Annotated in this window: 51 protein-coding genes and 2 tRNA genes (1 of these 53 running past the window's edge); 23 read left to right on the top strand and 30 right to left on the bottom strand. The window is 65.7% G+C overall.

Going from position 1 to position 56,417, the window contains the following annotated elements; all coding sequences use genetic code 11:
- The 4 genes from ACN6PJ_RS15660 to ACN6PJ_RS15645 all read left to right on the top strand — a co-directional run.
- Positions 1–1,569, top strand: the 3' portion of a protein-coding gene (locus tag ACN6PJ_RS15660) for a hypothetical protein (protein WP_427996769.1). 396 nt of this gene lie to the left of the window's left edge; only the last 1,569 of its 1,965 coding nucleotides appear in the window; its start codon lies off the left edge, out of view; the stop codon is at positions 1,567–1,569.
- On the top strand, positions 1,562–2,578 hold the full coding sequence (locus ACN6PJ_RS15655) for a phage Gp37/Gp68 family protein (RefSeq protein WP_427996768.1): 1,017 nt from the start codon (positions 1,562–1,564) through the stop codon (positions 2,576–2,578). The genes ACN6PJ_RS15660 and ACN6PJ_RS15655 overlap by 8 nt, the downstream gene beginning before the upstream one ends.
- Positions 2,575–3,240 carry a hypothetical protein gene (locus tag ACN6PJ_RS15650; RefSeq protein ID WP_427996767.1) on the top strand — a complete coding sequence of 222 codons (666 nt, stop codon included), beginning with the start codon at positions 2,575–2,577 and terminating at the stop codon, positions 3,238–3,240. Before ACN6PJ_RS15655 ends, ACN6PJ_RS15650 begins: the two co-directional genes overlap by 4 nt.
- Positions 3,241–3,500: 260 nt before the next feature.
- Positions 3,501–4,649, top strand: a complete 1,149-nt coding sequence (locus ACN6PJ_RS15645) for a tyrosine-type recombinase/integrase (RefSeq protein WP_427996766.1) — start codon at positions 3,501–3,503, stop codon at positions 4,647–4,649.
- Positions 4,650–4,734: 85 nt separating this feature from the next.
- Here the strand turns inward: ACN6PJ_RS15645 and ACN6PJ_RS15640 are convergent.
- From ACN6PJ_RS15640 to ACN6PJ_RS15600, 9 genes are all read right to left on the bottom strand, one after another.
- Positions 4,735–4,811 (bottom strand) — tRNA-Pro (locus ACN6PJ_RS15640).
- 177 nt (positions 4,812–4,988) lie between these two features.
- The gene (locus ACN6PJ_RS15635) at positions 4,989–5,423 is read right to left on the bottom strand and encodes a MerR family transcriptional regulator (RefSeq protein ID WP_427996765.1); all 435 of its coding nucleotides are present in this window, start codon (positions 5,421–5,423) and stop codon (positions 4,989–4,991) included.
- A gap of 57 nt (positions 5,424–5,480) precedes the next feature.
- Entirely contained in the window at positions 5,481–5,822 is a 342-nt protein-coding gene (locus tag ACN6PJ_RS15630) for an integration host factor subunit alpha (RefSeq protein WP_043545232.1), read from the bottom strand.
- Between the two features lie 3 nt (positions 5,823–5,825).
- Complete coding sequence (gene pheT / locus ACN6PJ_RS15625) at positions 5,826–8,243, bottom strand: phenylalanine--tRNA ligase subunit beta (protein WP_427996764.1); 2,418 nt, start codon at positions 8,241–8,243, stop codon at positions 5,826–5,828.
- A 13-nt stretch (positions 8,244–8,256) separates the two neighbouring features.
- A complete protein-coding gene (gene pheS / locus ACN6PJ_RS15620; protein ID WP_427996763.1) occupies positions 8,257–9,279 on the bottom strand; it encodes a phenylalanine--tRNA ligase subunit alpha in 1,023 nt (340 codons plus the stop codon).
- A gap of 77 nt (positions 9,280–9,356) precedes the next feature.
- A complete protein-coding gene (rplT, locus tag ACN6PJ_RS15615; protein ID WP_006218741.1) occupies positions 9,357–9,716 on the bottom strand; it encodes a 50S ribosomal protein L20 in 360 nt (119 codons plus the stop codon).
- A 17-nt stretch (positions 9,717–9,733) separates the two neighbouring features.
- Positions 9,734–9,931, bottom strand: a complete 198-nt coding sequence (rpmI, locus tag ACN6PJ_RS15610) for a 50S ribosomal protein L35 (RefSeq protein ID WP_043545228.1) — start codon at positions 9,929–9,931, stop codon at positions 9,734–9,736.
- A 401-nt stretch (positions 9,932–10,332) separates the two neighbouring features.
- Positions 10,333–11,862 carry a YifB family Mg chelatase-like AAA ATPase gene (locus ACN6PJ_RS15605; RefSeq protein ID WP_427996762.1) on the bottom strand — a complete coding sequence of 510 codons (1,530 nt, stop codon included), beginning with the start codon at positions 11,860–11,862 and terminating at the stop codon, positions 10,333–10,335.
- Between the two features lie 181 nt (positions 11,863–12,043).
- Positions 12,044–12,295: an accessory factor UbiK family protein gene (locus ACN6PJ_RS15600; RefSeq protein ID WP_043545227.1), complete on the bottom strand. Its 252-nt coding sequence runs from the start codon at positions 12,293–12,295 to the stop codon at positions 12,044–12,046.
- Between the two features lie 669 nt (positions 12,296–12,964).
- Between ACN6PJ_RS15600 and ACN6PJ_RS15595 the strand changes: the two genes are divergently transcribed.
- Complete coding sequence (locus tag ACN6PJ_RS15595) at positions 12,965–13,303, top strand: P-II family nitrogen regulator (RefSeq protein ID WP_043545226.1); 339 nt, start codon at positions 12,965–12,967, stop codon at positions 13,301–13,303.
- A 32-nt stretch (positions 13,304–13,335) separates the two neighbouring features.
- A complete protein-coding gene (amt, locus tag ACN6PJ_RS15590) occupies positions 13,336–14,574 on the top strand; it encodes an ammonium transporter (RefSeq protein WP_427996761.1) in 1,239 nt (412 codons plus the stop codon).
- Between the two features lie 172 nt (positions 14,575–14,746).
- On the opposite strand, the gene ptsP is transcribed toward amt, so the two are convergent.
- The 7 genes from ptsP to rfbD form a co-directional block, all read right to left on the bottom strand.
- A complete protein-coding gene (gene ptsP, locus ACN6PJ_RS15585) occupies positions 14,747–16,504 on the bottom strand; it encodes a phosphoenolpyruvate--protein phosphotransferase (protein ID WP_427996760.1) in 1,758 nt (585 codons plus the stop codon).
- A 58-nt stretch (positions 16,505–16,562) separates the two neighbouring features.
- Entirely contained in the window at positions 16,563–16,832 is a 270-nt protein-coding gene (locus ACN6PJ_RS15580) for an HPr family phosphocarrier protein (RefSeq protein WP_043545224.1), read from the bottom strand.
- A 114-nt stretch (positions 16,833–16,946) separates the two neighbouring features.
- Entirely contained in the window at positions 16,947–17,348 is a 402-nt protein-coding gene (locus ACN6PJ_RS15575) for a PTS sugar transporter subunit IIA (RefSeq protein ID WP_043545217.1), read from the bottom strand.
- A 16-nt stretch (positions 17,349–17,364) separates the two neighbouring features.
- Positions 17,365–18,333 (bottom strand): glutathione synthase, encoded by a 969-nt coding sequence (gene gshB, locus ACN6PJ_RS15570; RefSeq protein ID WP_427996759.1) that lies wholly within the window; start codon positions 18,331–18,333, stop codon positions 17,365–17,367.
- A gap of 154 nt (positions 18,334–18,487) precedes the next feature.
- Entirely contained in the window at positions 18,488–19,039 is a 552-nt protein-coding gene (infC, locus tag ACN6PJ_RS15565) for a translation initiation factor IF-3 (protein ID WP_076410237.1), read from the bottom strand.
- A 20-nt stretch (positions 19,040–19,059) separates the two neighbouring features.
- On the bottom strand, positions 19,060–21,012 hold the full coding sequence (gene thrS / locus ACN6PJ_RS15560) for a threonine--tRNA ligase (protein WP_043545215.1): 1,953 nt from the start codon (positions 21,010–21,012) through the stop codon (positions 19,060–19,062).
- A gap of 357 nt (positions 21,013–21,369) precedes the next feature.
- Positions 21,370–22,281 (bottom strand): dTDP-4-dehydrorhamnose reductase, encoded by a 912-nt coding sequence (gene rfbD / locus ACN6PJ_RS15555; protein ID WP_427996758.1) that lies wholly within the window; start codon positions 22,279–22,281, stop codon positions 21,370–21,372.
- A 187-nt stretch (positions 22,282–22,468) separates the two neighbouring features.
- Here rfbD and ACN6PJ_RS15550 point away from each other — a divergent pair, with 187 nt between their 5' ends.
- Complete coding sequence (locus ACN6PJ_RS15550; RefSeq protein ID WP_427996757.1) at positions 22,469–23,212, top strand: response regulator; 744 nt, start codon at positions 22,469–22,471, stop codon at positions 23,210–23,212.
- 31 nt (positions 23,213–23,243) lie between these two features.
- On the opposite strand, the gene hemN is transcribed toward ACN6PJ_RS15550, so the two are convergent.
- The gene (gene hemN, locus ACN6PJ_RS15545) at positions 23,244–24,674 is read right to left on the bottom strand and encodes an oxygen-independent coproporphyrinogen III oxidase (RefSeq protein WP_427996756.1); all 1,431 of its coding nucleotides are present in this window, start codon (positions 24,672–24,674) and stop codon (positions 23,244–23,246) included.
- 100 nt (positions 24,675–24,774) lie between these two features.
- Between hemN and ACN6PJ_RS15540 the strand changes: the two genes are divergently transcribed.
- The 8 genes from ACN6PJ_RS15540 to ACN6PJ_RS15505 all read left to right on the top strand — a co-directional run bounded on the left by ACN6PJ_RS15540 (position 24,775) and on the right by ACN6PJ_RS15505 (position 33,598).
- Complete coding sequence (locus tag ACN6PJ_RS15540) at positions 24,775–25,041, top strand: hypothetical protein (protein WP_427996755.1); 267 nt, start codon at positions 24,775–24,777, stop codon at positions 25,039–25,041.
- Between the two features lie 219 nt (positions 25,042–25,260).
- Positions 25,261–25,992 (top strand): FadR/GntR family transcriptional regulator, encoded by a 732-nt coding sequence (locus tag ACN6PJ_RS15535; protein WP_427996754.1) that lies wholly within the window; start codon positions 25,261–25,263, stop codon positions 25,990–25,992.
- A gap of 245 nt (positions 25,993–26,237) precedes the next feature.
- Entirely contained in the window at positions 26,238–27,812 is a 1,575-nt protein-coding gene (locus ACN6PJ_RS15530; protein ID WP_427996753.1) for an ABC transporter substrate-binding protein, read from the top strand.
- 97 nt (positions 27,813–27,909) lie between these two features.
- Positions 27,910–28,917 carry an ABC transporter permease gene (locus tag ACN6PJ_RS15525; protein ID WP_427996752.1) on the top strand — a complete coding sequence of 336 codons (1,008 nt, stop codon included), beginning with the start codon at positions 27,910–27,912 and terminating at the stop codon, positions 28,915–28,917.
- Entirely contained in the window at positions 28,914–29,753 is an 840-nt protein-coding gene (locus tag ACN6PJ_RS15520) for an ABC transporter permease (RefSeq protein WP_427996751.1), read from the top strand. The genes ACN6PJ_RS15525 and ACN6PJ_RS15520 overlap by 4 nt, the downstream gene beginning before the upstream one ends.
- A 48-nt stretch (positions 29,754–29,801) precedes the next feature.
- Positions 29,802–31,433, top strand: a complete 1,632-nt coding sequence (locus ACN6PJ_RS15515; RefSeq protein WP_427996750.1) for an ABC transporter ATP-binding protein — start codon at positions 29,802–29,804, stop codon at positions 31,431–31,433.
- Between the two features lie 46 nt (positions 31,434–31,479).
- Positions 31,480–31,770: a cupin domain-containing protein gene (locus ACN6PJ_RS15510; protein ID WP_043545202.1), complete on the top strand. Its 291-nt coding sequence runs from the start codon at positions 31,480–31,482 to the stop codon at positions 31,768–31,770.
- Positions 31,771–31,816: 46 nt separating this feature from the next.
- Complete coding sequence (locus ACN6PJ_RS15505; protein ID WP_427996749.1) at positions 31,817–33,598, top strand: IlvD/Edd family dehydratase; 1,782 nt, start codon at positions 31,817–31,819, stop codon at positions 33,596–33,598.
- An 18-nt stretch (positions 33,599–33,616) separates the two neighbouring features.
- Here ACN6PJ_RS15505 and ACN6PJ_RS15500 read toward each other — a convergent pair whose 3' ends face one another.
- Both ACN6PJ_RS15500 and ACN6PJ_RS15495 read right to left on the bottom strand, forming a co-directional pair.
- Positions 33,617–34,012, bottom strand: a complete 396-nt coding sequence (locus ACN6PJ_RS15500) for a YbaN family protein (protein WP_427996748.1) — start codon at positions 34,010–34,012, stop codon at positions 33,617–33,619.
- 54 nt (positions 34,013–34,066) lie between these two features.
- Positions 34,067–34,783: a hypothetical protein gene (locus tag ACN6PJ_RS15495; protein WP_427996747.1), complete on the bottom strand. Its 717-nt coding sequence runs from the start codon at positions 34,781–34,783 to the stop codon at positions 34,067–34,069.
- Positions 34,784–34,987: 204 nt separating this feature from the next.
- Here ACN6PJ_RS15495 and ACN6PJ_RS15490 point away from each other — a divergent pair, with 204 nt between their 5' ends.
- Positions 34,988–36,373 (top strand): ferredoxin reductase family protein, encoded by a 1,386-nt coding sequence (locus ACN6PJ_RS15490; protein ID WP_427996746.1) that lies wholly within the window; start codon positions 34,988–34,990, stop codon positions 36,371–36,373.
- Between the two features lie 24 nt (positions 36,374–36,397).
- Here the strand turns inward: ACN6PJ_RS15490 and ACN6PJ_RS15485 are convergent, their stop codons facing one another.
- Both ACN6PJ_RS15485 and ACN6PJ_RS15480 read right to left on the bottom strand, forming a co-directional pair.
- On the bottom strand, positions 36,398–36,871 hold the full coding sequence (locus ACN6PJ_RS15485) for a thioesterase family protein (RefSeq protein ID WP_427996745.1): 474 nt from the start codon (positions 36,869–36,871) through the stop codon (positions 36,398–36,400).
- Between the two features lie 62 nt (positions 36,872–36,933).
- Positions 36,934–37,128, bottom strand: a complete 195-nt coding sequence (locus tag ACN6PJ_RS15480) for a hypothetical protein (protein ID WP_427996744.1) — start codon at positions 37,126–37,128, stop codon at positions 36,934–36,936.
- 255 nt (positions 37,129–37,383) lie between these two features.
- Here ACN6PJ_RS15480 and ACN6PJ_RS15475 point away from each other — a divergent pair, with 255 nt between their 5' ends.
- On the top strand, positions 37,384–37,917 hold the full coding sequence (locus ACN6PJ_RS15475; RefSeq protein WP_427996743.1) for an anti-virulence regulator CigR family protein: 534 nt from the start codon (positions 37,384–37,386) through the stop codon (positions 37,915–37,917).
- A gap of 212 nt (positions 37,918–38,129) precedes the next feature.
- Here the strand turns inward: ACN6PJ_RS15475 and ACN6PJ_RS15470 are convergent.
- The 9 genes from ACN6PJ_RS15470 to leuC all read right to left on the bottom strand — a co-directional run bounded on the left by ACN6PJ_RS15470 (position 38,130) and on the right by leuC (position 47,756).
- A tRNA-Val gene (locus tag ACN6PJ_RS15470) sits at positions 38,130–38,206 on the bottom strand.
- 159 nt (positions 38,207–38,365) lie between these two features.
- Positions 38,366–39,052, bottom strand: coding sequence for a phosphoribosylanthranilate isomerase (locus ACN6PJ_RS15465; protein ID WP_427996742.1), 687 nt, complete (start codon positions 39,050–39,052; stop codon positions 38,366–38,368).
- A 60-nt stretch (positions 39,053–39,112) separates the two neighbouring features.
- Positions 39,113–40,210 (bottom strand): TRAP transporter substrate-binding protein, encoded by a 1,098-nt coding sequence (locus tag ACN6PJ_RS15460; protein WP_427996741.1) that lies wholly within the window; start codon positions 40,208–40,210, stop codon positions 39,113–39,115.
- A gap of 51 nt (positions 40,211–40,261) precedes the next feature.
- Positions 40,262–41,071: a tRNA pseudouridine(38-40) synthase TruA gene (gene truA / locus ACN6PJ_RS15455; RefSeq protein WP_427996740.1), complete on the bottom strand. Its 810-nt coding sequence runs from the start codon at positions 41,069–41,071 to the stop codon at positions 40,262–40,264.
- A gap of 3 nt (positions 41,072–41,074) precedes the next feature.
- On the bottom strand, positions 41,075–42,964 hold the full coding sequence (locus ACN6PJ_RS15450; RefSeq protein WP_427996739.1) for a type IV pilus assembly protein FimV: 1,890 nt from the start codon (positions 42,962–42,964) through the stop codon (positions 41,075–41,077).
- A gap of 258 nt (positions 42,965–43,222) precedes the next feature.
- Positions 43,223–44,353, bottom strand: a complete 1,131-nt coding sequence (asd, locus tag ACN6PJ_RS15445; RefSeq protein ID WP_043542661.1) for an aspartate-semialdehyde dehydrogenase — start codon at positions 44,351–44,353, stop codon at positions 43,223–43,225.
- A 212-nt stretch (positions 44,354–44,565) separates the two neighbouring features.
- Positions 44,566–45,642 carry a 3-isopropylmalate dehydrogenase gene (leuB, locus tag ACN6PJ_RS15440; protein WP_427996738.1) on the bottom strand — a complete coding sequence of 359 codons (1,077 nt, stop codon included), beginning with the start codon at positions 45,640–45,642 and terminating at the stop codon, positions 44,566–44,568.
- A 34-nt stretch (positions 45,643–45,676) separates the two neighbouring features.
- Positions 45,677–46,327 carry a 3-isopropylmalate dehydratase small subunit gene (leuD, locus tag ACN6PJ_RS15435; RefSeq protein ID WP_427996737.1) on the bottom strand — a complete coding sequence of 217 codons (651 nt, stop codon included), beginning with the start codon at positions 46,325–46,327 and terminating at the stop codon, positions 45,677–45,679.
- 25 nt (positions 46,328–46,352) lie between these two features.
- On the bottom strand, positions 46,353–47,756 hold the full coding sequence (gene leuC / locus ACN6PJ_RS15430; protein WP_043542663.1) for a 3-isopropylmalate dehydratase large subunit: 1,404 nt from the start codon (positions 47,754–47,756) through the stop codon (positions 46,353–46,355).
- 531 nt (positions 47,757–48,287) lie between these two features.
- Between leuC and ACN6PJ_RS15425 the strand changes: the two genes are divergently transcribed.
- From ACN6PJ_RS15425 to ACN6PJ_RS15400, 6 genes are all read left to right on the top strand, one after another.
- The gene (locus ACN6PJ_RS15425) at positions 48,288–49,781 is read left to right on the top strand and encodes a TolC family outer membrane protein (protein WP_427996736.1); all 1,494 of its coding nucleotides are present in this window, start codon (positions 48,288–48,290) and stop codon (positions 49,779–49,781) included.
- A gap of 25 nt (positions 49,782–49,806) precedes the next feature.
- Positions 49,807–50,019 carry a hypothetical protein gene (locus tag ACN6PJ_RS15420; RefSeq protein ID WP_043542665.1) on the top strand — a complete coding sequence of 71 codons (213 nt, stop codon included), beginning with the start codon at positions 49,807–49,809 and terminating at the stop codon, positions 50,017–50,019.
- Entirely contained in the window at positions 50,003–52,168 is a 2,166-nt protein-coding gene (locus ACN6PJ_RS15415; protein ID WP_427996735.1) for a type I secretion system permease/ATPase, read from the top strand. Before ACN6PJ_RS15420 ends, ACN6PJ_RS15415 begins: the two co-directional genes overlap by 17 nt.
- A gap of 7 nt (positions 52,169–52,175) precedes the next feature.
- Entirely contained in the window at positions 52,176–53,597 is a 1,422-nt protein-coding gene (locus ACN6PJ_RS15410; protein ID WP_427996734.1) for an HlyD family type I secretion periplasmic adaptor subunit, read from the top strand.
- A 19-nt stretch (positions 53,598–53,616) separates the two neighbouring features.
- On the top strand, positions 53,617–54,273 hold the full coding sequence (locus tag ACN6PJ_RS15405; protein ID WP_427996733.1) for a LuxR C-terminal-related transcriptional regulator: 657 nt from the start codon (positions 53,617–53,619) through the stop codon (positions 54,271–54,273).
- Positions 54,274–54,357: 84 nt separating this feature from the next.
- On the top strand, positions 54,358–56,417 hold a 2,060-nt coding region (locus ACN6PJ_RS15400; protein WP_427996732.1), incomplete at its 3' end, for a retention module-containing protein.

Below are 56,417 nucleotides of genomic sequence, written 5' to 3'. Positions count from 1 at the left end.
CTGACGGAGGTCATGGTTGATGGTCGGCGCTGGTATCGCGAAGACGACCCGAAGTTGGCAAGCGCCCCTGTAACGCACTATGAATGCGGACGCAGCAACGGCGACGGCACATATGAGGCCGTGCCTGTGCGCGCCCCTATAGCCGATGAAACGTACACGGACGAAAACGGCACGGTATGGACGCGCCCCACGGCATGGGCCTACGCGCAGGTATGCAAGGCCCGCGACAAATGGCAGGCAGCGGCGAGCGCCCCTGTAGCCGGGGAGGCGCAGGAGCACTACGACGAGGTGAAAGCCACGTTGCAGGGCGCGCATCGCATCATGGAAGGCGTCTCCGCCATCGAGCGCCGAGCCGGCCCTATCGGATCGCACGCTCGCGGCTACACCCACAAGATCACCAACGCCCTGCGCCACCTGGACGCGCTCTATGCCGCGCCCCAGGCCAGCGCTGAGCAGCTCGTGCGGTACTGCCCAGGCTGCGGCAGCATCGGGCCGGTAGAGGAAAAGTACCGCGACTGCTGCCCCGATGGCGACGAGGCTCGCATGATCCCCGCAGCGCTCGCGGAGAAGTGCCGCGACACATTCAACATCGCGGTGAAGGCCATGCTGACGGATGCGGCGGCAAATGACAGTACCGCACCCCAGGCCAGCGAGGCGGTGTCCATGGAAGACTTGAAAGCGATAGCACGGGAAGTGACTGCCGACAGTGCCGCGATCCGAGCCGAAGAGCGCAATGCGGCGCTAGAGGAAGCGGCCGGCTTGCTGGACGACAATCGGGAGACGTGGCTTGTCGGCCGCGCCGCCCAGGAGATCCGGAACCAGAAATCCGCGCCCCAGGCAGGCAAGCCCGACTTCGCAGACGTCTACGAGGGCGCCCGCGAGGATCTGGCGATCTGGAAACGGCGCGCCCTGGAAGCCGAGCGCGACTTACGCGCAGAGCGGGAAACGTCGTCCCGCCTCGTTGCGGCTCTGAACGCCGAGAACGGCCCGACGCACATGGGAGAACCCGCGCCCCAGGCCAGCGAGGCGGACGTTCCCACCATGGCAAGCTCCGTCATCAATGACGCCTGCTGGAAGTTCGTCGAGACCATGCCGCATCAACTGCCCGGCCCAGTCTTCAACGATTTGAAGCCCGCGCTGTATGCGGCGGTGTGCCATGTCCTGGCCGAGCTCCGACAGCGCGCCCGGACCAGCATCGACCTGGACGCCGCCGCAAAAGCGCTGGCCGAGCGCATGGACTATCCCTGGGTGGAAATGCCCGAACAGGGACGTGCCCATATGCGGGAGCATGCGCAGTCCGTGGTCAACGCCGCCCTGTCCGGTCCGCCCGCACCCCAGACCGAAGCGCCTCGCGATGATCAGTGGACTCCTGAGCAGATGGCGGCAATCAAGGGCCGAGGCCCGGCTGAGCCGCTCAAGATCCCACTGGTTCCGTTCACCTACCCAGTCCCTGATGAGGTCGCCGATCCTTGCCCCCAATGCGTGTCAGGCGCGGTATGCAAGAAGCCGACCTGCGGCAGGCTGGCCGCATCTACCCAGTCCACTGAGGACGGAGGCAGAAATGGCTGAGAACTCCAAGATCGAGTGGACCGACCACACGTTCAACCCGTGGGAAGGTTGTCAGAAGGTCGGGCCCGGCTGCGATCACTGCTACGCCGAAACGCGCAATGCCCGCTTCGGCGGCGGCCAGGCCGTGAACTGGGGGCCGGGCGCGCCGCGCCGGCGCACCAGCGCCGCCAACTGGCGCCGGCCACCGGCATGGAACGCCACCCCGTTCTATGCGTGCAGCAACTGCGGGTGGCGCGGTTCATTCGCCACCCGTCACCAGCCTGGGGCGCTTCGCTTCTTCCAATGTCCGGAGTGCGATGCTGATGCCCACCCTGCACGCCAGCGCGTGTTCTGCGCCAGCCTGGCCGACGTGTTCGACAACGCCGTGGACCCGGCCTGGCGCCGCGACCTTTTCGACCTGATTGAGCTGACGCCGAATCTGGACTGGCTGCTGCTGACGAAACGCATCGGCAACGTGGCGCGCATGCTGCCCACCCATGACTGGGCCGCGCGCGGCAATGTCTGGCTGGGTGCCACTATCGTGAACCAGGCCGAAGCCGACCGCGACATGCCCAAGCTGCTGGCCGTGCCGGCGCGGCGGCGCTTCCTCAGCATGGAGCCGCTGTTGGGGCCGGTAGACCTGGGGCGCGCGTCGAGGTTGGCCGCGTTCCACGCCAACGAGGTGCTGGATTGGGTGATTGTCGGCCGCGAAAGCGGCCGCGCAGCTCGCCCGATGAATCCGGCATGGGTCTACAGCCTTAGGGATCAGTGCCAGACGGCAGGTATTCCTTTCCTGTTCAAGCAATGGGGTGAGTGGGGCCGCGCCGGTGTACACGCGTCCGGCCAGCCAGGTCGGTACGCGCTCGCGCCGCGTGAAGGGTGGTTTAGCGAGGGAGCGCCCACGCCGACGGAAATGGAACGGTACCCGCGGCAATACCTGGCCTTCGGCTCCGACGTGGTCGAGCGCGTAGGCAAGGCCGCTGCGGGCCGCCTGCTGGATGGCCGGGAATGGAACGAGGTGCCGCGATGAAAGAGAGCCCCATCATCTTCAACGGCGCAATGGTCCGCGCCGTGCTGGCCGGCGACAAGACGCAAACCCGACGCGTAGTGAAGATTCCAGGCATCATGCCCGGCACCAGCTATGCAATAACAAGTCCCGACGAAGAGATCCTTCGATTCGACGATGGGACATTCCACTACCTTTCGACGGCGGCCCTTTCTGGGCCATATCCGTGCCCCTACGGCCAGCCCGGCGACCGGCTGTGGGTGCGGGAATCGGTCCGCGCAGAAGAACTATCCACCGGCCTCGACGGCGTCCGCTATCTCGCCGACGACGCCTTCGTACCGATCGAGGACAGCAGTGCATCGGCGGATGCATGGCTGGCCCTGCACCATTACCGAGGGAAGCGCGGCGCGACGGTGCCGTCGATCCATATGCCGCGCTGGGCCTGCCGCCTCGTGCTGGAGGTTGCGCGCGTGCGCGTCGAACGGTTGCAGGCCATCAACCACGTGGACGCGCTTGCCGAGGGCGTCGGCCTGAATCCGTCCGCCGCGGATGTGTCCATGACCGTGCCGATCGGCGAATCGATGCCGCGCGTCATGTTCCGCGCGCTGTGGGAACAGATCAACGGCGCCGGCGCCTGGGACGCGAACCCCTGGGTCTGGGTGGTCGAATTTCGGAGGATCCGATAAATGTCCGACATTCCTCCGCGATTCATCCGAGTGGGCAAGGCACCGGCGTATCTGGCTATGTGCCGACGCGTGTTCGACAAGGATATCCGCCCTTTTCTGCGGGAAATCAGCATCGGAAAACAAGGTATTGCCTTTGATCGCAAGGAGCTCGACCTGGTCGCGGACGAGTATGCCGAGCGCAAGGCAATTGACAAGGCAGCACCTGCCGGCAACGATAGCCCACGCAGCGAGCGCCGCCATAGCCAAGGAGCATCTAGCCTATGGGGCAGAAAACAATCACCGGCCTTACGCTCAAGGAAGGCGTCTGGCACATCGACAAGGTCGTCCGCGGGGTTGGCCGAATTCGAGGCAGCACTGGAACAAGCGTACGCGCAGAAGCGGAGCAATTCCTCTTCGCGCGCATCGTCGAAGCCCAGGCCGCGCACGCCGAGCAACGGGACCAGCGGCGCACCTTCCGCGACGCGGCCACCCGCTACCTAAAGGAGTACGCGCACCAACCATCAATCTGGCACACCGGCACCTACCTGAAGCAGCTCGACCCGTACATCGGCGAGCTGTATCTGGACGAGGTGGACGACGAGGCCTTGCAGCCCTATGTGGAGGACCGACTGGAGCTCGGGCGCGCGCCGCGCACCATCAACATCGCGCTGCAGCGCGTGGTCCGGGTCCTCAATGTCTGCGCGCGGAAATGGCGCGACGAGGACCGCAAGCCCTGGCTCAGCACCGTGCCGATGATCGAAATGCTCAGCGAGAAATCGCGTCGGCAGCCCTACCCGCTTTCATGGGAGGAGCAGGCCGTCCTATTCAAGGAGCTCCCGGATCACCTTCTGGCCATGGCCCTCTACAAGGTGAACACGGGCTGCCGCGAACAGGAGGTCTGCAAACTGAGGTGGGAGTGGGAGATAAAGGTGCCCCAACTGGAAACCAGCGTCTTTCTCATCCCCGCCGACTTCGGCGGCAGGTTTGAAGATTCGGGCGTCAAGAACGGCGAGGAGCGCCTAGTCGTGCTGAACGACGTGGCCAGATCGATCATTCGCAAGCAGCGCGGCCTGCATCCGGAGTGGGTTTTCCCCTACGAGGAACGGGCGCTGCACCGGATGAACGACACCGCATGGCGAAGCGCGCGCAAGCGCGCCGCGGAGAAGTGGAAGAAGCAGCACGGCGCGCCTGCTCATCCTGGTTTCGGCCGGGTGCGCGTACACGATCTGAAACACACCTTCGGGCGCCGTCTCCGCGCGGCCGACGTGCCGGAGGAAGATCGCAAGGCGCTGCTGGGCCATACGGACGGCAGCATCACCTCGCACTACTCGGCAGCCGATCTGGCCAAGCTGATCGAGTATGCGAACCGCATCGCGGCAACTGATACGCGCAGTCCGGCGTTGACGATGCTGAAGCGGCGGGCGGCTTGATTGTGGGGGGCAGTAAGTCCCCACAAAAGTCCCCACAATGAGAAAGGCCGTTAGTGAGTACTCTCACTAACGGCCTTGGAACTACTGGTCGGGACGGCGGGATTCGAACTCGCGACCCCTTGCACCCCATGCAAGTGCGCTACCAGGCTGCGCTACGCCCCGAAAGAAAAAGAGTATAGCAGAACAAAAAATTGTTTGCACGCATTCGTGCAAAAAAAGTGCTGAATACTCAAAAAAATTTGCGCCCCGTGTTCGTCGATCGCATCAAATGCATGCGGACGGCGGCGCGCGGGGCGCAAGGTATTGCCGTTGGCGACGCGCGACGCGCCGCGTTTGCTCTCAGGCAGCCGGCGTTGCGCTGGCGCTGCTTGCGGCGCCAGTTGTGTTGGCCGCGGTGCCCAGGGCTTCTGCCAGCATGGTCGAGACGTTGCCGAGCTCGTTGCGCAGGGCTTGCATCTCGGCGCCGGATAGACGCACGGCCGCGTCCTGGTCGTGCGGCACGTCGCGCGCGTCGCCCAGGCGATTGCGCGCGCCGCTGATCGTGAAGCCTTGTTCGTACAGCAAGGAACGGATGCGGCGGATCAGCAGCACTTCGTGATGCTGGTAATAACGGCGGTTGCCGCGCCGCTTCACCGGCTTGAGCTGCGTGAATTCCTGTTCCCAATACCGCAAGACATGGGGCTTGACGCCACACAGGTCGCTGACTTCACCGATGGTGAAGTAACGCTTGGCGGGGATGGGCGGTAAGGTGACGGTGGATTCTGTACGTGTCATAAGAGAATTTTATGCCGCGATACGTGGAGTGCCGATAACAATTACCGACAAAGCGTATCACTCCGCGGCGTCGTCGGATGCAGCAGGCACCGCCTGCTCCACCACGCTCTTGAGTTTCTGACTCGCATGGAACGTAACCACGCGGCGTGCGGCGATGGGAATGGTCTCGCCGGTCTTGGGATTGCGGCCCGGGCGCGGGGGTTTGTCGCGCACCTGGAAATTGCCGAAGCCCGAGAGCTTCACGGAATCTCCGCGCGCCAAGGCGTCGCGGATTTCCTCGAAGAAAGTATCGACGATGTCCTTGGCTTCGCGCTTGTTCAGGCCGACCCGCTCAAAGAGCAGTTCGGCCAGCTCGGCCTTGGTCAGGGTGCGTGGCTCGGCAAGCATACTGTTCCCCATGGTTCAAGCACGCTGGCGCGCGCCGTGCGCGGCCACCAAGGCATCCTTGATGCGCGCCAGGCAATCCGCTACCCGGGCTTCGTCCAGCGTGACCTCAGTGTCCTGTAGCCAGAACCGGAAAGCAAGGCTTTTCTCGGTCACGGGCTCGCCGCCCTGGGACTTCTCGCGCCACACGTCGAACAGTCGCACGTCCTGCACCACCGCCAGTTGCGGGTCCGCCTTGACGGCCGCCGCGACGGTATCCAGCATGGACTGCAGCGACACGTGCGCATCGACCCACAGGGCCAGGTCGCGCATTACCACCGGCTGGCGCGACAGCTCGCGCACTTGCGGCAGCTCGCCTTCCGACAGGATCTCGACGTCCAGCTCGAATACGACGGGCGCGTGCGCCAGGTCGGATTGCTGCGCCCAGCGCGGGTGCAGTTCGCCGATCCAGCCCGCGTGGCGGCCGTCGAGTTCGATGCGGGCGCTGCGGCCCGGATGCAGGGCGGGATGGGCGGCGGCCTCGAAACGCAGGCGGCCGCCGCGAATGCCGAACAGCGCCTCGACATCCATCTTCACGTCATAGAAGTCCACCTGGCGCGTCGGCACGCCCCACTGCTCTTCCGCTGCCGGCCCCCAGGCCGCGCCGGCCAGCCTCAGTGGCTGGCGTACGCCGGCCACTTCCAGCGGGCCGTCCTGTGCGGACGCGTCGCGCATGAACACGCGGCCCAGTTCGAACAGGCGCACGCGGGACTGCTTGCGGTTGGCGTTGTGGCGGATGTTGGCCACCAGGCCGCCGATCAGGCTGGAGCGCATGACCGACAGATGGCTCGCAATGGGATTGACCAGGCGGACCGGGTTGTCGTTACCGGCATAGTCGCGTTCCCAATCGGCCTCGACGAAGCTGTAGTTCACGACCTCCTGGTAGTCCTGCGCGGCGGTCAGGCGGCGCAGCGCATGGGCGCCGCGGCGGATCTCCGGCTGCGAGAACATCTTGGCGCGCGCCATCGGCGGCACGGCGGGAATGTTCTCGAAACCGTAGATACGGGCCACTTCCTCGATCAGGTCCTCTTCAAGCTCCAGGTCGAAGCGGTAGGACGGCGGCGTCACGATGAAGTCGTCGCCCTCTACCGCGTACTCCAGGCCCAGGCTGCCGAAGATCTTCGCGACGTCGGCCTGGGTGACCGGCACGCCCAGCACGCGATGACAGCGCGCCAGGCGCATGCGCACCGGCAGGCGCTTGGGCAGATTGACGATCTGGTCGTCCAGCGGACCGGCCTGGCCGCCGCAGATGTCGACGATCAGCCGCGTGATGAATTCGATGTGCTCGGGGATCGTGGCGAAGTCCACGCCGCGTTCGCCTCGGTGGCTCGCCTCGGAGCTGAACTTGTAGCGGCGCGCGCGGCCGGCCAGCGCTTCCGGCCACCAGAACGCGGCTTCCAGGTAGATGTTCTGCGTATCCAGCGTGACCGAGGTGGCCTCGCCGCCCATGATGCCGGCCAGGCTTTCGACCTGCTCGCCCGCGGCGACCACGCCAACCTTGGGATCCAGCGTCACGGTCTGGCCGTTCAGCAGTTCGAGGGTCTCGCCTTCGCGGGCCCAGCGCACGCAGAGGTCGCCCTGGATCTTGTCCAGGTCGAAAACGTGCGACGGGCGGCCCAGTTCGAGCATGACGTAGTTGGAAATGTCCACCAGCGCCGACAGCGAGCGCTGGCCGGCGCGTTCCAGCCGCGTCTTCATCCAGTCGGGCGTTGCCGCGCGGGCGTTGACGCCGCGGATCACCCGGCCGCCGAAACGGCCGCACAGGTCAGGCGCCTCGACCTTGACCGGCAGGCGTTCGTCCAGCGTCACGGGCACGGCGGCGGCCGTCGGCACCGACAGAGGCGCGCCGGTCAGGGCCGCAACCTCGCGCGCCACGCCCAGGATGGACAGGCAGTCCGCGCGGTTGGGCGTCATCTTCAAGGTGAAGAGCGTGTCGTCCAGGTCCAGCGCCTCGCGGATGGACTGGCCCGGCACCATGTCGGCAGGCAGTTCCAGCAGGCCGGCATGGTCTTGCGACAGGCCCAGTTCGCGCGCGGAGCACAGCATGCCCGACGATTGCACGCCGCGCATCTTGGCCACGCCGATCTTCATGCCGCCGGGCAGTTCCGCGCCCACGCGGGCCAGCGGCACGGTCAGGCCGGCCGCGGCGTTGGGCGCGCCGCATACGATCTGCAGGCGTTCGCCCGAGCCGTCGTCCACTTGACAGACGCGCAGCTTGTCCGCATCCGGATGCGGGGCGATTTCGACGATGCGAGCCACCACCACGCCCGAAAAAGCGGGCGCGGCGGGAACGGTGTCTTCGACTTCCAGGCCGGCCATCGTGAGCCGGTGCGCGAGTTCGTCGGTTGCGATCGGGGGATTGACCAGCGTACGCAGCCAGGATTCGGGAAATTGCATGATCAGCCGTGGGTTATTCGTTGAACTGGCGCAGGAAGCGCAAATCGCCTTCGTAGAACTGGCGCAGATCGTTGACGCCGTAGCGCAACATGGTCAGGCGCTCAAGCCCGGAACCGAAGGCGAAGCCGATGTAGCGCTCGGGATCGAGACCGAAGTTGCCCACCACTTGCGGGTGCACCTGGCCCGAGCCGGAGATCTCCAGCCAGCGGCCGCGGTTCGGCCCCGAGGTGAACATCATGTCGATCTCGGCCGACGGTTCCGTGAACGGGAAGAACGACGGGCGGAAACGCACGACGAGATCGTCGCTTTCAAAGAAGCAACGCAGGAAATCGGTGTACACGCCCTTCAGGTCGGCGAACGAAATGTCCTCGGCGATCCAGAGCCCTTCCACCTGGTGGAACATGGGCGAGTGCGTGGCGTCGCTGTCGACGCGGTAGGTGCGCCCCGGCGCGATGACCTTGATGGGCGGCTTGTGCATGCGGGCATAACGCACCTGCATGGGGCTGGTGTGCGTGCGCAGCAGCAGCGGCAGGCCGTCCGCGTCGTTCATGTCGACGTAGAACGTATCCTGCATGGACCGCGCCGGGTGATCCAGGGGATTGTTCAGCGCGGTGAAATTGGTCCAGTCGTTTTCCACTTCGGGGCCGTCGGCCACATCGAAGCCGATGGAACGGAAGATCTCTTCCACGCGTTCCCAGGTGCGGATCACGGGATGGATGCCGCCAGGCACGCGGCCTCGGCCCGGGAGGGTGACGTCAATGGTTTCGGATGCCAGCCGGGCATCCAGTTCCGCCTGCGCCAGCGCGGCGCGGCGCAAATTCAGGAGCTCTTCGACCTTCTGCTTGGCCTGATTGATCCGGGCGCCCATCTCGCGCTTCTGCTCGGGATCGAGCTTGCCCAGGGCCTTCAGCAGCACCGTCAGCGCGCCTTCCTTGCCCAGGAACCGAGCCTTTGCGTTTTCCAGCGCGGCGGCGTCGGGAGCCGCGGCGAACCGTTCTTGCGCCTGGGAGACCAGGTCGTCAACCGTTTGAGTCATGAAATCCAGCCTTCAAAACGCAAACGGGGCCATTACAGCCCCGTTTGCAGCGATGCGCGATGAGTTAAAGCGCGCGATCAGGCAGCCAAGGCAGCCTTGGCTTGCTGCACGATGGCGGCGAAGCCGGCCTTGTCGCGCACGGCCAGATCGGCCAGGACCTTGCGGTCGAGTTCGATCGAAGCCTTCTTCAGGCCAGCGATGAACACGCTGTAGCTGACGCCATGCTCACGGACGGCCGCGTTGATACGCGTGATCCACAGAGCGCGGAACGTGCGCTTCTTGTTGCGGCGGTCGCGGTAGGCGTATTGGCCAGCGCGCATGACTGCTTGCTTGGCAATACGGAACACATTACCGCGGCGGCCACGGTAACCCTTGGCGGCGGCAATGACTTTCTTGTGACGTGCGCGGGCAGTTACGCCGCGTTTGACGCGAGGCATAGTAGATCTCCCTTAGATCAAGCGAAAGGCATCATGGCCTTGACGGAGGCCACGTTGGAGTCATGGACCGCCGTGGAACCGCGCAGTTGGCGCTTGTTCTTGGTGGTCTTCTTGGTCAGGATGTGACGCTTGAACGCCTGACCACGCTTGATGGAGCCGCTGCCGCGAACCTTAAAGCGCTTGGAGGCGCTTTTCTTGGTTTTCATCTTGGGCATGTTGATTCCCTAAACTAAAACACGCATTGTTGATTTATATGACGCCAGGTGCTTGACGCGCATACGGCCGATGAAGCCCTATGCCGCGGCAAAACTTGTCTACCTGTTGCCACTTCTGGGGTACTGCTGGGGGTACTGCTGGGGGTACTGCTGGGGGTACTGCTGGGGGTACTGCTAAATTTACTGCTTGGCTTACCGCCAAAGGCGCGGCCGAGGCCTTCACCCCAAGGCCTTCACCCGAGCCGGCGTTGCTGCCGGCCCTGCCCGCCTCATTCTTCCCGGCAGGCAAATGTAGCCCAGACCCGGGAAAGCCTTTGATTATATGGTGATTTCCCGTAGTTTGTCGAGCGAAGGGCTGGACGGGCCCGGCAGGGTCCAGCGCGCGGAAGCGGGCCGCGCGATCATACCCCCGCCCGCCGGTACTGCACCGCCTGGGCGACGTGGCGCGCGGCCAGGATGTCCTCGCCGTCGAGATCGGCGATGCTGCGGGCGACCCGCAATGCCCGGTGCAGGGCCCGGCCCGATCCCGCCAGCCGCCGCATGGCCTGCGACAGCAGGGCCCGGGCCTCGCCATCCATGCGGCAATGCTCGTCCAGTTCGGCGCCCGCCAGCGCGGCGTTCGGCTTGCCCTGGCGGGCCATCTGGCGCTGGCGGCAATCCGCCACGCGTTCGCGCACGGGGCCCGATGGCTCGCCGGGCGGACCGGACATCCAATCGGGGTCGGATGGAGGCAGGCTCACGTGCAGATCGATACGGTCCAGCAAGGGGCCTGATATCTTGCCAACGTAGCGCGCCACCTGGTCCGGCGTGCAGGCGCAAGCCCTGGCCGGATGCCCGCGCCAGCCGCAAGGACATGGATTCATGGCGGCCACCAACTGGAAGCGGGCGGGAAACTGCGCCGTATGCAGCGCCCGGGCGATGACCACCCTGCCCGCCTCCAGCGGCTCGCGCAGGGCTTCCAGCGTGCGGCGGTTGAATTCGGGCAGTTCATCCAGGAACAGCACGCCCCGGTGCGCCAGGCTGATCTCGCCCGGGCGTGGGCGGCTGCCGCCGCCCACGAGCGCCGCCACCGAAGCGGAATGGTGCGGCGCCCGGAATGGCGGCTGCTCTCCCAGGGCATCGGGCATGCCCGCCAGGGCAGCCAAGGCCGCGGCCTCCAGGGCCTCGCTCCGCGCCAGGGGCGGCAACAGGCCGGGCAGGCGCGCGGCCAGCATGCTTTTGCCCGCCCCGGGGGGGCCGATCATCAGCAGGCTGTGCCCTCCGGCCGCGGCGACTTCCAGCGCCCGCCGCGCGCCGGCCTGCCCGCGCACGTCCGACAGGCACGGGGCGGGCGCAGCCACGGGCCAGGGCCGGGGGATGGCGTCAGGCAAGCGGCAAGCGCCAGCCGCATGCGCCGCCACGTCGGCCAGGCTGCGCGCCGACAATACCCGCAGGCCCGGCACCCAGGCGGCCTGCTCGGCGCTGCCGGCCGGCAGGATGAGCGTGGCGCCCGGCGCCTCGCGCGCGACGCTCAACGCGATGACCAGCGGCGCGGCGACGGGCACCAGCGCTCCCGTCAGCGAAAGCTCGCCGGCCAGCACCAGGTCCGCCAGAGCGGGGGCCGGCGCCCGGGCATCCGGAACGCCATCGCCGGAGGAAGCCCCCAACTGGCCGGAAGCCAGCAGCAGGCCCAGGGCGATCGGCAGGTCGAAGCGGCCGGATTCCTTGGGCATGTCGGCAGGCGAAAGATTGACGGTGATACGCCCGGGCGGAAACTCGAACCCGCTGTTCTGAATGGCCGCGCGCACGCGTTCTCGACTTTCCCGCACCTCGACGTCCGGCAAGCCCACCACGTTGAAACTGGGCAGACCGGGCCCCAGGTGCGTTTCCACGCGCACCGCGTGGGCATCCAGGCCGCTGAGGGCCCGGCTGGCAAGCACGGCTAGCGTCAAGGCGTTCTCCATGGATGGACGGAAAGCGCCAGTATCCGCAAAGACGGGGAGGCGCGCGCCCCCGGCAGAGACAAAACCATCGCGCCCTAGCGCGGCGGCAGGGGCGCCCGTCCGCAAAAACGGCCGCTCGACGCGGCCGCAGGAATGCTGCCCAGCCCGGCCGCTGCGCAGCCGGCGGCGCCTATTTGTCCAAGGCGGATAGGCGGGATTCCAGTTGCTGCACCTGGGCGGCCAATTGATCCACGCGGGCCCGGGTGCGGGCCAGCAGATCGGCCTGAACGTCGAACTCCTCGCGCGTCACGAGGTCCAGCTTGGAGAACGCCTGCGTCATCATCGCGCGCACATTGCGCTCCACGTCCGCGGCCGGACTGCGGGCGATCAGGTCGGAGAGGTTCTTCTGGATGTCTTCCATCCACTGGGTGCGATTGTTCATGACTGCCTCACTGTGTGCTTGATGCCCCAAGTGTAGTGCGTCGGAACGCCCCTTCCGGAAAGCCGGGCAAAAAAAAAGGGCGGGCCGCATGCGGTGACCGCCCTTCAAAGCACAGGAGAAAACCGGGCTGCCATGGCGGCAACCCCCTACCAACATCAATACTTCAATACGCACCTGACCGCTGGCCGCGGTCCCAGCCGATCACCGATCGGCATGAACTGTTGTCGATTCTTCTTCAGCCGACGATAGGTAACAAGCTAATGGGTGTAAACCCTCGTATCAGGCGAACGGCCTCGCGCTCGCCGTTCCGCGGCCCGCCGACGAGCCTGCGGACCTTCCCCGCATTCGTCCAAGAGCCATGTGCCGCAAGGCTTGGCGGCTAGCCGCAGATTTCTCCGCGGCTGGCAAATTAGGGGCATATGCAGATATGAATCGCAATATAAGCCGCATCAATTCGCAACACATAACGAGCGCAAAACATATTTGGTTTCATCTGCAAGACCCACGCCGCGCGCACCAAATTGAAGCCGGCCCCGGATGCATGCCGCACCATGCTGGTGCGGGCGCGCACGAATTGCGGGCGTTTTCCCTTTCCTTCCAGCGCGGCTCCACATGGCATGGAATTTGCTTGATACCGAGTGCCAACGTGCAACCATGAGAGGAAATGCCATGAAACTCATCATCGCCATCATCAAGCCCTTCAAGCTCGACGAAGTGCGGGTGGCTCTATCCGGAATCGGCGTCCAGGGCCTGACCGTCACCGAAGTCAAGGGATTCGGCCGCCAGAAGGGCCACACCGAGCTGTACCGCGGCGCGGAATACGCCGTCGACTTCCTGCCCAAGCTGCGCGTCGAGGCCGCCGTGCCGGACCACCTCGTCGATCAGGTCATCGAGGCAATCGAAATGGCCGCTCGCACCGGCAAGATCGGCGACGGCAAGATCTTTGCCGCCCCCCTGGAACAAGTCATCCGGATCAGAACAGGCGAAGCCGGCGAAGCGGCGCTCTGAACGAATAGAAAAAGACTCATTGGAGCCTGAAAATGGATAAAGCGGATATTTCCTGGTTGCTCGTCTCTACCCTGCTCGTATTGATGATGGCCGTGCCTGGCCTGGCGATGTTCTATGGCGGCCTGGTACGCAGCAAGAACGTGCTTTCCGTGCTGCTGCAAGTGTTGTGCACGTTCGTGCTGGGCCTGGTTCTCTGGTTCATCTACGGATACTCCCTCGCGTTCACCGAGGGCAACGCCTTCTTTGGCGGCCTGTCGCGCGCCTTCTTCTCGGGGATCTTCAATCCGGCCGATGGCTCGTACGCCATGTCGAACTCCCTGACGGAACTGCTCTTCGCGTCGTTCCAGGCCACCTTCGCCGGCATCACGTGCGCGCTGATCGTCGGCAGCTTCGCCGAACGCGCGCGCTTCTCGGCGGTGCTGGTGTTCACCGTGATCTGGTTCACATTCGCCTACGTGCCGATCGCGCACATGGTGTGGTTCGCGTCGGAAACGGCGCCCGGCCTGCTCAACGCCAAGGGCGCGCTGGACTTCGCCGGCGGCACCGTGGTGCACATCAACGCGGGCGTGGCCGGCCTGGTGGGCGCCTATGTGGTCGGCAAGCGCGTGGGCTACGGCCGCGAAGCGATGCAGCCGCACAACCTGCCCATGACGTTCGTCGGCGCCGCCCTGCTGTGGGTGGGCTGGTTCGGCTTCAACGCGGGCTCGGCGCTGGCGGCCAATGAAAACGCCACCCTGGCCTTCTTCAACACCATGATCGCCACCGCGGGCGCGGTCCTGGCCTGGCTGTTCACCGAGTGGGCCGTCAAGGGCAAGCCCTCGATGCTGGGCGCCGCCTCCGGCGCCGTCGCCGGCCTGGTCGGCATCACTCCCGGAGCCGGCCTGGTCGGCCCGGTTGGCGCCCTGGTCATCGGCGTGGTCGCGGGCGCGATCTGCGTCTGGGGCGTGAACGGCCTGAAGCGCCTGCTGCGCGCCGACGATGCGTTGGACGTGTTCGGCGTGCACGGCGTAGGCGGCATCGTCGGCGCGCTGCTGACCGGCGTGTTCAATGCACAGGTCCTGGGCGGCCCCGGCCTGGCCGAACCGGGCATGATCGGCCATCAGCTTTGGGTTCAGCTGGAAGGCGTGCTGCTGACCATCGTCTGGTCCGGCGTGGTCGCCTGGATCGCGTACAAGATCGCCAACGCCCTGTGCGGCATGCGCGTGCCGGAAGACCAGGAACGCGAAGGCCTGGACGTCACCAGCCACGGCGAATCGGCCTATCATAGTTAGGCCCACCCCCGAGGCGCTTTGCGCCTCCCCCTCAAGGGGGCGCGGCGAATGGACCGGCTAAGCCGGATCCATCGCCGCCTCGATCGGGTCGGCAGCAATTGCTAGATTGCGGAATGGCAAAAGCCCGGACCTTGCGGTTCCGGGCTTTTCTTCGAGTGGGGCGAAGCCGTTCTTAGCCCGGGCCCAGGGCGTCCAGATCGACCGGCAAGGCGCGGTTCAGGGCCGCGGCCACCTTGACGCGCAGGGCATTGGAATGCGCGCGGCGCACTTCGCGCTTCACGTCCAGCAACTGCTGCGGGTGCATGGAGAACTCGGTGAGGCCCAGGCCCAGCAGCAATCGCGTCATGCGCGAATCGCCCGCCATCTCCCCGCACACCGCGACCGGCTTGCCGGCCCGCTCGCCCGCGTTGATGGTGTGGGCGACCAGGCGCAGCACCGCCGGGTGCAGCGGGTCGTACAGGGCGGCCACGTCGTGGTCCCCACGGTCGATCGCCAGCGTGTACTGGATCAGGTCGTTGGTGCCGATGGAAAGGAAGTCCAGCGCCTGCGCGAAGGGCTCGATGGCGATGGCGATGGCGGGCACCTCGACCATGGCGCCCACTTCCATGTGCGGCGCATAGGCCTGGCCGCGGGCGTCGAGTTCGCTCCGGGCGGATTCGATGGCCGCCTTGGTCGCCACGACCTCGTGCATGTGGGCGATCATCGGAATCAGCAGGCGCACGGGCCCATGGGCCGACGCCCGCAGGATGGCGCGCAGCTGGGTTGCGAACATTTCCGGGCGCGCCAGGCAATAGCGGATGGCGCGCTGGCCCAGGGCGGGGTTGGTGGCCACGGTGGCCTCGCCGTCCAGGGTCTTGTCCGAGCCGATGTCGAGCGTCCGTATCGTGACGGGCCGGCCGGCCATCACCTTCACGACGGACGAATAGGCTTCGTACTGCTCTTCCTCGCCCGGCAGGTCCGGCCTCCCCATGAACAGGAACTCGCTGCGGAACAGCCCGATGCCATGCGCGCCGGAAGCCAGCGCCAGCGCGGCCTCCTCCGGCAGCTCGATATTCGCGTGCAGCACGATGTCGATGCCGTCCAGCGTGACGGACGGTTCGTCGCGCAGCAAGCCGAGTTCGGCGCGCTCGTCCGCATAGGCGGCCTGGCGGCGGCGGTACTCTTGCAGGATGCGGTCGGAAGGGTTCACGATCACCGCGCCGGCGGCGCCGTCGATGATCAGCATGTCCCCGTCGCGGACCAGTTCGCGCACGTTGCCCATGGCCACGACCGCGGGCACGCCCATGCTGCGCGCCACGATCGCGGTATGAGAGGTGGGGCCTCCCAGATCGGTCACGAAGGCCGCGAAACGCCCCCCGCGCAGCCGCAGCATGTCGGCGGGCGAGATATCGTGGGCCACGACCACCAGCGCGTCGTCGCCGCCCATGTGGGACATGTCGGGCAGGATCGCCGACGAGCCCGCCAGCACGTGCAGCACCCGTTCGATGACCTGGCGCACGTCGGCGCCGCGCTCGCGCAGGTACTCGTCCTCCATCGCGTCGAACTGCTGCCCCAGGATCTGCCCCTGCGTGGTCAGCGCCCATTCGGCGTTGTAGTGGCGCTCGGCGATCAGAGCCAGCGTCTGCTCGGCCAGCAACGGATCGCCCAGCAGCAGGCCGTGCACGTTCAACATGGCGCCCAGCTCGCGCGGCGCATCGGCAGGCAAGGTATCGGCCAGTTGCTGCAATTCCTGCTGCGCCGCCGCCAGGGCCTCGGTCAGCCGGCTGCTTTCGGCCGGCACATCCTCTGGCGAGATGCGGTAGTGGGCGACTTCCAGCGCCGCGGCGCCCATGACGACGGCCCGCCCGATGGCATATCCCTTGGCGACGCCTTTGCCATAAAGGCACACGACGGGACTGGCAGAGCCAGCCCCGTCGTGTGCGGTGTCCATAAGGGTCGTAGACGTGCCGGCCTGGGCTGCGCTCAGGCCGGCCGATTCAGAAGACGTTCTATTCCTGCTCACCGAATTTGCTGTCGAACAGAGTTTCAATTTCCGAAAGGGCTTGCTCGGCATCATTGCCCGAAGCCTCCAGCCTGACCGTCACGCCCAGCCCGGCCGCCAGCATCATGACGCCCATGATGCTCTTGGCATTTACGCGCTGCGCGCCACGCGAGATGAAGATCTCGCTGGAGAATTTGCTGGCCAGTTGCGTCAACTTGGCGGCCGCCCGGGCGTGCAGGCCCAGTTTATTGCTGATGACGATGTCTGTATTAGGCATAGGAAATATTATGACCGCGGCTGGAGCGCCGCGGGTGTGGATTGCAGCAAAACGCCGATCCGCTTCATCGGCGTAAAAAATACCTGCCGACATCATAGGGCAAATTCCGGCCCGTCAGTCTACACGCAAGACGCCCTGCACTCCGCCGGCCAAGGCCTTTTCACGGGTTTCGGCCAAAGGCAGGCCGCGGTAGGTCAAGGCCCTCAGCAGCATCGGGGTATTCAGCCCGGCCAGCACGCAGCATTGGATGCCCTGGGCCTGGGCGTCGGCGACGGCCCGCTTCGCGATATTGGCAGGCGTGGCGCCGATCAGGTCGGTCAGCACCAGCACCCCGCCACCGTGCTCCTGTTCGAGGATGTCCTTCAGGACGTCCGGCGCCAGGTCGTCGGGCCGGTCTTCCGGCTGGATATCGTGAATGGCCAGCATGCCGTCAAGGTTGCCCATGACGTGGCTGGCGCATTCGCGCATCGCCGCGCCCAGGGGCGCGTGCACGACGATGACAATACCCGTGGTCATGGCGGAATCCTGGCGCTCAGGCCGCGGCTTTGTCCGCCACGGCTTTTTCCAGCGCCGAGACGAACATGCCCGCGACATCGAAGCCGGTCTGTTCTGCGATTTCCACGAAACAGGTGGGGCTGGTGACGTTGACTTCGGTTACGTAGTCGCCGATGACGTCCAAACCGACCAGCAACAGGCCGCGCGCGGCGAACTTGGGCGCCACGGCCTCGGCGATCTCCCTGTCGCGCGGCGACAGTTCCTGGGCCACGCCGCGCCCGCCGGCCGCCAGGTTGCCGCGGGTTTCGCCGGCCAGCGGAATGCGGGCCAGCGAATACGGCACGGGCTCGCCGCCGATCAGCAGGATGCGTTTGTCGCCCTTGACGATGTCGGGGATGAAGCGCTGCGCCATGATGGTGCGCGCGCCGTTGTCCGTCAGCGTCTCGAGGATGGCGTTCAGGTTCGGATCCTTGGGCTGGAGCCGGAACACGCCGGTGCCTCCCATGCCGTCCAGCGGCTTCACGATGACGTCGTGGTGCGCGTCGTGGAAGGCCTTCAGGCGGGCCATATTGCGGGTCACGAGCGTAGGCGCCGTGAATTCGCTGATTTCGGTGATGGCCAGTTTTTCGGGATGGTTGCGGATCGCGGCGCCGCCATTGAATACCCGGGCGCCCTGCGCCTCGGCGTATTCGAGGAGATGCGTCGAATACACGTATTCCATGTCGAACGGCGGGTCCTTGCGCATGACCACCGCGCCGAAATCCGCCAGCGGCAGATCCTGGGCGGCGGATTCGCGCCACCAGTCGTGGCCGTGCAGATCGGCGTCCGCGACCAGTTCGATGGGCGTGGCGACGGCCTTGACCACGCCGGCCTCGATGTAGAGATCGCCCTGCATGGCCACGCTGAGCGTATGGCCGCGCGCCACGAGGGCACGCATCATGGCGACTGAGCTGTCCTTGTACGCCTTAAGCAGCGGCAAGGGATCCAAAACGAACAAAACGTGCATCGCGACACCCTGAACGGACGCCGCCTTCCCTCGCGGGAAGGCGGCTTTGTGACATCGTAGCGCAGAGCCGCCCAATAAGCGAACCCGCCGGTCCACGGAGCGGACGGCGGGTCGAACGAGCGGCCAGGCCTCCCGGGGAGGCCCAGGCTGGAGCTCAGGCCGCCGATTCGGGCTTGCCTGCGGGCGCAGCCTTCTTCTTGGGCGCCAGCACCATGACCATCTGACGGCCTTCGAGCTTAGGCATGGCTTCGACCTGGGCAAGTTCCAGCAGATCGTCGCGCACACGTTCAAGCACCCGCATGCCGAGTTCCTGGTGCGCCATTTCACGGCCGCGGAAACGCAGCGTCACCTTGGCCTTGTCGCCTTCCTCGAGGAAGCGGCGCAGGTTGCGCAGCTTGACCTGGTAGTCGCCCTCGTCGGTGGCCGGACGGAACTTGACTTCCTTGACCTGGATGACCTTTTGCTTGGAACGAGCTTCGGCTTGACGCTTCTGCTCTTGGTACTTGAATTTGCCGTAGTCCATCAAACGGCAGACCGGCGGCTCGGCGTTCGGCGCGATTTCCACCAGATCCACGTCGTTTTGCTCGGAAAGACGGAAGGCGTCGGCAATCTTGACGATGCCCAGCTGTTCTCCGTCCAGACCTATCAGGCGCACCTCGGGGACGCGGATTTCACCGTTGATGCGATTGGCTTTTTCAGTGGCGATGTTGAAAGCTCCTAGAAATGTTAAGCAGCGCTGCTATCGGGTTGATTGACGTCGCGACGGGTGGAAACGTCCTCGGCCAATCGCGCGACGAACTCGTCGATGGCGATGGCGCCGAGGTCCAGACCCCCCAGTCCGCGTACGGCGACGGTGCCGTTTTGCTTTTCCTTGTCGCCGACGACCAGGATGTACGGCACCTTTTGCAGGCTGTGCTCCCGAATTTTACGAGTGATTTTTTCACCGCGCAAATCGGACTCCACTCTAAAGCCTTGTTTTTTCAGGCTTTGCGTGATTTCAGCCGCATAATCGGCGGAAGGTTCGGAAATGCAGCATACGACAGCCTGCACGGGAGCGAGCCAAGGAGGCATCGCGCCGGCGTGGTTTTCGATCAGCATGCCGATGAAACGCTCCAGCGAACCCAGGATCGCCCGGTGCAGCATGACCGGCGGGCGGCGCTGGTCGTTCTGGTCCACGTACTCGGCGCCAAGGCGCACCGGCATGGAGAAATCGACCTGGATCGTGCCGCATTGCCAGTGGCGCCCGATGGCGTCCTTCAGCGTGTACTCCACCTTGGGACCGTAGAACGCGCCCTCGCCCGGCGAGATTTCGAATTCGCAACCGGTGCGGCGCAGGCTCTCCATCAGGGCCTGTTCGGCCGTATCCCAGACTTCGTCCGATCCGATGCGCTTTTCGGGACGCGTGGCGACCTTGTAGAGCACCTCGGTAAAACCGAAATCGCGATAGACCTTCTGCAGCAGGGCCGTGAAATCGGCGCACTCGTCCTGGAGCTGGTCTTCGGTACAGAAAATGTGGCCGTCGTCCTGCGTGAAGCCGCGCACGCGCATCATGCCGTGCAGCGAACCCGAGGGCTCGTTGCGGTGGCATTGGCCGAATTCGCCATAGCGCAGGGGCAGTTCCCGATAGGAATGCAGGCCCGCGTTGAAGATCTGCACGTGGCCCGGGCAGTTCATCGGCTTCAGGCCGTAGACGCGGTTTTCGGACTCGGTCGTGAACATGTTTTCACGGTAGTTGTCCCAATGGCCGGTCTTCTTCCAGAGCGAAATATCGAGGATCTGCGGCGCCTTCACTTCCTGGTAGCCGTTGTCGCGATAGACGGAGCGCATGTACTGCTCCACCTGCTGCCACAGCGTCCAGCCCTTGGGGTGCCAGAAAATCAGGCCCGGGGCTTCGTCCTGGAAATGGAACAGGTCGAGTTCGCGGCCAATCTTGCGGTGGTCGCGGCGTTCGGCCTCTTCCAGCATGTGCAGATAGGCCTCCTGCTCTTCTTTGGTGGCCCAGGCGGTGCCGTAGATGCGCTGTAGCATCTCGTTCTTGCTGTCGCCGCGCCAGTAGGCGCCGGCCACCTTCATCAGCTTGAAGACCTTCAGCTTGCCCGTGGAGGGCACGTGCGGGCCCCGGCACAGATCGATGAAATCGCCTTCACGATACAGGCTGAGCGTCTCGTTCGACGGGATCGAGGCGATGATTTCGGCCTTGTACTTTTCGCCGATGCCTTTGAAGAATTCGACGGCGTCGTCGCGCGACCACTCTTCGCGCGTGACGACTTCGTCCTTCTTGGCCAGTTCGGCCATTTTCTTCTCGATGGCGGCGAGGTCCTCGGGCGTGAACGGGCGCTTGTACGAAAAGTCGTAATAGAAGCCGTTGTCGATCACCGGGCCGATGGTTACCTGGGCATCCGGAAACAATTCCTTGACGGCATACGCCAGCAGGTGGGCCGTGGAGTGCCGGATCAGATCCAGCCCGTCCGCGTCCTTGGCGGTCACGATGGACAGGCGCGCATCGCCCTCGATGCGGAAACTGGTGTCAACCAGCCGGGATTCCGCGCCCTCGAATGTGACGCGCCCGCCCAGGGCGGCCTTCGCCAAGCCCGTGCCGATCGATTGCGCCACTTCGGCAACCGTTACCGGCCCCGGAAATTGGCGCTGCGAACCATCGGGCAATGTGATCTGTACCATCGGGAATATTTCCTGGGAGGTTCTTGGAACTAAAAAATCAAAAAACGGAAACGAAAAACGCGGCCTTGAAGCCGCGTTCCTTTGATTTGTCTTGCTGAGTTCTGCCGCTGACCTGACACGGAGAAACCCGACGCACGAAAAAACTAACGCGACATAGGGCGAAAGTTCCGGGTCGTAGTTCGTGCCAGCGGGAAAAACATGGTGTTGGGGCCTGTCCGGGACGCGCCTTCGGCGGCGCGAATCAAAATGGCGACACTGCGCGATCGCAGCGGCAACAAAAGTTGCGTTTATCGTCCACGATTGTAGCACTATTTACGCCTGCCTGTGGCGAAAGCGCCACAGTGCGCGCTGCGCGGCCTAGAGCAGGCCGCGGCTGCCCGACAGGGCAGCCAGCGCGTGGACAACGCCGTCCTGCCAGGGCGGCGCATGGATGCCGAAGACGCGGGCGAGCAGCCCGGTATCCAGGCAGGAATTCAGGGGCCGCCGCGCCGCGGCCGGACACTGCGCGGAAGGCACCGGTTCGATGTCCTCCGGATTCAAATTGACCGGCAGGCCGGCGCGCCGGGCCTGGGCGGCGATGAAGCGGGCGTATTCGTGCCAGCTGGCCTCGCCCGCCGCCGCCAGGTGATAGAGGCCGAACGGGAACCCCTCCCTCCCGTTCGCCAGGTAGCGCGCCACCGCCAGCGCCGTCACATCGGCGATGAAGGACGCACCCGTCGGCGCGCCGCGCTGATCGTCCACGACGCGCAACGCCTCGGCCTGGCGCAGCGCCATCAGCACGGTCTTCAGGAAGTTGTCGCCGAAAACCCCATAGACCCAGGAGGTCCGGAACAGCAGGTGGGCCGGGTTCGTGGCCGCGACGGCCCGCTCGCCGGCCAGCTTGCTGCGGCCGTAGGCGTTCAGGGGCGCCGGCGCGTCCGCCTCGGTGTACGGGGCGGCCTTGGCGCCGTCGAATACATAGTCGGACGAGTAATGCACGATCAGCGCGCCACGGCTGGCGGCAAGCGCGGAAAGCTCGCCCGCCGCTTCGCCATTGATCCGCATGGCCCGCACCGGGTCCTCTTCGGCGCGCTCGACGGCCGTATAGGCCGCGGCATTGACGACCACGTCGGGCTTCTCCCTCCGGACCAGCCGCGCCAGATGCAAGGGATGGGTCAGGTCGCAATCGCGCCGGCCCGCCGCCACGACCGCGCCCAGCGGCGCAAGACTGCGCCGCAGCTCGAATCCCAGTTGGCCATCCTTGCCCAACAGCAGAATCTTCCTGGTCATGAGTCCGGTCCCGGTCTAGCGGCCCAGGGCCTGGTCACCCTGGGGTGCAACAGTCTGATTTTGGCGCGTTTCCGGTGCGAATGGCCAGGCGAAACCGTAATCTGCCCACTCGAATTCTAGGACTGTTGGCGAACTCAGCGCGAAGCCGGCCGCCGGCTCCGCCTCCAACCCGATCGTGGAAGCACAGATGAAACATGTCCCAGCGCGCAACCCCGCAGCGCTTCCTTCTTCCCATCCCGCACGCAACGATGCGGGCAACCCTCAGGGCGCGCGCCAGCACCTGCTTCTGTCGCGCCTGCCGCCCGTCGTCAAGGTGGCCATCCTGGACGACCATCCCGTGATCGCGGTGGGCGTCGGCGCCTACCTGGAAAGCCGGCCCGGCTTCCGGGTCCTGCACCGGGAGACCTCCTCGCGGGGCCTGCTGGAAAAGCTGTCCCATTCCCCCTGCGACGTGGCGCTGGTGGATTTCTACCTGCCCCAGGAGCCCTGGGACGGGGTGAGCTACCTGCGGCGCCTGCGCCGCTATCACCCCAACATGGCGATCATCACGTTCTCGGCCGGCAACCGCCAGGAAACCCAATACGCCGCCTTCCGCGCGGGCGCGAACGGATACCTGGCCAAGCAATGGGGCATGGGCCTGCTGCCGGAAATGATCCGCGGCGTGCTGAGCGGCAGGCACAAGTTCCTATCGGTGCGCGAGGGCCGGATCCACGCCCAGGAGCCCACCGCGCCGCACGAAACGCTCACCGCCTCGGAAGTGGAGGTACTGCGCCACATCAGCCAGGGCCTTTCCGTCACCCAGATCGCGGCGCGGCTCGTGCGCAGCAAGAAGACGATAAGCACGCACAAGCGCTGCGCCATGCGCAAGCTGCAGCTTTCCGACGATCTGTCGCTGGCGCTGTACCTGCGCGAAAAGTTCGCGCTTGCATGACGGCGGGCTGCTGCCCCGGTGCGCCGCCGCCCTAGATGATGCGGGAGTAGCTGGCGCCGCTGGCCGCAGACTGCAGATAGCCGTCGAACGCCATCGCGACGGCACGCACGAAGTACCAGCCCAGGTCGGTCACCTGCAGCTCTCCCGGCCGCAGGTCCACCAGGCCGAGTTCGGCCAGGTCGGCCATCTGCAGCAGCTCTGCGCCGAAATACTCGCCAAACCGCAGCTTGTGCCGCGCCTCGATCCGCTCGAAATCCACCCGGCCCTGGCACATGACGTCCATGATGACCTCGCGCCGCACCAGGTCGTCCGAACTCAGCGCCAGCCCTCTTTCCACGGCGAAACGCCCCGCCTCGATGGCGGCATAGTACTCATCCAGCACCTTTGCGTTCTGGCTGTAGGTATCGCCGATCCGCCCGATGGCCGAGACGCCCAGCGCAACCAGATCGCGGTCGGGCTGGGTGCTGTAGCCCTGGAAGTTGCGATGCAGTTCGCCGCGCTGCTTGGCGATCGCCAGTGAATCGGAATCCAGGGCGAAATGATCCATGCCGATGTAGGTGTAACCCTGCTTCAGGAAGCCGTCGATCGCGGCGCTCAGCAGGCCGACCCGCGTGGCGCGTTCCGGCAGATCGGCCTCGTTGATGCGGCGCTGAGGCTTGAAGCGCGTGGGAAGGTGGGCATACGCGTACAGCGCGATGCGGTCCGGCCGCAGCTCGATGACCTGTTCGATGGTGCGCGCGAAGGATTCCGTGGTCTGCAAGGGCAGGCCGTAGATCAGGTCCACGTTGACCGAAGCGTAGTCCAGTTCCCGGGCGCTGCGCACCAATGCCTGCACGTCCTCGAACGACTGCACGCGATGTACCGCGACCTGCACGCGCGCATCGAAATCCTGGACGCCGAAACTCAGGCGGTTAAAGCCCAGCTTGCGCAGGTGGGCCAGGCGTTCGGGCGTCGCCGTGCGCGGATCCACCTCGATGGACAGTTCCGCGTCGGGCTGAAAACGGAATGCGCGGCGCAGGTCCGCCATCAGCCGGTCCAGCTCGGCGTCGGACAGGAAAGTGGGCGTGCCGCCGCCGAAATGCAGTTGAGAAACCGGCACGCCCTCGCCCAGTTCCTGCGCGTGCAGGCGGATCTCGGCGGCGAGCGCGTCCAGATAGCGGGCAGCCCGGCCGTGCTGGCGGGTCACTACCTTGTTACAGGCGCAGTAATAACAGACCGATTCGCAGAAGGGAATGTGCACATAGAGCGACAGGGGTTCGTCGGGACTCGTCGCGCGCCGCTGCCTCAGCGCCAGCCGGTAGTCCAGTTCGCCAAAGCCGGCGTGGTAGCGGTCCGCGGTGGGATAGGAGGTGTATCTGGGCCCGTTCTTGTCCAGCCTGGCCAGCAGCTGGGGCGGAAAAAGGGGCTTGGCGACCGCGGGCGCCTGGGGGTCTGACGGTAGAGGACGTAGAGCGGCTTGCATACCTTGGATTATTCGCCTGTGCCGGCCGCCCCCATTTGATCTTGCGCAAACCTTGGCCCGTAAAATGAGCCCATTCAAGCCACACGACGAGGAAACCACAATGGGCACTGAACTGGATGGCCGCTTGCTGGCCATGCGCCAGGCCTTGGCGATCGCCATCGCCCTGTCCACCCGCAGCAGCCCGCAAGCCACCGGCATGGCGCTGGAGCTGCTCAACGACCTGAAAGCCAGCCTGGACGACACCCCGTCGGACAGTCCCTTCGACACCCCCGAATGGGTGGCCGGCGCGCACGACGAACTGGACGGCATCGCCCGCCTGGTCCGCGCTTTCACCCAGACGCCGGAACCTGACGGCGAGCCGCAGTAGCCATCCCCGGGCGCAGCCGTCCAGGCGCGCGCCCACCTTCCATTCCTGCTTCCCTCCATCGGGATCACACCGGCCCTAGCTGGCCTGACCACCGCCGCGAAAGAGGTGGAATCCCTGTGATCGTTTTCCCTTGAAACGTGAAATTCCCCTTTTTATTCAATGAGGGGATGCCTATATTGGTGGCCTGACCACTGGCATGCGTTCTCGCTACCCCGACAGATGAGCACCTTCCAAGCCGTAGCCATCACCCGCCTGTATCGCGTGATCGCCGACCAGATCGCCGGTCGCATCCGGGCGGGCGAATTTCCCCGCGGCGGCAGGCTGCCGTCCGAAAGGGAATTGGCAGAGCAGCTCCAGGTCAGCCGCGCGTCCATCCGCGAAGCCCTGATCGCGCTCGAAATCGAAGGTTATGTGGAAGTGCGCGTCGGCACCGGAGTTTTCGTCACCCGGGAAGGCGCCGGCTTCCCCGCGGCCTCCGGAGCGTGCGCAGGCGTCGAACAGGAGCATGACGACATCGGCCCGTTCGACCTGCTGGAGGCCCGCATGCTGATCGAACCCGAGTGCGCGGGCATGGCTGCGCAGCAGGCCTCCCCGGCGCAGATCGCGGCCATCCGCGACGCCCACGAAGGCATGTCGCTGACGGACTCCCCGGGCCGGCACGACCGCGACTTCCACAATGCCATCGCCGCGGGCTGCGGCAATGCCGCCGTGGCGGCGGCGGTAGCCCGGCTGTGGGAATTGACGCAGGCGAGCTCCGTATACAGCCGCATGCAGGATTATTTCGTCAACACCAAGGTCTGGGCGGCGGCCCACGCCGAGCATCAACGCATCCTGGTCGCGATCCAGGCGCGCGATCCGATCCGGGCGCGCCACGCCATGCACGCGCACCTGCTCGGCATCCTGGCGCGCCTGCGCGAAGACTTCGGCGACGACAACCCTCATCACCGGTAGCGCCCATTCATTCCATGAGGTCACCGCCATGCCACAGCGACTTATCGATTGCGCCTGCCGCGCACCGCCGGTTTCGCCGCCATGGTGCATGGCGCGTTGAAGAGCACCCCGACGAAGCATTGTTGTAGCGGCTCCACCCGTAGTACCCCTGAAAACGCAGGTGGCATGCAGTTTGCTTGCCGGACAGGGCATCCGCCCCGCACCGGCAGACACCTGTCACACCCTTTCAAGCCCGGAGGCTCGCAGTGAAATCGCAAAAATGGTTCTCCTTGAAGCTCGGCGCCCTGGTCCTTGCGGCCGCGCTGCCCGCCACGCAGGCCCTGGCCCAGACCAAGGGCGGCACCCTGAACATGATCGTCCAGCCCGAGCCGCCCGTGATCGTCACCGCCATCAACCAGCAGGGGCCCACGCAATTCGTGGCGGGCAAGATCTATGAAAGCCTGCTGACCTATTCCACCGACCTGAAGCCCCAGCCAGGCCTCGCCAAATCCTGGGAGGCCTCGCCGGACGGCCTGACCTATACCTTCCACCTGCAGGAGAACGTCAAGTGGCATGACGGCAAGCCCTTCTCCTCCGAAGACGTGGTGTTCTCGCTGGCGGACATGCTGCCCAAGACCCACGCCCGCGCACGCGTGATTCTGAACAAGTTCGTGGATTCGGTGCAGGCGCCGGACGCGAAAACGGTCGTCGTGAAGCTGAAGTCGCCCTTCCCCGCCTTCATGCTGATGTTCGAGCCGGGCTTTGCCCCCATCATGCCCAAGCATCTCTATGCCGGCACCGACTACATGACCAACCCGGCCAACCAGAAACCGGTGGGCACGGGCCCCTTCATGTTCAAGGAATGGAAGCGCGGCGAATACATCAAGCTGACGCGCAATCCTGACTATTGGAAGCCGGGCAAGCCCTACCTGGACGAGCTTGTCTTCAATGTGATCCCCGACGCGGCCTCCCGCGCCGTGGCCTTCGAGCGCGGCAGCGTGGACGTGCTGCGCGGCGGCGACGTGGACAACGTCGACATCAAGCGCCTGCGCGCCCTGCCCAAGGTGGAGTACACCACGTCCGGATGGGAGATGTTCTCGCCCCAGGCGTACCTGATCTTCAACATGCGCAAGCCGCCCTTCGACAATCTGAAAGTGCGCCAGGCCGTGATGGCCGCGATCAACCGCAACATGGTGGTCAACAACATCTTCTTCGGCCTGGGCAAGGTATCCACCAGCCCCTTCGTCCCCTCCGAGATGTTCTACGACAAGAACATGCCCCCGCTGCCGTTCGACATGAAGAAGGCGCGCGCGCTGATCAAGGAATCCGGAATCAAGCCCGAGGACTACACGATCCGCCAGTTGAGCTTCCCCTATGGGTCCACCTGGGACCGGCTGGGCGAATACACCAAGCAGGCGCTCGAACAGCTCGGCTTCAAGGTGAACGTGGAGTCCACCGACGCCGGGGGTTGGGCCAGCCGCACCGGCAACTGGGACTTCGACATGACGACCACCTACACATACCAGTACGGCGATCCCGCGCTGGGCGTGCAGCGGCTCTACGTTACGTCGAACATCGTCAAGGGTTCTCCGTTCGCCAACGTGCAGGGCTACAGCAATCCCGAGACCGACAAGCTCTGGGAGGCGGCCGCCTCGGAAGTGGATCCCGCCAAGCGCCAGGAGATCTATACCAAGCTGCAGACCACGCTGGTCAACGAGATCGCGAACGGTTTCCTGGTGGACATGGAATTCCCGACGCTGTATCGCTCGAACGTGAAGAACCTCGTCAAGACCGCGATCGGCCTGAACGACACCTTCGACGACGTGTACATCGAGAAGTAAGCGCCGCCGTGCGCCGCCGCGGACGGCTGCCGCGGCGGCGCATCCCGCGGCCGCGCGACGGACGCACGCCCCGCCCGTTCACGGAGGAGCCCCACGCATGAAATTCCTGTCTTTCCTCTTGTCCCGCATCGGCAAGGCCCTGGTGGTCGTGCTGGGCGTGGTGATCATCAATTTCTTCCTGATCCGCCTGGCGCCCGGCGATCCCGCCGCCGTCCTGGCGGGACAGGCGGGGGCCGGCGACGCCGCCTACGTCGAACAGCTGCGGGTGGCCTTCGGGCTGGACAAGCCCATCATGACCCAGCTGCTGCTGTACCTGAAGGGCGTGGTCCAGCTGGACCTGGGGTTCTCGTATCGCAACCACGTGCCGGTCCTGGACCTCATCGTGGAGCGCCTGCCCGCCACCTTCCTGCTCATGTCCTGCGCCTTTGTGTTCTCCATCCTGCTGGGCGTGTTCCTGGGCGTGGTGGCGGCCAAGGCGCGCTACCGCAACAAGCGCCGCTGGATCGACAGCTCGGTCATGACGGGCGCGCTGCTGCTCTATGCCACGCCGCTCTTCTGGCTGTCGCTGATGGGCATTCTGCTGTTCTCGGTGGTGCTGGGCTGGCTGCCGGCCTTCGGCATGGAAACCGTGGGCGCCGGGCTGTCCGGATGGGCCCGCGCCGGCGACATCGCGCTGCACCTCATCCTGCCGACGGTAACGCTGGGCTGCTTCTTCATGGCCGTGTACGTGCGCTTGACCCGAGCGTCGATGCTGGAAGTGATAGGCATGGACTTCGTCAAGACGGCCCGCGCCAAGGGAGTGAGCCCGGGCCGCGTCATCCGCGCCCACGTGCTGCGCAATGCCCTTTTGCCGGTCATCACGTTCGCCGGCATCCAGCTCGGCCAGATGGCGGGCGGGGCCGTGCTGACCGAAACCGTCTTCGCATGGCCCGGCATCGGCCGGCTGATGTTCGACGCGCTGCTGCAGCGCGACTACCAATTGCTCCTGGGCATCTTCCTGGTCACGTCCATCATGGTGGTGGCGTTCAACCTGCTGACCGACGTGCTGTACCGCCTCATCGACCCGCGCATCGCCGCGGGCGCACAGCAAGGAGCCGCCGCATGAAGGCTTTCGCCCGACGCTATATGCGCAACTATGGCGCGGTGGCCGGCCTGATCATCATTTTGATCGTGGTCGTCGTCGCCCTGGCCGCGCCGCTGCTGTACGAAGAGTCGCCATGGATGATGGTGGCCGATCCGCTGATCCCGCCGTTCACCAATGCCGACTACCCTTTCGGCACCGACATGCTGGGCCGCGACATCACGGCGGGCCTGGTCTGGGGCGCCCGCGTATCGTTGATGGTGGGCTTGCTCTCGACCGCCGTGGCCCTGGTCTTCGGCATTCTGGTGGGCTCGATCGCAGGCTACTGCGGCGGCCGCGTGGACGATGCGCTGATGCGCTTCACCGAGTTCTTCCAGACCATCCCGCAGCTGGCGATGGCCGTCGTGCTGGTGGCCATCCTGAGCCCCTCGATCTATTCGATCATGGGCGCCATCGCCATCGTGTCGTGGCCGCCGGCCGCGCGCCTGGTGCGATCGGAATTCATGACGCTCAAGCAGCGCGAGTTCGTGCAGGCCGCCATCGTGATCGGACAGACGCCGGCCCGCATCGTCGGCACCCAGATCCTGCCCAACGCCATGTCGCCCATCATCGTGTCCGCTTCTTTCATGGTGGCGACCGCGATCCTGACCGAATCGGCGCTGTCCTTCCTGGGCCTGGGCGACCGCAACCTGATGAGCTGGGGCTTCATGATCGGCGCCGCGCGCACCATGATCCGCGAGGCGTGGTGGATGAGCGTCTGGCCTGGCGTGGCCATCCTGCTGACAGTGCTGGCCATCAACCTGATCGGCGAGGGCCTGAACGATGCGCTCAATCCGCAGCTGCGCAAGCGCGGCGACTAGGGCCCGCGCCCTGCCTACTTTCATGCGAACAGGCCTTAGGATGACGACATGACCGAACCCACGCCTTTGCTGTCCGTCCAGAACCTCAGCATCGCCCTGCCCCGCGGCGGAGACCGCGCCTACGCCGTGCAGGACGTCTCGTATGACATCCGGTCCGGCGAGATCCTGTGCATCGTCGGCGAATCGGGCTCGGGCAAGTCCATGAGCGCAAACGCCATCATGGGCCTCCTGCCCGACTACCTCGCGCCGCAGCAAGGCCGTATCCTGTTCCGCGGCCAGGACTTGCTGCGGCAGGACGAAACGGCCCTGCAGGCCATGCGCGGCAAGGACATGGCGATGATCTTCCAGGAACCGCTCTCGGCGCTGAACCCGCTGATGACGGTGGGCGAACAGATCAGCGAAGTGATGCGCGTGCACAATGCCTATCCCGGCGCACAGCGCGTGGCGCGCGCGCTGGAGATGCTGGCCTTCGTCGGCCTGCCCGATCCGGCCACCCTCTACCACGTATATCCGTTCCGCCTGTCGGGCGGACAGCGCCAGCGCGTCATGATCGCCATGGCCCTGGCGCTGGAGCCCGCGCTGCTGATCGCCGACGAGCCCACGACGGCGCTGGACGTCACGACCCAGGCGCAGATCCTGGCGCTGATCGCCCGCATCCAGAAGGAAAAAGGCATGGGCGTGATGTTCGTGACCCATGATTTCGGAGTCGTGGCCGAGATCGCGCATCGGGTGGCGGTCATGGAAAAAGGCATCCTGGTGGAACAGGGGCCGGCGGACGAGGTGCTGAACCGGCCGCGCCATCCCTATACGCAGCGGCTGATCGCCGCCGTGCCGCACCGACGCGGCGACGAACGCGCGCCGGCCGAAGGCGACCGGCCCGTGCTGGACGTCAGGAACCTGAAGAAGACCTACGTCGTCGGACGGGGCTGGCTGCGCGGCAAGCGCGAAGTGCACGCGGTGGATGACGTCAGTTTCAGCGTGCGGCGCGGAGAGACGCTGGGCATCGTGGGCGAATCCGGCTCCGGCAAATCCACGATCGGCAAATGCCTGCTCAAGCTGGTGGGCATCGACGGCGGCCAGCTCGTCTTCAACGGCCAGGACATCGCTTCCATGCCGGAAGCGCGCTTCCGGCCGCTTCGCCACGACATCCAGATGATCTTCCAGGATCCCTATGCCTCGCTCAACCCGCGCCATACCGTGGGCCGCATCATCAGCGACGGCCCGGTCGCCAATGGCGTGCCGCGCGCCCAGGCCGAGGCTCGCGCACGCGAGTTGCTATCGCTCGTGGGATTGGATCCATCCGCCTTCGATCGCTATCCCAACCAGTTCTCCGGCGGGCAGCGCCAGCGTATCGGCATCGCCCGGGCGCTCGCGCTGGAGCCCAAGGTGCTGGTGGCCGACGAATCGGTATCGGCGCTGGACGTCTCCGTGCAGGCCCAGGTGCTGCAACTATTGCACGATCTGCAGCAACGCCTGAAGATTGCGCTGGTATTCATTACCCATGACCTGCGCGTGGCCGCCCAGATCTGCAATGCCGTGCTTGTCATGCACCGCGGCAAGGTGGTCGAGTACGGCTCGCCCGCCCAGATCTTCGACAACCCTCGGCATGCCTATACCCGGCAGTTGATCGCCGCCGTGCCAGGCCAGCACTGGGATCCTTCCCGGGCGCAGGCAGCCTGAAACGGTTTTTCGCGCTTTCACCCTTCATCCCCAAGGAGAACCACCCATGCAACGCCCCGCAGCCATACCGACCGTGCAGATCGACAATGAGCAGGTCACCGTCACCGAATGGCGCTTCCCGCCCGGCGGGGAAACGGGATGGCATCGCCATGGCATGAACTACGTCGTCGTCCCGCAGACCACCGGCCCGCTGCTGCTGGAAACCCCCAACGGCGAGGTCACCAGCCAGCTCACCACCGGGGTGGCCTATTACCGCCCCGTGGGAGTGGAGCACAATGTCATCAATCCCGGCGATACCGAATTCGTATTCGTCGAAATCGAACTCAAGCGCGCGTAGCGGAAGCGGCCGGGCCGTCACGCAACGGGCGCAAGCGGAGGTTCCCATGCCACAGACTCCCCGCAGGCTGCGCAGCCAGAAATGGTTCGACGACCCGGCGCACGCCGACATGACCGCCATCTATGTCGAACGCTATCTCAACTACGGTCTGACGCGGCAGGAACTGCAATCGGGACGGCCCATCATCGGCATCGCCCAGACGGGCAGCGACCTGGTGCCCTGCAACCGCCACCACATCGCGCTGGCTGAACGCATCAAGGCGGGCATCCGGGACGCGGGCGGCATCCCGATGGAGTTTCCCGTGCACCCGCTGGCCGAGCAGGGGCGGCGGCCCACCGCCGCGCTGGATCGCAATCTGGCCTATCTGGGCCTGGTCGAGATCCTGCATGGCTATCCGCTGGACGGCGTGGTGCTGACCACGGGCTGCGACAAGACCACTCCCGCCTGCCTCATGGCCGCGGCCACCGTCGATATTCCCGCCATCGTGCTTTCGGGCGGGCCGATGCTCGACGGCTGGCACGAAGGCAAGCGCGTGGGCTCGGGCACCATCATCTGGCACGCCCGCAACCTCATGGCCGCGGGCAAGCTGGACTACGAAGGCTTCATGACCCTGGCCACGGCATCGTCCCCGTCCATCGGGCACTGCAACACCATGGGCACGGCGCTGTCGATGAATTCGCTGGCCGAAGCGCTGGGCATGTCGCTGCCCACGTGCGCGAGCATTCCGGCCCCCTACCGGGAGCGCGGCCAGATGGCCTACGCCACCGGCATGCGCATCTGCGACATGGTCCGCGCGGACTTGCGGCCCAGCCATATCCTGACCCGGCAGGCGTTCGAAAACGCCATCGTGGTGGCTTCCGCGCTCGGCGCCTCCAGCAATTGCCCGCCGCACCTCATCGCCATCGCCCGGCATATGGGCGTCGACCTGAGCCTGGCCGACTGGCAGCGGCTGGGCGAAGACGTGCCGCTGCTGGTCAATTGCGTGCCGGCCGGCGAGTATCTGGGCGAGAGCTTCCACCGCGCGGGCGGCGTCCCCGCCGTGCTTCATGAGCTGGCCGCCGCCGGACGCCTCCATGCCGATTGCCCCACCGTGTCCGGCCAGACGATCGGCGAGATCGCGGCCGCGGCCCGCCCCCACGACGCGGAGGTCATCCGCAGTTGCGACGCGCCGCTGAAGCACCGGGCGGGGTTCATCGTCCTGTCGGGCAATTTCTTCGACAGCGCGATCATCAAGATGTCGGTCGTGGGCGATGCGTTCCGCCGCGCCTATCTCTCCGAACCCGGCTCCGAAAACGCCTTCGAAGCGCGCGCCATCGTGTTCGAAGGCCCCGAGGACTACCATGCCCGCATCGAGGATCCGGCGCTGAACATCGACGAGCGCTGCATCCTGATCATCCGCGGCGCCGGCGATGTCGGCTACCCGGGCAGCGCGGAAGTGGTGAACATGGCTCCGCCATCCTATCTGCTCAAACGCGGCATCGATTCCTTGCCCTGCATGGGCGATGGCCGGCAGAGCGGCACGTCGGCAAGCCCCTCCATCCTGAACATGTCGCCGGAGGCCGCGGTGGGAGGCGGCCTGGCGCTGCTGCGCACCGGCGACCGCATCCGAGTCGACCTGAACCAGCGCACGGTCACCGCGCTGGTGGACGAAACGGAAATGGAGAAACGCAGGCAGGAGCCCGGCTATCAGGCGCCCCAATCGCAGACGCCCTGGCAGGAACTGTATCGGCGGATGGTCGGCCAGCTTGCGACCGGAGGCTGTCTGGAGCCCGCCACGCTCTACCTGAAGGTCGTGGAAACCCGCGGCGATCCCAGGCACTCGCATTGAACGCGAGGCCGCGGGCGCCTATTCCCGGTCACCCCTGCCGCCTGGGCCCGGCTCGCGCGGCGCCGGCCGCGTAAGCACGTAGGCGGCGCTGGCCAGGAAGAAAACGCCGACGGCGGAGGCGAGCAGCCACGACGGGTGCGCGCCCCACCAGAACAGCACATACCCGACCGCCATCCCCAGGCAGGCATAGGTCTTGCCCTTGCCCGACACGGCCCCCTGGTCGCGCCAGGCGCGCAACGCGGGGCCGTAGGTCGGGCTATCGAGCAGCCATTTTTCCAGCCGGGGCGACGAGCGCGAAAAGCAGGCCACCGCCAGGATCAGGAAAATCGTCGTGGGCATGACCGGCAGGAACGCGCCGATGATGCCCAGCGCCAGCATCAGGCAGCCCAGGCACAGCCATAGCACTCTCATCATGATGGGCGGCGGGATATCGGGAAGGTGGTGGACATTGCGGGGGGGCAGGCCCGCTCAGGGCTGCGCTGGCTCCGGCATTTTCACGCGCAGCCGTTCCACGAACGCCGGGCTGGGCTGGCCGCCGGCGGCGCGCGACTTGAAGATCATGGCCCAGGCATCGGAGTACTGACCCCGCCGATAGAAAGCGGACGCCCACGAGGCATAGAGGCGGCCTTTGTCCGGCTCGACTTGCTCGCCCTTGCGAAACATCGCGTCGGAACGCAAGGTCGCCGCCACGCGCGCCTCCGGAGGCAGGGTCTTGTCCTCGGCGGCGCAACGCGCGGCGGTGCGGCCGGCATCCGCATAGGACCCGCGGAACGACCGAGGATCCAGGCTGAGCGCCCGGTCCATCATGTTCATGGCGTCGCAGAACCTGCCTTCGTCATGCAATACCGCGGCAAAGCCGGCGTAGACCTCGGGATTCTTCGAATCCAGCAGCCAGGCCTGATTGAACCGGCGCATGGCCATGCCCGGCTGATCCGCCCGGTAAAAGCGGTAGCCCTGCTCCACCCAGGCCCGGGACGCGCTCGCTCGGGACCCATAGGACTGCGTAGCCTCGGCGATCAGTTTGTCGTCGGCCGCCCTCAAATCGGCGGCGGCGGATCTGTCCGCGCCGCCATACATCGGCGCCTCATCGAGCCGGGCCTTTGGCGCTGCCGGACCGCCGCCGGCCGCGCAGCCGGCCAGCCACAGGGCGGGCAGCAGAAGAAGGGACCTGGCGGTCTGGCGCATGGAGGGCGAGTCCGAATCTGAAGGAACACCGCAATATACCGTAGCGGGCGATCCCGGCCGCCGCCGCGCGCCCCAAGGCGGAGGAGCCGCCGTCATGAACGGCGGATGAACGCCCCCTTCAGAATGGGTTCATGGCGACGCTTCCAGAATGGTCTGCGACGTCCGGCGGGCTGCCGGCACTGCGAACCTCATTGGAAGACCATCATGCGTATCAAAATGGCTATGGGTATCTGGCTGCTGGGCATCACGCTGGCGTGGTTGGCGGTCGCGCCCGCCGATCCGGGCGTGCTGCCTCTCGTCGACCCGCAGGGCGCCGCTTCGGGCGGATGGCAACTGCGCCAGCATGCCCTGTATCTTTCGGGACTTTGGAGCATCGGCCTGATGAGCCTCACGATGCTGCTGGCGCTACGCCTGCCTTGGCTGGAGCGTCCGCTGGGCGGAATGGACCAGGTCTATCGCCTGCACAAATGGGCCGGCGTCGGCGCGGCGGTCACCGCCATTCTGCATTGGGGCGCCAAGGAATCCAGCGGCTGGCTCAAGACGCTGTGGGGAACCGCCGGAAGACCCGGCCGCGATGCCGTGCTGCCCTGGCTTGCCGACTTCCGGGGCACGGCCAAGGACCTGGGGGAATGGGCCTTCTACCTGCTGCTGGCCATGGTGGCCATTACGCTGCTGACCCGGCTGTTGTCCTACAAGCCGTGGCGGCTCCTGCATCGCGCCATGCCGCTGCTGTTCCTGGCGCTGGCGCTTCACACGGTGGCGCTGATGCCCCTGGACTTCTGGGCTCTGCCGCTGGGCGTGCTCATGGGCGGCCTGCTGGCGCTGGGCAGCGTCGCGGCCTTGTGGTCGTTGGCGGGATGGGTCGGTCAGTCGCGCCGCCACGCCGGCCGCATCCAGGCCGTGCGCGTGCTGGGCGACGGCGGCCCGCAGGCGCCTGTCGAGGTGATCTGCGCCTTGCCGGCAAGCTGGCCAGGACATCGGCCCGGCCAATTCGCATTCGTGCGCTTTCACCGCGCCGAAGGCGCGCACCCCTTTACCATCGCTAGCGCGCCGGGCAGCCTGGGCGCGAACGAACGGGGCGAGTCCTTGCTACGCCTGATCATCAAACCGCTGGGAGACTACACCCGCAATCTGGGTCGACGCCTGCAGGCAGGCCAGCCGGTGGATATCGAAGGCCCCTACGGCCGCTTCGACGGCCACGGCGGCCATGGCCGCCAGCAGGTGTGGGTGGCGGGCGGCGTGGGACTAACGCCATTCCTCTCTCTGCTCGAGTCGCGCCAGCCGGGCGCCCAGCCTCCGCGCGCCGGCCAGCACCCCGCTCACATGCACTACTGCACCCGCGACGCCGCCACCGATCCCTTGCTGCCGCGCTTGCGCAAGCTATGCGAACACGCTCAGCCGCCGGTGGCGCTGACGGTGCATGGCGACGCGCAGGGCCAGCGCCTGACTCCGCGGGCGTTGGAAGCCGGCACGGCCGGTCCGATCGACATCTGGTTCTGCGGGCCCCAGGGCCTGGGCGACGCGTTGAGCGCGCATGCCGGCAGGCCGCGCTCCTGGCGGCTGCATCGGGAATCGTTTGCGATGCGCTGAACCGGAACGGGCAGCTACTGCCGCTCAGGCGCGCTTGAGCGGCAGTAGCCGCTGGTACCCTTCGGGCAGCGGATGCCCCGCATGATCCTGCACGGCGCCGGCCAGCCGCGCCGCCACCTCGGAGGGAAACGGCTTGGCGCGGCGCGTTTCCAGGTCCACGTGCAGGGACAATTGCTCCATGGTCGCGGCCAGGTAGCCGTCGCGCGCCTGTATCAGTTCCATCAGGCAGAGCAGCCTCTTGTCGTCCGCTTCCAGCAGGCGCAGGCGCAGTTCCAGCGGGTCGTCCGCCAGCACCTCGCGCCGGTAGGCGACGTGGATGTTCATCGTGTAGATGCCGCAACGCGTCTGGCGGGTGTAGTCCGAACCGACGCCGTAGCGGCCCAGCAGTTCGAAACCATGGCGGTCGAACACGCCCACGTAGTGAGCGGCATTCATGTGGCCATACTCGTCGATCCAATCGGGTTTGACGGCCAGGGACAGCGCGGGAAGTGCGGGCATGGTGGTCAGCTTTGGTTGTGGACCTGCAAGCATACGCCGGGTGCGGCGCGAGCGCCGCCGTTCTAGCGCAGCTTCTGCTCGTATAGATCCTGCGCCGCCCCGAGCGAGGCGCGCATGCCGTAAATCGTGCCCCCGCTGCCGCGGCTGAACCACAGCTCGTACTGCCATGAGCCTTCCACGAAGACCCGGCAAATAGTCCAGCCGGGCGGCCCCTGCCAGTAGTATTCGTCCCGCTGCGTCCATTCCACCTCAGCCATGCCCCGCCCCTAATCGGCCGAAACCGCGGCCGAAATTCATTACCATAAGGATGAAATATACTGTGTTTTTATACAGTATATAGGACTGATTCACGGGAGTCCGACACGGAATGCGGCGCATCCGCCCTCGAGGCGACCGGCCAGGGCAAGACACAAACCTCGGACCTGCTTACATCTTTATCAGTTTGGCCTCTACACCAAAAGAGCAGGCCAACTCTAGAATCGGCTCACTATACTTTCGGCTGAGTAGGAGCCATGATGACTCACCCCAACGCTAAGAAAATCGTCACTGCCGCGATCTGCTGTTTGTTCCTGGCCGGCACCGTGCTGGCCGCCCCTCCTGAAGGAAAAGGCAAGCCCGACAGCGCAGGCCAGGGCCAAGGGCAAAACAAGGGCAAGGGCAACAGCGGCGGCAATGGCTCCGGCAAGGGCAATAGTTCCGGCAAGGGCAATAGCGGCAACGGAGGTTCCTCCAAAGGAGGCGGAAACGGCTCCGGCGACGTCAACGTCACGCTTCGCCACGCCGGCATCACGATCTCCACCGCCAGAGGCTACGCGCAAGAATACGGGTTGTCCGGTTACAGCTCGCTGCCGCCGGGAATCAGGAAAAACCTCGCCCGCGGCAAGCCCCTGCCTCCCGGGATCGCCAAGAAGATGGTTCCGGGCCCCATGCTGGCCCGCCTTCCAGTCTATCCCGGCTATGAATGGCGAGTCGCCGGCTCCGATCTCATCCTTGTAGCCGTCGCCACGGCGATCGTCGCCGATGTGCTGTTCGACGTTTTTGATTGACGCAATCGCCCGTTCCTTCGATGCCCGCCATGCTCATCGGCCATGTTGGCCTCAGGGCGTCGAGGGAACGCATTAACTTGCGTAATGCGCCGGACCCAACTTCCGGTGCCATCGCTTGGTGCCATCGCTTCGCCGTGAAAAACAAAAAAGCCGCCAAGTTCGTAACTTGGCGGCTTTCTTTTTGCCGTGCTGTACAGCACTTTGCAGGAATTTGGTAGGCGGTATTGGAATCGAACCAACGACCTCCACGATGTCAACGTGGCGCTCTAACCAGCTGAGCTAACCGCCTGCAAAGAAGAAGAATTATATAGTGCTTTTTTGAACTGTGCAAATCGTCTTGGAAGATTTTTTGCAGATTTCATTTCGTTCGAAGCGGCTTGGCATCTTTGCCAGCGGCCTTGCCTAGCGGCTTGCGCCATGGCTGCTCCGAATCGCTTTTGCACTACTTTCAGGGCTGCTTATTCATCAGCACTGCTTCGCTCTTCAGCTTCGAATCTGCGGCTTGCACCGCAGCAACGAAGAACGAGATTCTATCAGAACTTTTTATTCCTTGCTCGACTTCCACGCCACTGCTGACATCCACGCCCCAAGGCTTCATCCATTGCACGGCCTGGCCGACATTTTCGGCGTTCAAGCCGCCCGAAAGAATCAGCGGACGCGAAATGGGATCGGCCCTGACCTCATCGAGCAGCGCATAGTCAAAGCCATGGCCGCTGCCGCCATAGCCCGCGCTGTAGCTGTCGAACAGCCAGCCCGCCGCTTCGCCGTAGGCGCGGCAGGTGGACGCCAGGTTTTCCGCGGTTTCCAGGCCCGGCGCGCCGGCGCGGAAGGCGCGCAGAAAGCGGTGGCCGTAGTGGGCGCAGTCCTGCGGCGTTTCGTCGCCGTGGAACTGCAGCAATTCCGGTCCGACCTGGTCCAGCACGGCTCGCACTTCATCCTGCGAAGGATTCACGAACAGCGCCACGACGTCGACGAAAGCCGGCACCATGCGGCGCAGCTGAGCCGCCCGCAGCGGGGTCAAGCAACGCTTGCTCTTAGGGTAGAAGACAAAACCTATCGCATCGACGCCCGCCGCAACGGCGGCGTCGATATCCTGTTCACGGGTCAATCCGCAGATCTTGATGCGTGTGCGCATGGAACTCATCACTTACGCCGTCGCCCCGCGCGACGGTTTGAATCAGTATATCCGCCGCGCCTAGGCGGCAGGCTGGCCCAGGGTTGCGACGAGGTTGTCGAAACTGCCTTCGGCCATGCGGAACCAGGGGACTTCCTTGTCGCGAAACGCGGCCATGCTCTCATACAGCTTCTTGAACATCGGGTCCTTTGCGCTCATCTCTTTATAGACGGCGAGAGACGCTTCGTAGCTTGCCTGCAGGACCGGCTTCGGAAACGCTTTCAACTGCGCGCCGCGAGACACGAGGCGGCGCAGCGCGTCCGGATTGCCGGCGTCGTACTTGGCGATCATATTGCCCGTGGCCATGCGGCAAGCCAGCGCAAGCGCGGACTGGTACGGCTTGGGCAGCTCGTCGTAGGCATCCTGGTTCACGTACAGCGACAACTGCAGCGTGCCGGCCCACCAACCCGGAAAATAATAGTTCCTGGCCACTTTATAGAGAGCCAGGCTTTCGTCGTCATAGGGGCCGATCCAGGCCACCGCATCCACGATGCCCTGTTCCAGCGCCGCATAGGTTTCGGCGACCGGCACTTCGACCGGCGTGGCGCCCAGCCGCGCCAGCACGTGGCGGGCGAATCCGCCGGCCTTCACTTTCAGCCCGCGCAGATCGTCGACCGTCTTGATTTCGCCGCGGAACCAGCCGCCCATCTGGGCGCCGGTATAGCCGCAGGGAAAGTTGAGGACGTTGTACTTGTCGAACAGCACCCGCGTGAGCGCCAGGCCTTCTCCCTGGGTCATCCATGCGTTCATCTGCCGCGTGTTCAGTCCGAACGGCACGCCGGCGTCGAAGCACAGCGCCGGATCCGTATCGAAATAACGGGTGGAAGCCGTATGGCCGCAATCGACCACACGATACTGCACGGCTTCCAGTACCTGGCCCGGCTGCACCAGATCCCCGGCTGGGAATATCTCGATACTGAAGCGCCCATCCGTTACTTCGGCCACATAACGGGCGACATCCTCCGCCCCGGCGAACAGCGTCGGCGACTCATTGGGAAAACTGGAGGCCAGCCGCCATGAGACCGTAGGAGCATCCTGCGCGAAAACCGGGGCCGCCAGGGCTGCCCCGCCGGTGGCGGCTCCCAGGGCGGTCTGTTTCAAAAACGCGCGGCGTCGCATGGCAAAAGCCTCCATCGGGCGCGGAAGGTGTCGCCGTTGCCGGCGGCTTCCCTAATAGGTTTGAGTAAACGGCGACAGCAGCTGCGAGCCGCCGTCGAGTTCGTCCAGACCGAACTCTTCGGGATATTCAATGGCGGACAGGTACAGCCCGTCCGGCGCGAACGTGGGCGCGCCGCGCTTGCGGTCGCGCCACGACAGGAGCTGCGCCATCCAGTCCACGGGCTCCCTGCCCTGCCCGACCTGCAGCAGCGCTCCCATGATATTGCGTACCATGTGATGCAGGAAGGCATTCGCCTTCAGCGTAAACACCAGGAACGGACCGCGCTCTTCGATGTCCAGCCGGTGCAGATGGCGCACCGGATGCTTGGCCTGGCATTGCGAGGAACGGAAGCTGGAAAAATCGTGCTCGCCCAGCAGCGCCCTTGCCGCCGCCCGCATGGCGTCCACGTCCAGCGGCTGAAAGCACCAGCCCGCGCGCCCCGCCCATAGCGCCGGACGCACCCGGCCGCGCCATAGCAAATAAACGTATGTCCGCGCGCGAGCCGAAAAGCGTGCGTGAAAATCGTCCGGAACCGGCTGCGCCCACTGGACGGAAATGCTGGGCGGCAGAAAGGCGTTCACGCCGCGCACCCAGGACTCCATCCTGCGGTCCAGCGCCGTATCCAGGTGGATCACCTGCATGGCGCCATGCACGCCGGTATCCGTGCGGCCCGCGCAAATCGTGGGGACCGGGCCTTCTACATCGCAAAAACGTCCCAGGGCGGCTTCCAGCGTATCCTGCACCGTCTGCCGGTGCGGCTGCGTCTGCCAACCCTGCCAGGCGGAGCCGTCATATGCCAGCCCCAATGCAACTCTAGACATGTATCAAACCTGTGGACCGCCGACCCGGCGCGGTTCGTCCGTGGGCGGTTCGTCCAGGTCGAGATTGATGCTATTGAGCTTGCGGTTCAGCGCTGCCGTGTCCAACGCCGGCTCGGTGTATTCGTAAGACTCCTCGTCATCGTCTCCGCGCCTTGCGCCCGCCCTGCGAAGCAGCCAGGCGATGGCAAACGCGATCAACGCCAGCACGGCGGTGACGATGACGAGCAGGTTGTCGGCCAGCCATGCGGGCATGTCCGACGTGGCATCCTTGCTGGGCGGCGTGACTGCGGCCTTGTCCGGCGAAGCAGTGCTCGGCGCGCCCGTTGCGCCGGGAGTGCCTGCCGCACCCGGCGTGCCCACTGCGCCCGCTACGCCCGGAGTGCCCGGAGCGCCCGCTGCGCCCGCTGCGCCCGCTGCGCCCGGCGGGGTGCCCGCTGCGCCCGCTGCGCCCGGAGTGCCCGGAGCGCCCGCTGCGCCGGGAGTGCCCGCGGTGCCGGGAGCGCCCGCTGTGCCGGGAGCGCCCGCGGTGCCGGGAGCGCCCGCTGTGCCGGGAGCGCCCGCTGCGCCCGGAGCGCCCGCTGCGCCCGGAGTGCCCGCGGTGCCGGGAGCGCCCGCTGCGCCCGGAGTGCCCGCGGTGCCGGGAGCGCCCGCTGCGCCCGGAGTGCCCGCTGTGCCGGGAGCGCCCGCTGCGCCCGGAGTGCCCGCGGTGCCCGGAACGCCCGCTGCGCCCAGAGTGCCCGCGGTGCCCGGAACGCCCGCTGCGCCCGGAGTGCCCGCTGTGCCGGGAGTACCTGCTGCGCCCGGAGAGCCCGTCGCGCCCGACGTGCCTGCGCCTGGCGTACCCGCGGCGCCAGGCGTGCCCAACCGTTCAACCGCCTTGTTCAAATCGTCGACGTTGCTTTGCAACTGATCCACACGCCCTTGGACATCCGCCATGGCGCGCTGGTTGGAGGTCCGGGCATCGGCCTGCGCTTCGGCCTGGGCGGACGCACTGTCGGCCGCAAGGCCCGAGGAAAGACGCACGCGGTCCTGCGGAGGCGTCGCCGTGGCGACGCCGTTATCGACGGGACGGGTAACGCTGCCCGATGCTCCGCCCTGCCCCTGGATGACGGAGGGATTCGCGGCGGACGCGGCGCCTATGCGCGAACGGTATTTCGCGAAGGCCTCGGCGTGTTCGTTGAAGATTCTGCGCGCCTCGGCCGGATCCACCGCGCGCACGGTGGCCGCGTCCGGGATCGACAGCTTCTTGCCCGCGCGCACCAGATTCATATTGTTCTGGATGAACGCCTCGGGGTTCGCGCGCCACAGCGCCACCAGCATCTGGTAGACGGACGCGTTGGGCACGGCGTTGCGTTGAGCGATTGCGAAGAGGTTGTCGCCGGTCTTCACGTTGACCGTCCGGCCGCCGGCCGGTCGGGACGGCGTGCCGACCGAGGCGGGAGTGACCTCGGCGCTGGTGCCGCGCAACGGCACCAGGATGCTGACCTGGACCTGCCGCTGCCCCGCACTGGAGCTGATGTCCAGCAGCAGGTCCACCGCCCCGCTGGCGGGCGGCTGCGCGGCCCGCACGCGCAGGTTCTTGCGCGTGGCGTCCATGCCGTCCTCGATGCGCACCACCATGCTGGCCAACGGCACCGGGGGCTTCAGGCCCGCGCGCTGCCATGCGGCCTCGTCGGCGACCGATACCTTCAGCGACGCCACCTCGTCGGGAGTCAGTTCCTGCAGCCCCACGACCGCCTGCAGCGGCGCGCCCGGCACGGAAACCACCCGCGAATGCCCCACGCGCATGGCCATCGCCGAGCCGCACACGCTTGAGCCAATCGCCAACGCAATCGCCCATTGCAGGGCTTTCAAACGGCGGGCATGCTTCACTTGGCGCGAACGCTGGGTCATAAGCTGGAATTCCGTTCTTGTAGTCGAATTACGGGCTGGCGCCGATTCGCGCCGAACAGGCGTAAATCGGCATCAATTCACCAGAAAAGTGTAATGGATCAAGCGCATTTCACAAACCTGAAAGGCGCGCCGGCGTTCGCTGGCATGCACATCCGCCACACTGCCGCGACCCCCTTGCAAACGGCAAGGGCACCCGAAGGTGCCCCTGCTTGGCTTGCCCGCGCGGCGGGGCGGCGCCAGGCGCCGCCCGCAGGCGCGTCAGGCTTCGGCCAGCGCGATGCGCAGCATGCGGCGCAGCGGTTCCGCGGCGCCCCACAGCAACTGGTCGCCCACGGTGAAAGCGCCCAGGTACTGCGAACCCATCGACAGCTTGCGCAGGCGGCCGACCGGAATATCGAGCGTGCCCGTCACGGCGACCGGCGTCAGCGCGGCAACGGTGGCTTCCTTGGTGTTCGGCACCACCTTGGCCCATTGCGTGCCCTGGGCGATCAGCGCCTCGATCTCGTCCAGCGGCAGGTCGCGCTTGAGCTTGATGGTCAGCGCCTGGCTGTGGCAACGCATGGCGCCGATGCGCACGCACAGGCCGTCGATCGGCGTGGCCGGCGTGCCGAAGGCGGCGCCGCGGCCGAGGATCTTGTTGGTCTCGACCTCGCCCTTCCATTCTTCCTTCGACATGCCGTCGCCCAGGTCCTTGTCGATCCAGGGAATCAGGTTGCCGCCCAGCGGCACGCCGAAATGCTCGTGGGGCAGCGCCGGATCCTTTTGCTTGGCCAGCACGCCGCGGTCGATTTCAAGAATGGCCGACGCGGGATCGTCCAGCAGCGGCTTGACCGACTGGTTGATCTCGCCGAACTGGGTCAGGAGTTCGCGCATGTGCTGCGCGCCGCCGCCCGAGGCCGCCTGGTACGTCATGGTCGTCATCCATTCGACCAGATCGTTGTTGAACAGGCCGGCCAGGCCCATCAGCATGCAGCTGACCGTGCAGTTGCCGCCGACGAAATTGCGCACGCCGCGCTTGAGCGCCGCGTCGATGACCGGACGGTTGACCGGATCCAGCACGATGATCGCGTCGTCGGCCATGCGCAGCGTGCTCGCCGCGTCGATCCAGATGCCGTTCCAGCCCGCGCCGCGCAGCTTCGGATAGATCTCGGAGGTGTAGTCGCCACCTTGCGCCGTCACGATGATCGGCAGTTTTTTCAGAGCATCAATATCGTAGGCGTCCTGCAGCGGGCCCGCGCCGTCGGCCCAAGTGGGCGCCGCGCCGCCAGCATTGCTGGTGGAGAAGAAAACCGGTTCGATCAGTGCGAAGTCGTTCTCGTCGCGCATGCGTTGCATGAGCACCGAGCCGACCATACCGCGCCAGCCGACAAGGCCTACTGCTTGATTCATTTCAATCGCTCTTTAAAGGTGGAGACAAGGTCCGGGGGAAGAAAAGCCGTGCAATTCAACAATTTATCAGAATGCACGGAGAGATGTTGCGGCGCAGCTAGAAAAAATAGGGGCCACAATGGACGCCGCAGGCCTTCGCAGCGCCCGGGCAACGGAAAAGCAAGGGCCGGCGGGCACATTGGCGCCCGCCGGCCCGCCTTGCGCAAACGGGATCAGGCCAGGGCCTTCAGGACCGCGTCGCCCATTTCCGCCGTGCCGACCTTGGTCGTGCCCGGCTCGTAGATATCGGCGGTGCGCAGGCCCTCGGCCAGCACGCGGCGCACGGCGGCCTCGATGCGGTCGGCCTGGGGCGCCAGGTTCAGCGAATAGCGCAGCAACATGGCGGCGGACAGGATCGTGGCCAGGGGGTTGGCGACGCCCTTTCCAGCGATGTCGGGCGCGGAACCGTGGCTGGGCTCGTACAGGCCCTGTCCGCCGGCGTTCAGCGAGGCCGACGGCAACATGCCGATCGATCCGGTCAGCATGGCCGCTTCGTCCGACAGGATGTCGCCGAACAGGTTGCCGGTCACGATGACGTCGAACTGGCGCGGGTTGCGAACCAGCTGCATGGCGGCATTGTCCACGTACATGTGCGACAGCTCCACGTCGGGATAGTCGCGCGCGATTTCGATGACGATGTCGCGCCAGAATTGCGAGGTTTCCAGCACGTTGGCCTTGTCCACGCTGCACAGCTTCTTGTTGCGCTTGCGGGCCGATTCAAAGCCGATACGCGCGATGCGGCGCACTTCGGATTCGGCGTAGCGCATGGTGTCGTAGCCTTCGCGCTCGCCGGCGAACGCGCCCTCGGGCGACGAACGCACGCCGCGCGGCGTGCCGAAATAGATGTCGCCGGTCAGTTCGCGGATGATCAGGATGTCCAGGCCGGACACGATCTCGGGCTTCAGCGACGAGGCGCTGGCCAGCTCGGGATACAGAATGGCGGGACGCAGGTTGGCGAACAGGCCCAGCGCCTTGCGCAGGCCCAGGATGGCCTGTTCCGGACGGAATTCGCGCGGCAGGCTGTCGTATTTCCAGTCGCCCACGGCGCCGAACAGCACGGCATGCGATTCCTGGGCGAGCTTCAGCGTTGCCGGCGGCAGCGGGTGCTCGAAGGCGTCGAACGCCGCGCCGCCCACGGGCGCCTCCTTGATGTCGAAGGAGACGTCCAGCGCCTTCAGGACGCGCACGGCCTGTTCGACGATTTCCGGGCCGATGCCGTCACCCGGCAAGACTGCGATGTTGTGAGTCATACGAAAACGATCCTGTGATCAAAGAATGGAGGCGTCAGGCGATGGGGCGGCTTTCCAGCCACGGATGGCGGGCCAGGCGCTCGGCCTCGAACGCGCGGATCTTGTCGGACTGGCGCAGGGTCAGGCCGATATCGTCGAAGCCATTGAGCAGGCAGTACTTGCGGAAGGGTTCGATGTCGAAGCCCATTTCCCGGCCGTCCGCCGCCACCACGACCTGCCGCTCGAGGTCGACGCGCAGCTTGTAGCCCGGGAAGGCCTTCACTTCGTCGAACAGGCGCGCCACTTCCAGCTCGGACAGCACGATGGGCAGCAAGCCGTTCTTGAAGCTGTTATTGAAGAAGATGTCCGCATACGACGGAGCGATGATGGCGCGGAAGCCGAACTGCGTCAGCGCCCAGGGCGCGTGCTCGCGGCTGGAGCCGCAACCGAAGTTCTTGCGCGCCAGCAGCACCGAAGCGCCCTGGTAGCGAGGCTGGTTCAGCACAAAGTCCGGGTTCAGCGGACGCTTGCTGTTGTCCATGCCCGGCTCGCCGTGGTCCAGGTAGCGCAGTTCGTCGAACAGGTTCGGACCGAAGCCGGTGCGCTTGATGGACTTGAGGAACTGCTTCGGGATGATGAGGTCCGTGTCGACGTTTTCGCGGTCGAGCGGGGCCACCAGGCCTTCGTGAGTGGTGAATGCTTGCATGATGTCGGTACTCGGTGCTTGACGCTTAACGGAACGTGCGGACGTCGACGAAATGGCCGGCGACCGCGGCGGCGGCAGCCATGGCCGGGCTCACCAGATGGGTGCGCCCGCCCTGCCCCTGGCGGCCTTCGAAGTTGCGGTTCGAGGTGGAAGCGCAACGTTCGCCGGGTTCGAGCCGGTCGGCGTTCATGGCCAGGCACATGGAGCAGCCCGGCTCGCGCCATTCGAAACCGGCATCGATGAAAATCTTGTCCAGCCCTTCGCGCTCGGCCTGCTGCTTGACCAGGCCCGACCCCGGGACCACCATCGCCTGGCGCACGTTGGACGCCACGTGCTTGCCGCGCGCCACGGCGGCGGCGGCGCGCAGGTCTTCGATGCGCGAGTTGGTGCAGGAGCCGATGAACACCCGGTCGACGCGGATGTCGGTCAGCGGGGTATTGGGCTTCAGGCCCATGTATTGCAGTGCGCGCTCCATGCCGCTGCGGCGCACGTCGTCTTTCTCGCGGTCGGGGTCCGGCACGCGGGAATCCACAGGCAGCACCATTTCAGGAGACGTGCCCCAGGTGACTTGCGGTTTGATATCGCGGGCGTTGACTTCCACGACGGAGTCGAACTTGGCGCCTTCGTCGGTATGCAGCGTGCGCCAGTAGCCGACGGCCTGGTCCCAGAGCACGCCCGTCGGCGAGAAGGGACGGCCGCGGAAGTATTCGATGGTCTTGTCGTCCACGGCGACCATGCCGGAACGGGCGCCAGCCTCGATAGCCATGTTGCAGACCGTCATGCGGCCCTCCACGGACAGCGCGCGGATCGTGCTGCCGGCGAACTCGATGGCGTGGCCGGTGCCCCCGGCCGTGCCGATGATGCCGATGATGTGCAGGACCACGTCCTTGGCCGTACAGCCGAAGGGCAGCTCGCCCTCGACCTTGATCAGCATGCTCTTGGCTTTCTTCATGAGCAGCGTCTGCGTGGCGAGCACGTGTTCGACTTCGGACGTGCCGATGCCGAAGGCCAGCGCGCCCAGCGCGCCGTGCGTGCTGGTATGCGAATCGCCGCAAACCACCGTCATGCCGGGGAGGGTCGCGCCCTGCTCCGGGCCGATCACGTGCACGATGCCCTGGCGCAGGTCGTTCATGCGGAATTCGGTGATGCCGTACTTCTCGCAGTTGGAATCCAGCGTATCCACTTGCAGGCGGGAAACCGGATCGTCGATGCCCTGGGCGCGGTTCAGCGTGGGCACGTTGTGGTCAGCCACCGCCAGGTTGGCGCCGGTGCGCCACGGCTTGCGGCCGGCGATCGCCAGGCCTTCGAACGCCTGCGGGCTGGTGACTTCGTGCACCAGGTGGCGATCGATATAGAGCAGACAGGTGCCGTCTGATTCCTGGTGGACGACGTGGGCGTCCCAGAGTTTGTCGTAAAGGGTTTGGGCCATGGATGCGCTCTGCAAATAGACAATCCGGCTCGTGCCTCGCGCGGTTGAAAGCAAATCGCTTCCGCGCCGGCCACTGCGGCATGAAGGGATTATGCACAGGGTCTGAACCTAGTACAACCGCACCACATATACCAGTACTACCACTACCATGCTGACCGGATGACGGAGCCTGCGAACGGGCCCGGATTCAATCCCGGGACAGGCGCGACGAGACCGGCATGCATGGATACAAATTCGGCCGGGAAAATAGATACAAAATTATCAAAACGATAAAATCGCGCAACGCTTTCGCCGAGCCATTTACGAAATAAAACGAAATAAATAGCATCAAAGCCGCATTAAATCAGCACATTCAAGACATACAGAGCGAAGTTGATGCAGATTCAGCAGAATTAGAGGATGATGCGCGACGAAACCAAAGAAATGGCCGCGGAAATCTCATCAAGAATTAACAAATATTGACTCGTCAAAACTGACATTTCCACACAATATGCGGCCATTCATCCTCAACTCGACTCGCGAATAATCACTATGGCTTCGTTTTTGCTCAAAAGCACGACTTCGGTCCTTGCCCTGGCATTCGTTCCTGCGGCATTTGCACAGTCTTCAGCTCCCGCTGCCGCACAGCCCGCGGTCACGATGAACCAGATCGTCGAACAGACGCTGCTCGGCAATCCGGAAATCCAAGCCAAGTACCATGACTTCCAAGCGTCGCTGGAAGGCCAGAACGTCGCGCGCGGAGCCTTCTTCCCGCAGATCAACGCGCAAGGCTACGTGGGTCGCGAGTACCGCCGCAATGTGCCTGGCGTGGGTTCGCAGGACTGGAGCCGCCCCGGCTACAGCGTCGAGTTGCGCCAGTTGATTTTCGATGGCTTCCGCACGAGCAACGACGTCAAGCAGGCCGGTTTCGACAAGCTGGCGAAGTTCTACGACCTGCTGGCCACCAGCGACAGCACGGCGCTCGCCGCCGTGCAGGCCTACATCGACCTGCAGCGCTACCGCGACATGGAATTGCTGGCCCGCCAGAACTATTCGCTGCACGAAGAAACGCTCAAGCAGATCAACGAGCGCGCCGAATCGGGCGTGGGCCGCCGGGTCGACCTGGAACAGGCCGGCGGACGCCTGGCCCTGGCCCAGACCAACCTGATGACCGAGACCGCCAACCTGCTGGACGTGCAACAGCGCTTCCAGCGCGTGACGGGCGCCCTGCCTCCCCAATCGATGCAGCCGCCGCCCGACATCAGCGGCAAGCTGCCGGCCAAGCCGGCCGACTTCAATGAGTCGCTGCGCCGCAATCCCAGCTTCCTGTCCAAGCAGGCCGGCCTGCAGGCGGCCGAAGCCGGTGTGGCCTCGTCCAAGGGCGCGTTCTCGCCGAAGTTCGAATTCGTGGCCGCCACGGGCCGCGACCAGAACGACCCGACGCCGCAAAGCCGCGACATCCAGAGCTCCAGCGTCCAGCTCGTCATGAGCTACAACCTGTACCGCGGCGGCGCCGACTCGGCCCGAGTGCGCCAGACCGCCGCGCAGTCCTATGCCGCGCGCGACATCCGCGACTACACCTGCCGCAACGTGCAGCAGGACCTGGCCGTGGCCTGGAACAACGTCGTCAGCCTGAACCAGAAGCTGCCTTTCCTGCGCGACCACGAAGTGGCCACCACGAAGGTGCGCGAAGCCTATCGCCAGCAATTCCAGATCGGCCAGCGCACGCTGCTCGACCTGCTCGACACCGAAAACGAACTGTTCGAATCGCGCCGCGCCCTGACCAACGCCCTCTACGACCTCCAGCTCGCGCAATACCGCTGGCTGGCGCTGTCGCACCAGTTGCTGCCCGCCCTGGCCCTGCAGCCTGCGCGCAACGAAATGCCTGAGGAAAACGGCAAGCTGGTCGTGTCCGATGACGTGATCAAGCTCTGCAATTCCACGGTTCCCGACACGGCCCGCCTGGCCCCCGTGCGCGTGCAATACAACGAAGGCACGCTGCCGCCCACCTTCATCCCGATGAACGCGCCCAGCGCCAAGCCCTGAGCGCCCTTAAGCGCTAGGAGACCCCATGCCGAAACAGGGCAAAGACTTCTCGCAGTTGGACGCGGACTTCGTCCGCGTCCTGGAAGACCTGATCGACGCACTGATCGCCAACGGCACCTTGCGCATGACAGACCTGCCGATACAGGCACAACAGAAACTTACCCAGCGCAAGCAGCAGCGCGCGCGGCTCTCGGAACACCTGGACCTGCTGGATGACGAAGATGGACAAGTTATCTGAATTGGCCGCCCGGGAGTGGCGCGCGGATGCGCGCGCCGCGCACGATGATCCGCTGCTCGATTGCCTGGTCGAAATCACCCGGCTGCATGGCGTGACGGCCACGGCGCAAGCGCTGTCCTCGGGGCTGCCGCTGGAGGAGCATCGGCTCACTCCTGCCCTGCTGCCGCGCGCGGCCGCGCGCGCGCAACTGTCCGCCCGGGTGGTCAAGCGCACGCTGGACAGCATCTCGCAGGACTTGCTGCCCGCCATCCTGCTGCTCCATGGCGAACGCGCCTGCCTGCTGCTCAAGAAGGACGGCGGCACGTATGTCGTCAGCCACCCCGAGCTGGGCGGCAGCTCGATCGAAATGAGCCCCGAGGAACTTGCGGCGCAGTACACCGGCCTGGTGTGCTTCGTGCGCCCGCAGTTCCGCTTCGACGCGCGCGCGCCCGAGGTCGCCAAGGTGCGCCAGCGCCACTGGTTCTGGGCCGCCATCATGGAAAACCGGCGACTGTACCGCGACGCGCTGATCGCCGCCCTGCTGATCAACCTCTTCGCGATGGCGATGCCCCTGTTCACGATGAACGTCTATGACCGGGTCGTGCCCAACAATGCCATCGAAACGCTCTGGGTGCTGGCAATCGGCATCACGCTGGTCGTGATCTTCAACATGATCCTGGGCACGGCCCGGTCGCACGTGGTGGACAGCGCCAGCAAGCGGGTCGACGTGCGCCTGTCCGCCCAGATCATGGAACGGGTGCTGGACCTGCGGCTGGAGGGCCGGCCGGTATCGGTCGGCTCGTTCGCAGCCAACCTCCGCTCTTTCGAATCCATCCGCGACTTCATTGCCTCGGCCACGATCACCACGCTGGTCGACCTGCCCTTCATCCTGCTGTTCCTGCTTGCGCTGGCCTGGATCTCTCCCTGGATGATCCTGCCGCCGCTGGTCGCCATCGTGCTGATCCTGCTGGTGTCGCTGGCGGCGCAGGCCCGCATGGAATCCCTCACGATGGCCACCTTCCAGGCCTCGTCCCAGCGCAATGCGACGCTGGTGGAAGCGCTGACCGGCCTGGAAGCCGTCAAGACCCTCAACGCCCAGGGCTCGATCCAGCGCAACTGGGAACGCGCCACGGAATACATTGCCCAGACCGGCGGCAAGCTCAAGCTGATTTCTTCGTCCACGGTCGGCTTCGTGCAGGCCGTCCAGCAGATGGTCTCGATCTCGGTGGTCATCATCGGCGTGTACCAGGCGCAGGAATCGGCCATTTCCATGGGCGGCATCATCGCCGCCTCCATGATCGCGGGGCGCTGCCTGGCGCCGCTGGGGCAAGTGGCCGGGCTCTTGATGCAGTACCAGAACGCCCGCACCTCGCTGGGGTCGATCGACAGCTACATGAAGCTGCCGGTCGAGCGCCCGGCGGAAGCCGAATTCCTGCACCGCCCGGTCTTTCACGGCGGGCTGGAGTTCCGCGACGTGACCTTTACCTATCCGGGGGCCGCGCAGCCGGCGCTGAAGAAGGTGTCGTTCAAGCTGAAGCCCGGCGAAAAAGTCGGCGTCATCGGCCGCATCGGCTCCGGCAAGACCACCCTGGAGAAATTGGCGCTGGCGTTGTACCAGCCCACCGAAGGCGCTGTCCTGCTGGACGGCGTCGACGTGCGCCAGATCGATCCCGCCGACGTGCGCCGGGCAATCGGCCACGTGCCGCAGGATCCGCTGCTCTTCTACGGCAGCCTGAAGCACAACCTGGCCATGGGCGCGCCCTATGCCGACGACGCCAGCATCCTGGCGGCGGCCAACCTGGCCGGCGTCTCCGATTTCGCCAACCTCCATCCCAACGGGTTCGACATGGTGATCGGCGAACGCGGCGAGTCCCTCTCCGGCGGACAGCGCCAGTCGGTGGCGGTGGCCCGGGCCCTAATCAACGATCCCCCCATCCTGCTGCTGGACGAGCCCAGCAGCAACATGGACCACCAGAGCGAAGCCCAGTTGCGCAAGCGCCTGGGCGAAGCCAGCGAGACCAAGACGATCCTGCTGGTCACCCATCGCACCGCCCTGCTGGACCTGGTCGACCGGCTGATCGTGATCGACAACGGTCACATCGTGGCCGACGGCCCCAAGGAACAAGTCGTCGAGGCCCTGCGTCAGGGTCGCGTCGGACGCGGAGGCTGAGGTAGCCATGCTGAACAACCCAGCCGAAACCCGGCACGGCCTGTTTGGAACCCTGTGGCGCAAGCTGCGCGGCGTGTTCGTGTTCTTCTTCGACCGCCTGCTGGACGGCACCGAAAAAGGCAAGCCCCAGCACCGCTCCGACTACGTCGGCAATGCCGAGTGGGTCATCCATGAATCCCAGGCCCGCGGCTCGCGCATCCTGCTGTGGGTGAGCCTGCTGGCCACCGGCGGCCTGCTCGTCTGGGCAGGCACCGGCAGCATCGACGAGGTCGTCCGGGGCGAAGGCAAGGTCGTGCCGTCGCGCCAGGTCCAGATCATCCAGAGCCTGGACGGGGGCATCGTCGACGAGATCCTGGTGCGGCCCGGCCAGGAAGTCGAGGCCGGCGAGGTCCTGCTGAGGATCGATTCCACGCGCTTTGCATCGTCGCTGGGCGAGAACAACGCCGAATACCTGTCCCTGCTCGCCAAGGCAGCGCGCCTGAAGGCCCTGGCCACCGGCGAACCCTTCGTGGCGCCCGAAGAAGCCCTGGCGCAGATGCCGGGCGTGGTGGAAATGGAGCGCAACGCCTGGCAGGCGCGCACCACGGAACTGAACGCCACCGTCAACGTGGCCCGCGAACAGCTCAAGCAGCGACAGGAAGACCTGCGCGAAACGATCGCCAAGCGCGACCAGGCCGCGACCAGCTGCGGGCTGACGTCGCGCGAACTGCAGGTGACCCGCCCGCTGCTCAAGAGCGGCGCGGTCTCCGAAGTCGACCTGCTGCGCCTGCAGCGCGACGTGGCCCGCTATTGCGGGGAACAGAAAGGCGCGGAGGCGCAGATCGATCGCTTCCAGGCTTCCATCAAGGAAGCGGAAAGCAAGATCCAGGAAACCGAGCTGAACATCCGCAACCAGGCCCGCAGCGAACTGTCCGAGACCAACACCAAGCTGTCGACGCTGCGCGAAGGCAAGCTCGCGCTGGCCGACCGCGTCAAGCTGGCCGAGGTCCGCGCGCCGGTGCGCGGCACCATCAAGACACTGTTCAACAACACCGTGGGCGGCGTAGTGCAGCCGGGCAAGGACATCATCGAGATCGTGCCCAAGGACGACACCCTGCTGCTCGAGGTGCGCGTCCAGCCGCGCGACATCGGCTTCCTGCACGCCGACCAGAAGGCGGAAGTGAAGTTCACCGCCTACGACTTCGCCATCTACGGCGGCCTGGAAGGAAAGGTGGAACAGATCGGCGCGGACACCGTGACCGACGAGAAAGGCAATTCCTACTACGTGGTCCGCGTTCGCACGGACCGCAGCACGGTAGGCGACAAACTGTTGCCCATCATCCCCGGGATGGTGGCGGAGGTTCATATCCTGACAGGCAAGCGCACGGTGCTGCAGTACCTGCTCAAGCCCATATTGCGCGCCAAGGCGAATGCCTTTACCGAACGTTAAAGGAGGGCTGCAAGGCTTTATGAAACCCGTTCCTGTCCTGTTGATTACGCACGACGACCTGTTGTGGCAGCATTGGCGCGCCCTGGACCCGGCGCGCTGGCTGGCGGCCCGCGGTCGCGGCCTGGCCGATCTGCAGCGCTGGCGCGAGCAGGGCCGCTCGCTGGCGGTGCTGGACACCGGCCTTCCCCGCTTGCCCTCCTGGCAGGATCCCGTCTGGGCCACCACCCTGCCGGACATGCGCGTGGTCGTCGCCAGCCCCAGCCCGAACGACGAGGAAGGCACCCGGGTGCTGGGCGCCGGCGCCCATGGCTACTGCCACGGCTATGCGCCCGCCGCGTCGCTGTCGCAGGCGCTGGAAGTCGTGGCCTCCGGCGGCATCTGGATGGGCAGGTCCCTGGTATCGCGGCTGCTCAAGCTGGTTGCCGAACGCGCCCAGGACACGCACTCCTGGGACGGCGGCCTGCTGACCGAACGGGAAATCACCGTGGCGCGCTACGCCGCCAACGGCCAGGCCAACGCGCCGATCGCGGAAGCGCTGGGCATTACCGAACGGACGGTAAAGGCTCATCTGTCGGCCGTTTTCGAAAAGCTGGGCGTCACGGACCGCCTGCAACTCGCGCTGCGCGTGCACGGCATTTCCGCACCCGCCGACAGCCGGATCAAAATTACCTCCTGATACTGTCCTTGAGGACAATATCCCGCGCCGGCGGCGCAATCTAGTATCTGGCCATCTTGGATAACTCCCTGAAACGGAACCAACATGGCCAACACCTCACCTGCAGTCGTCAACGAAATCACGGGTCGCGCGTGGATACGCAATAGCGACGGTTCCCTGACCGAACTGCACCAGGGCAGCAAAGTCCCCGCGGGCAGCGACGTCGTCACTGCCTCGGGCGCCACGGTATCCCTTCAGGTGGGCGACGGCATGCCGATCGTCATTGGCGAGGGCCGCGAAGTGGCGATGAACGGCGACATCGGCGGCCCGCTGGCCGATCCTTCCGAAGCCGCGGTCGCGCCGCCCAGCGGCACCGACTCCGACCGCCTCCTGGCCGCCCTGCGCGATGGCCGCGACCCGTTCGACGAACTGGACCCCACCGCGGCCATCGTGGCCGGCGGCGGCGATGCCGGCGGCAGCAGCTTCGTGCGCCTTGCCCGCATCCTTGAAACCACCACCCCCCTCGACCTCGCCTACCCCAACCCGGCCCGCGGCGAGGACGTCCTGCCGCGCATGTCGGCCACCGGCGCCGGCGACGACGACCAGGGCGGCACTGCCACGCCGACCACTCCTGTCAATACCCCGCCCAATGCGCTCGACGACGCCGGACGCGGCGATCAGAACAGCCTGGTCCGCGGCAATCTGCTGCTCAATGACTCGGATCCCGACGGCGACCCGCTGGCGATCACCTCGATCAGCGGCCGCCCCATGACCACGGGCGGCGTCTCGGTCACCGGCAGCAACGGCGGCACCTTCACCGTCCAGCCGGACGGCAGCTACGTTTTCAACCCGGGCGGCAACTACGACCACCTGGCGCAAGGCGAGACCACCACCACCACCATCTCGTACACCATCACCGACCCGAGCGGCGCCACGTCCACCGCGACCGTGGTCGTGACGATCACCGGCACCAATGACGGCCCGACCGCCATCGCGCTGGACAACCAGGACAACATGGATGGCGATGTCGTCAGCTACGACCTGTCCGGCTTCTTCAGCGACGTGGACAAGAGCGACGTCCTCACCTATTCCGTCGACCATGTGCCCGGCGGCTTGACGTTCGACTCGGCTACCGGAACTTTCTCGGGCAAATTGGCCAATTGGGCCTCCGACCATACCAACACGGGCGTCAAGGGCGAATACCTGATCACCGTAACGGCCACGGACCCCTTCGGCGCGTCGGTTTCCAAGACCTTCGTGTGGACCATCGGCAACCCCGAGCCGATCGCGCTCGACGACTCCGGCGCAACCCGCGAAGACAACCTGCTCGTGGTGCTGCACCCCTCCGAGGGCGTGCTCGGCAACGATACCGATCCGGATGGCGACAAGCTCTCCGTCTCGGCGGTCGAGGGCGACGCGGCGGGCGTGGGCGCAGCCGTCAACGGTTCCAACGGCGGAACGTTCACCCTGAATGCCGATGGCACCTATACCTTCGATCCGGGCCCGGACTTCCAGTACCTGGCCGCCGGCCAGACGGCGACGACCTCCATCACCTATACGGTCTCCGACGCCCAGGGCGCGACGGACACGGCCACGTTGACGGTGACGATCACGGGCACCAATGACGCCCCGACGATCACCACCGGTCCGCAGGAAGGCACGGTTACTGAAATCGCCGATGGCGCCGCAGGCGAGAACACCACCGAGCACATCGCAAGCGGCACGATCACGTTCGCCGACGTCGACACGGTGGACACGCACACGGCCACGGTTACGCCTAACGGCAACGGCTACCTGGGCAACCTCACCCTGGGCGCGATCGATCCGGCCGACAAGAGCTTGAGCTGGGACTTCAAGGTCAACGACGAACTTCTGGATTCCCTGCAGGCCGGCCAGACGCTCACGCAGACCTACACGGTCACGATCGACGATGGCAAGGGCGGCACCGTCACCCAGGACATCACCATCACGATTACCGGCACCAACGACGTGCCGACGATCACCAGCGGTGCGCAATCCGGTTCCGTCACCGAAGTGGCCGATGGCGCCACGGGCGAGAACGCCACCGAACACACGGCGGGCGGCACCATCACGTTCGCCGACGTCGACACGCTGGATACGCACACGGTTGCGGTCACGCCCAACGGCAACGGCTATCTGGGCAA

Origin of the sequence: Achromobacter sp. (genome assembly GCF_050285585.1) — a bacterium.
Classification (GTDB): Bacteria; Pseudomonadota; Gammaproteobacteria; order Burkholderiales; family Burkholderiaceae_B; genus Achromobacter.
The sequence above is the reverse complement of the archived record's forward strand: the minus strand, read 5'-3'. Positions and strand labels throughout refer to the sequence as shown.

Coding starts and splice junctions, on each gene's coding strand:
- ACN6PJ_RS15655 (WP_427996768.1), top strand. CDS start 1,562: ATGGCTGAGAACTCCAAGATCGAGTGGACCGACCACACGTTCAACCCG.
- ACN6PJ_RS15650 (WP_427996767.1), top strand. CDS start 2,575: ATGAAAGAGAGCCCCATCATCTTCAACGGCGCAATGGTCCGCGCCGTG.
- ACN6PJ_RS15645 (WP_427996766.1), top strand. CDS start 3,501: ATGGGGCAGAAAACAATCACCGGCCTTACGCTCAAGGAAGGCGTCTGG.
- ACN6PJ_RS15635 (WP_427996765.1), bottom strand. CDS start 5,423: ATGACACGTACAGAATCCACCGTCACCTTACCGCCCATCCCCGCCAAG.
- ACN6PJ_RS15630 (WP_043545232.1), bottom strand. CDS start 5,822: ATGGGGAACAGTATGCTTGCCGAGCCACGCACCCTGACCAAGGCCGAG.
- pheT (WP_427996764.1), bottom strand. CDS start 8,243: ATGCAATTTCCCGAATCCTGGCTGCGTACGCTGGTCAATCCCCCGATC.
- pheS (WP_427996763.1), bottom strand. CDS start 9,279: ATGACTCAAACGGTTGACGACCTGGTCTCCCAGGCGCAAGAACGGTTC.
- rplT (WP_006218741.1), bottom strand. CDS start 9,716: ATGCCTCGCGTCAAACGCGGCGTAACTGCCCGCGCACGTCACAAGAAA.
- rpmI (WP_043545228.1), bottom strand. CDS start 9,931: ATGCCCAAGATGAAAACCAAGAAAAGCGCCTCCAAGCGCTTTAAGGTT.
- ACN6PJ_RS15600 (WP_043545227.1), bottom strand. CDS start 12,295: ATGAACAATCGCACCCAGTGGATGGAAGACATCCAGAAGAACCTCTCC.
- ACN6PJ_RS15595 (WP_043545226.1), top strand. CDS start 12,965: ATGAAACTCATCATCGCCATCATCAAGCCCTTCAAGCTCGACGAAGTG.
- amt (WP_427996761.1), top strand. CDS start 13,336: ATGGATAAAGCGGATATTTCCTGGTTGCTCGTCTCTACCCTGCTCGTA.
- ptsP (WP_427996760.1), bottom strand. CDS start 16,504: ATGGACACCGCACACGACGGGGCTGGCTCTGCCAGTCCCGTCGTGTGC.
- ACN6PJ_RS15580 (WP_043545224.1), bottom strand. CDS start 16,832: ATGCCTAATACAGACATCGTCATCAGCAATAAACTGGGCCTGCACGCC.
- ACN6PJ_RS15575 (WP_043545217.1), bottom strand. CDS start 17,348: ATGACCACGGGTATTGTCATCGTCGTGCACGCGCCCCTGGGCGCGGCG.
- gshB (WP_427996759.1), bottom strand. CDS start 18,333: ATGCACGTTTTGTTCGTTTTGGATCCCTTGCCGCTGCTTAAGGCGTAC.
- thrS (WP_043545215.1), bottom strand. CDS start 21,012: ATGGTACAGATCACATTGCCCGATGGTTCGCAGCGCCAATTTCCGGGG.
- rfbD (WP_427996758.1), bottom strand. CDS start 22,281: ATGACCAGGAAGATTCTGCTGTTGGGCAAGGATGGCCAACTGGGATTC.
- ACN6PJ_RS15550 (WP_427996757.1), top strand. CDS start 22,469: ATGAAACATGTCCCAGCGCGCAACCCCGCAGCGCTTCCTTCTTCCCAT.
- hemN (WP_427996756.1), bottom strand. CDS start 24,674: ATGCAAGCCGCTCTACGTCCTCTACCGTCAGACCCCCAGGCGCCCGCG.
- ACN6PJ_RS15540 (WP_427996755.1), top strand. CDS start 24,775: ATGGGCACTGAACTGGATGGCCGCTTGCTGGCCATGCGCCAGGCCTTG.
- ACN6PJ_RS15535 (WP_427996754.1), top strand. CDS start 25,261: ATGAGCACCTTCCAAGCCGTAGCCATCACCCGCCTGTATCGCGTGATC.
- ACN6PJ_RS15525 (WP_427996752.1), top strand. CDS start 27,910: ATGAAATTCCTGTCTTTCCTCTTGTCCCGCATCGGCAAGGCCCTGGTG.
- ACN6PJ_RS15520 (WP_427996751.1), top strand. CDS start 28,914: ATGAAGGCTTTCGCCCGACGCTATATGCGCAACTATGGCGCGGTGGCC.
- ACN6PJ_RS15515 (WP_427996750.1), top strand. CDS start 29,802: ATGACCGAACCCACGCCTTTGCTGTCCGTCCAGAACCTCAGCATCGCC.
- ACN6PJ_RS15510 (WP_043545202.1), top strand. CDS start 31,480: ATGCAACGCCCCGCAGCCATACCGACCGTGCAGATCGACAATGAGCAG.
- ACN6PJ_RS15505 (WP_427996749.1), top strand. CDS start 31,817: ATGCCACAGACTCCCCGCAGGCTGCGCAGCCAGAAATGGTTCGACGAC.
- ACN6PJ_RS15500 (WP_427996748.1), bottom strand. CDS start 34,012: ATGATGAGAGTGCTATGGCTGTGCCTGGGCTGCCTGATGCTGGCGCTG.
- ACN6PJ_RS15495 (WP_427996747.1), bottom strand. CDS start 34,783: ATGCGCCAGACCGCCAGGTCCCTTCTTCTGCTGCCCGCCCTGTGGCTG.
- ACN6PJ_RS15490 (WP_427996746.1), top strand. CDS start 34,988: ATGCGTATCAAAATGGCTATGGGTATCTGGCTGCTGGGCATCACGCTG.
- ACN6PJ_RS15485 (WP_427996745.1), bottom strand. CDS start 36,871: ATGCCCGCACTTCCCGCGCTGTCCCTGGCCGTCAAACCCGATTGGATC.
- ACN6PJ_RS15480 (WP_427996744.1), bottom strand. CDS start 37,128: ATGGCTGAGGTGGAATGGACGCAGCGGGACGAATACTACTGGCAGGGG.
- ACN6PJ_RS15475 (WP_427996743.1), top strand. CDS start 37,384: ATGATGACTCACCCCAACGCTAAGAAAATCGTCACTGCCGCGATCTGC.
- ACN6PJ_RS15465 (WP_427996742.1), bottom strand. CDS start 39,052: ATGCGCACACGCATCAAGATCTGCGGATTGACCCGTGAACAGGATATC.
- ACN6PJ_RS15460 (WP_427996741.1), bottom strand. CDS start 40,210: ATGCGACGCCGCGCGTTTTTGAAACAGACCGCCCTGGGAGCCGCCACC.
- truA (WP_427996740.1), bottom strand. CDS start 41,071: ATGTCTAGAGTTGCATTGGGGCTGGCATATGACGGCTCCGCCTGGCAG.
- ACN6PJ_RS15450 (WP_427996739.1), bottom strand. CDS start 42,964: ATGACCCAGCGTTCGCGCCAAGTGAAGCATGCCCGCCGTTTGAAAGCC.
- asd (WP_043542661.1), bottom strand. CDS start 44,353: ATGAATCAAGCAGTAGGCCTTGTCGGCTGGCGCGGTATGGTCGGCTCG.
- leuB (WP_427996738.1), bottom strand. CDS start 45,642: ATGACTCACAACATCGCAGTCTTGCCGGGTGACGGCATCGGCCCGGAA.
- leuD (WP_427996737.1), bottom strand. CDS start 46,327: ATGCAAGCATTCACCACTCACGAAGGCCTGGTGGCCCCGCTCGACCGC.
- leuC (WP_043542663.1), bottom strand. CDS start 47,756: ATGGCCCAAACCCTTTACGACAAACTCTGGGACGCCCACGTCGTCCAC.
- ACN6PJ_RS15425 (WP_427996736.1), top strand. CDS start 48,288: ATGGCTTCGTTTTTGCTCAAAAGCACGACTTCGGTCCTTGCCCTGGCA.
- ACN6PJ_RS15420 (WP_043542665.1), top strand. CDS start 49,807: ATGCCGAAACAGGGCAAAGACTTCTCGCAGTTGGACGCGGACTTCGTC.
- ACN6PJ_RS15415 (WP_427996735.1), top strand. CDS start 50,003: ATGGACAAGTTATCTGAATTGGCCGCCCGGGAGTGGCGCGCGGATGCG.
- ACN6PJ_RS15410 (WP_427996734.1), top strand. CDS start 52,176: ATGCTGAACAACCCAGCCGAAACCCGGCACGGCCTGTTTGGAACCCTG.
- ACN6PJ_RS15405 (WP_427996733.1), top strand. CDS start 53,617: ATGAAACCCGTTCCTGTCCTGTTGATTACGCACGACGACCTGTTGTGG.